Here is a 57,242-nt window from a genome sequence, read left to right on the forward strand (position 1 = left end):
AAATCCTCCCGCCCTCCCTGTCGCCAGAAAGGGCAAAGGTGGACGACTTTTACGCCGCCCGCAGCGGGTTCATCCCGCCGCTACCGTGGCCGACTTTTGCACCGCCGTTCTCAATGGCTACTCTACGAAGCCGCATCGACCATTCTGACTCGTGTCTCAGCTGCAAGCAGCTTGCGCACTTGGGGTCTCGGGCTGCGCGAAAGGGTCGGTTTCAAACGCGCCGCTGTCGCCGTGGCGCGCAAGCTCGCCGTGATCATGCATGCGATGCTGAAATCTGGGGAAGTCTTCGATCCAAAGATAGGCTCCGCTACCTGAACCCAAAGTAAGCACCCGATTGAAGCCGCCTGCCTGGCGGCGGGGTTCTGAGCTAAGACACGTGCATAACGACGTCCTTAACGACGTGTCTTATTCGGAGGTGTCATGCTGGGCGAGGTTCTGGGCGTTGAGCGGCGCCGGCGGTGGAGCGATGACGAGAAGCTCGAGATCCTGTCGGAGGTCGGCGTCGGCGGTGCGTCGGTAACGCAGATCGCGCAGCGCCACGATATCACGCGCTCCCAGATATACGGCTGGCGGCGTGATCTGAAGAAGAAGGGCCTGTGGTCGCCGGATCGCGGGGCCGTTTTCCTGCCGGTGGATTTCAGCGCGGCTCAGGCGCCGGCAAGCGCATCCGCGCCGTCACGGTCTGGCCATGTAAAGCTGCGGCTGAGCAACGGCCGCTGCCTGAGGTTCGACAGCGGCATGGATGGAGAGGCGCTGACCCGGTTGATCCGGGCGGTGGAAGCGGCATGATCGGACCGGGAACGGGCGTTCGGGTCTACTTGGCCTGCGGGACCACCGACATGCGCAAGGGGATCGCCGGTTTGGCCGCGCTCGCTCAGGACGTCCTGCGTCAGAACCCGGCGTGCGGCGCTGTCTTCGCGTTCCGTGGACGACGTGGAGATCGGCTGAAGCTTCTCTACTGGGACGGCCAGGGGTTCTGCCTATACTACAAGGTTCTGGAGCGGGGGCGCTTCCCTTGGCCCGCCGCCGGAGACGGCGCCGCGAGGCTGACCTCGGCGCAGCTGGCGATGCTCTGGGAAGGTATCGACTGGCGCCGTCCGGATTGGGGAGCGCCTCCCGCACGGGTGAGCTGATACTTCGCCTAAACGCCTTGTTTTACTGGCTATTAGTCGTGCGCAATGGTAGGGTCGCGCATGTCCGAGACCTCCTCCCTTCCGCCGGATGATCCTGCCGAGTTGCGCGCGATGATCGCCGCGCTCGAGGCCGAGAACGCGGCCATGCGGGCGGAGACGACAAGGCTCACGGCCGTCTTGAAGGCACACGAAGCCCTCGTTCAGGCGCTCCAGATCCGGATCGCCAAGCTCCAGCGGCAGAAGTTCGGTGCAAGCTCGGAGAGGATCGAGCGCGAGATTGAACAACTGGAACTGGCCCTCGAGGCGCTGGAGGTCGCGGCTTCCGCCGCCCGGGAGCCCGAGGAGGAGCCGGAAGCATAGCCCGCTGTCGCGGAACCTGCTTCCACGCGGCGCAAACCGAAGGTCTCGGAGGCAACGTCCCGCGAGCGCATCGTGCTGGATCCCGGCGATGCCTGTCCCGCTTGCGGGGGCGAGTTGCGGCTCGTCGGTGAAGACATGAGCGAGATCCTCGAACTGATCAGCGCACGGCTGAAGGTGATCGAGACGGCGCGCCCGAAGAAGTCTTGCCGGAGATGCGAGAAGATCACCCAGACCCCGGCGCCTGCGCGGCCGATCCCGCGCAGCATGGCGGGACCGGGCCTTCTGGCGCACATCCTCGTCTCCAAGTTCGACGATCATCTCCCCTTGTATCGACAGAACGAGATCTTCGCCCGCATGGGCGCGGAGATCCCGGCCTCGACACTCGTCGACTGGTGCGGCCAAGGCGTGCGGGTGCTCTCTCCGCTGGTGGCGCGGATCAGGGCTGACGTGATGACCGCCGACCGCCTCCATGCCGACGACACCCCGGTGCGAGTGCTCGACCGCTCCAGGCGGCTCGAGGGTCTGGGTAAGGGCGTGAAGGAGGGCCGGATTTGGACCTACCTCCGGGACCGGCCATGGGGCGGGAAAGCGCCGCCCGGCGTCGCCTACGTCTTCTCACCGGACCGGAAGAGTGTGCATCCGCACCGCCATTTGGCCGAGTTCAGCGGTGTCCTCCAGGCGGACGCCTATACGGGCTTCAAGGCGCTCTACGAGCCCGATGCCACTGGCGCGGTGCGCATCCGCGAGGCGGCCTGCTGGGCACACCTGCGCCGGGACTTCCACGATGTCTGGACCGGCACCAAGTCGGAGATCGCCCGGGAGGCGCTGGACCGTATCGGCGCGCTCTACGACATCGAACGCGAGATCACCGGCTGCTCCGCCGAAGAGCGGCGACGTGTCAGGCAGACTCGCACGCGCCCGCTGGCGAAGGAATTCAAGGCGTGGTCGGAGGCCCAGCTCGGCCGGGTCTCCGGCAAGAGCGCACTGGCCAAAGCCTTTCGCTACGCGCTCCGCCGCTGGCCCTCCTTCACGCTCTTCTTGGAGGACGGCCGCGTGGCCATCGACAACAACCCGGCCGAGCGTGCGATCAAGCCCGTGGTGATTGGTCGGAAGAATTGGCTCTTCGCCGGGGCCGATGCCGGGGGTGAAACTCTCGCGGAGGCCATGACGATCATCGAGAGCGCAAAGCTCAGCGGACACGACCCCGAAGCCTATCTGGCAGAGATCCTTGCCCGCATCGGAGATCACAAGATCAATCGCCTCGACGAGCTGCTGCCGTGGAATTGGGTGCCGCAGTCCAAAGAGGCCAAGGCCGTCGCTTGAGCTGCGGTCCTTACCGGCCGGTTACAACCCAAACAGATAGCGTTCAAAACCAGAACGCATGATCTGTCCCTGCCGGGACGTGGGCCGGGTCATTCCGTTGATGGGGTTGCACCGTCCATCAGAACGAGTGCGTCATCCACATTGAAGACCCCCCGCGAAGCCCCAACATGCGGCGGCCCAGTGCCGACCGCGGAGACAACCATGCATCCGGCAGGCGCATTTCAAAGCGCAAAGGGATTGACGCAGCAACAGCGATTAGACAACCGCATCAGTTCAGCGACAGACCTTCAGCGCCTTTTGAGCGCAGCTCACTGGGGGGATGGCCGGCAAACTTCGAAAACGCGCGAGAAAAGGCCGTTTGATCCGAATACCCCAACAACAATGCAATCTCGCTCAGGGGAAGCTTCGTACGCGATAACAAGGCGATGGCAAACGATCCCCGACACTCTTCCAGCAGAAGCTTGTACGAAGTCGCCTCTTGCGACAGGCCCCGTCGGAGTGTCCGTTCGGACATGCCCAGTTCCATGGCGACCGCGTTCTGGTTGACCGTCGCCTTGCCCAAACGACTGAAAACCCGCTCGCGAACCTTGTCGCTGACGCTGCTGTTGCGTTGGCGCGCCTTTAATTGGGACAGCACGTCACACCATTGGTCGCCAAACTCGGTTCTTTGAGTTTCGCGGGGCTGCGGGTTTGGCAGAGACATAACTTCGGAAGGGAAAACCAGATAGTTTTCCAGCCTGCTGAACGACGTCCTGCAGAACAGTTGATGCGCGACGGCATGACCACCCCGATCCATCTCATGCTCGAAGCCCACGTGCGAAATGGCCGAAATCGGAACTTTGAACCGAGTGAGGATGGAAAACAGAAAGGCTATCGTGATCTCTGCGTCTCCTCGGCGTGGCCATATGCCGGGATCAAGGACGCGGTAATTGATCCGGGCCTTGTCTTCGGAAATGGTCATCACAAGAGAGGAGTTGCTTTGCACCAGCGGGAAAGCCTGCGTGAATTTCTGCAGGGCGATGCCGAGGGTTGGCGAGCCAGACAGGATGGTTCCCAGAGCGCCGAAGCTTTCGAAGGACAGGTTGTCGCCCATATGCCAGACGCCGAGATCATCTTGGCGCCGGATGTTTTCCAGCAGGCTCGCAAAATCGGCCAGCTTGATCGGCTCGTTTCGGTGAGACAGCTTTCCAACGTCAGGGGCCGAGGAGAAGACACAGCTTGCAAGCGCCAGATCAATAACCGAATTGGGTAGCGGTTGGCACTGTTGCATCTGACATCCCATCTATGAGCAGGCCCCGGCGTTGCAAAAACAAGCGCTGACCAAACATACCTGAGGCTTGCCGCCATCCCAAAGGATTTTTGCAGGCCTCCGCCGCAGAGCCTTGCCGGTGAAAGAATACCGGACGGGATGACATGTCGAGCTTGTGGTCGGGGCCACAGGGGTCATCCGGAGAATTCCAGAGAAGATCCCGTCGGTTTCAAAAGGGTCTCCGGTTGGCGGAGCGTGATGATCTGATCAAACGTCTGCTGCCGGACCGGCCCGGAATGCGCGACAAAGATCACCAGTCGGTCGATCAGACGAACGCGCAGATTTCCGAGGATTTTTGCACAGCCGGCCGCATCGATTTCGGACAGGCTTTCATCAAGAATGACCACCTGCCCCTGCCGCAACAGGGCCCGGGCAAGGGCCGTGCGTTGCCGCATGCCGCCGGAGAGATTGTGGCCGGTTTCATGGAGAGGTGCGTCCAGACCGCCTGTCGCCCGGGCCCAGTCTGCCAGCCCCACGTCAGCCAGGACGTCCCAGAGCTCTTGTTCGGGTGCGGCGTCTCTTCCCAGCAGCAGGTTGTCGCGCAGGCTGCCTCGAATGAGGCACGGGCGCTGCCCGACGTAGGTTATGGCGGCCCGTCTGGACGTGAGGCTCATGGCGCTCACCTCTGTGCGATCGATGCAGATCCGGCCCTGGCGCAACGGCGCCTCGCCCAGGAGTGTTGAGAGCAGACGGGACTTTCCGATACCCGATGGACCATCAATCAGCACAATCTGCCCGCGCTGCAGATCTGCGTCGATCGGGGCATGCGTGCCCTGAACGCTTCGGGCCTGCATGAAAGAGATCCGATTGATTGGCGAAGGGACAGGGGCGCCCACGTCGGGGTTTTCCACGGTCTTCATCACATCGCCCAGACGCGCAAGGGCGACGCGCACCCGTGCCTGAGCATGATAGAGCCCCAGCAGATTTCGCAGGGGACCAGACATCATGGTCGCATAGGCGAGAAAGGCAACGAGCGCGCCGATTGGCCATGCCCCGGTAATCACCAGCCATCCCCCCACAAGCAGGACGGCCGACCGGACCGAGGCTGCAATGATCTGGCTGACCGCCCCGACCGATTCGGACCACAATCGCTGTCGCCGCTGGACGTTGAACACTCCGCTTTGCAACCTGTCGAACCCCGCAAAGCGCGAGGTGGCGCCCCCGATCGGACGAAGCCGGGCCAGCTGGGCGAAGCTCTCCGCAAGCTGTCCGTTGAGACCGCCCCGCTGTTGGCGCACCTCTTCGGCGCGGGCCTGCGTGCCGGGGCGCGCCCAGCTCAGGAACCAGAGCTCAAAGGGCGTGGCAAGAAGCGGCAGCATTGCCAACCGCCAATCGAGCAGAAACATCAGGGCGATCCCACCGGTCAGGCGGAATACCGAGGTGACTGCGACGAGCAGACTGTCGAACAGGAACTTCTGGATTTCCGCCGTATCGGAGTCGATGCGAACCTGCGTCTCTCCGACGGTCATCTCGGGGGCGGTGGCGGCTCGGTTCAGGGCCGCGTCCAGCAGTTTCAGCCTCAAATCGCCGAGCATCGCTTGCGACGCGCGCATGTGCTGCATGGCCGAGATGATGCCGAAGCCGACAGTGGCCAGCCCGATGGCAAAACTGACACCGGCCCAGAACAGCAACGCCGGGAAGTCGCCGCCCATGATTCCCTCGTCGATCACGGCCTTGGTAACCATTGGAGTTGCCAACCCGGCCGCCGCCGCTGTCAGGGACAGGGCCAGCACCAGCAGGCCGCTGGGCAAAGCGCGGCTGAGCACCGGTGCAAGCCAGTCAGCATCGGCAAAGGTCCAGCGAAGGATCCGAAGGGAAAGACGCTCGCGGCGCCTCATGCGGTCCGCCTTTCAGGGCCAGAGAGGATTGCACGCTCTGCCAATGTCGCGCAGATCGCGTCGTGTTCACGCGGATGTCCGGCAAGAAACAAGGCGGCGATGTGACCGGTGATACGCGCCGTGCCGAGGCTGGCACCCCCCATGCCGCGCCGGCCGCGCTCTGGCGAATTGCACCACGCGCCATAGACGTCCGGACGCGGCACGGAGATGTCTGTCCAGCCACAGCGTGCGTCTCCGGTAGCGGCGATGACACCAGGATAGGCAGCGGGGTAAGGGCACTGCCCCTGGGCGGGGTGGGCGGAGACAAGGATGAGGCCGGCCTCCCGCGCCGCCTCTACCGCGGTCCCGAGGATGGCGCGATCCTTCGCCAGTCCAAGACTGAAGCAGACCAGATCGACGTCTCCCGAAGAGCGGAACCAGTCAAGCGCGGCCGCCACGCGCAGCGCAGAGGTGACCGGCCTGTCGTCGAAGACCTGCGCGTGGCGGAGCCTTGCACCGGGGGCGCCGCGCGAGATGGTCTGCGCCACGACCGTGCCGTGACCAAGCCGGTCGGGGCTGGCCTGACGGGGCTCCCCGTCAGGCCCGAAGGCTCTTGCGTCGGCGTGCGCGATCGTGGCCGGACCACTGTCTATGATACCGACCCTGACCATCACTCGTCGCGCTGGAACATGCGAACGCTGCCCAGCGACATCGAGGCACCACCCGGCATGTCGACCTGCCCCAGCCTTTCCAACGTGGCGGCGTCATAGGCCGCGAGGTCCGACAACGCGCCGCCCAGCCAGACCGTGTCCCCGTCTGGCGAGACGTTCACCGAGTAGTAGCTATGTGGCAGGGGAACCCGCTTGATCGGCGTGCCGGTCTCGAGGTCAAAGCTCTCCAACACGTTGTAGACACCGTAGGCGCGGCTGTGATCCGGGCTGGCCGCCATCGAGAAGTAGAAGACGTCCAGGGCGCGCACGTCGCGCATGTCCATCTCTCCATTTTCCCGATCAAGGGTGAGGATGCCGGTTCGAAAGGCTTCGGGATCCTCAAGGCTCATGTCGCTGCGCACGGTGTAAAAGGGTGTCACCAGCATCCCCGACGTCTCGAACTGGCTCCAGGCGTCAAGGATATCGGAGGGCAGATAGCGGTCTGTCTGCCATTGCTGCGTGGGGTATTCGTCGATCATCTCTCCGGTGGCCACGTCGAAGACGTGCATGGCGCGGCCAAGACCGTAAAGTCTGGTGCCGTCGGCAGAAAACATCAGCACCGTGATCTGCCGCGGCGCTTCAAAGCGGCGGATGACCTCAAGGCTGTCTGCGTCGAGCAAGGCAATGCGGGTCGGCTGAACCTCGAAATGGGTGAGGTGCAGCCGGGTCGGGGCTTCGTAGACCGCGAGGGTCTCACCGTCCGGCGACAGGTCGAGGCCGAACATGGTCTTGACCTGAAGATCGAAATCGCTCAGGTCCTGCCGCGCCACGGTCTGCCCGGACAGAAGGTCAACCTTGGCAATGCTTTCGGTCTTGTTGATGTTGACATAAGCGAAGCGTCCGGCGGCATCGACGACAGGGACGATAGGCGCAGGACCCGCGTCGTCCATCTCGATCACCTTTTCGACGGCCATCGCTTCAGCGTCGACCACCACGAGCTTGTTCGGCCGCACCGGCGCGATAAGGTAATCGCCCGCCTGCGCCGCAGCCCCGGAAAGCGCGATCCCTGCCGTCATCGCCAGTGTCAGGACTTTGTTCGGTTTCATCTCGCTTATCCTTTTGGCTCGGGGAAAACAGATTGCAGTTTGCGCCAGTCCTCGGTCACATTGGCGGCCCCGTCGGACCAGTTCGGGTAGGTATTGAGGGTGTCGGCGACCTGAGCGGGCCACCAACACGGGTCGGCGCAGCCGTAGAGGTCGGCTTCCATCGGCTGGCACAGGTTGGAAACCGCACCGAAGGCGTCGATTTCCCAACCCGGATCAAATGAGGTGGTGCAGCCGACAAGGCTGTTCATGGCGACAACCTCGTCCTGGCGGCCCTCGGCCTGGGCTTCGACAAAGGCCTTGGCCTTGGAATTGGCAGGCGTCAAATGCTTCATTGCACTGGTTCCTCGCTTGGGTTGGCTGGCTGTGGAGAAGGGGCTCCGGCCGCGACGGCGGCGGGCTTGCCTTGCCGCGGTTCGAGCTCGGTTCGGAAGAACCCCGGGTTTGCCTGCATGATGCGCACGTAGCTTTCGATGCCGAAATCGACCCAGTCCCGCATCAGATCGCAGTAGTGATAGACCGGTGCAAAGGCATCGCCCTGACGCGCATAGCTTTCGTGATAGCACCCACCCGCACAGATCGACCGGATGCGGCAGGTCTTGCAGCCGAAGTTAGATCGATCCTGCGCCGTCTCGATAAACTTGCCGAGTTTCGGCACATCAATGCCGGTCTGGACATTGCCGTAGGTCGGCTCGTCCGATCCGACAAACCGATGGCAGAGATGCAGGTCGCCCTCCTTGTCCACCGCCAACATGCCGAGGCCCGCGCCGCAGGGCACGGCTTTCTTGGTCCCCTGAGCAATGTCAGTCAGCAGCTGGTGCATGTTGGAGAAGCCGATATTCTCGCCGCGACAGGCCGCCTCGGTATAGCGGCGGCCGAGCGCCTTCATGTCCTCGAATACCTGCAAGAGCGCGGCATCGTCGAGGTTGAAGACCGCGATAGGACCCGAGGTCGCGGGGCCGAAGCCCACTTCCGCAAAGCCGAGGTCGTTCTTGAGGTGATCGTGGATGCCCGAAACATCGGTGACCCCGCGTGTCAGCGTCACGCGCACGCCAACCGGCCGCGCGGTGTAGCGCTCCAGCAGCATCCGCACCTTGCGCTCCACTACGTCATAGGTGCCCTTGCCGCCGACCGTCTTGCGGTATTTGTCGTGCAGCGCCTTGGGCCCGTCCATCGACACCGTGATGGCAAAGCGGTGCGCGTTGAACCAGTCGACCAACTCCTCGGTGAGCAGAGTGGCGTTGGTGGTCAGGCTGAAATCCACCGTCTTGCCCTCGCGTGCGGCGCGCGGCACCGCGTAGGCGACCACCTCGCGGATCAGCGGCATGTTCGACAAAGGCTCGCCACCGAAGAATACGATATTCACCCGGTCGCGATCCCGGGCCTGTTTCAGAAGCAGCTCGACGCTTTGGCGCGCAGTTTCAAATCCCATCTTCTCGCCTTTGGACGGCACGGCGAGGTCTTCTTTGTAACAGTAGGTGCAGGCCAGGTTGCAGCCCGTATTGACGTTGATGATGATCGTCGAGAGCGGGATCTCGTCGACCTTGACGATCTCGCGCGCCACCTCTGGATAAGCTGCGTCGCGCAGGATGTCGAGGTCGAGAAAGCTTTGCACGCAGTCGCTGAGTTCCGACGGTCGGTACAGGTGACCCAGGGCGTGCTGCATCTGTTCGGCGTCGACAGAAGCTGTGCGTTCGAACAGATCGAAGACCTCGCTCGAGACGTCGTCCAGCTCGAACAGAGAGCTGGAGGGCACGTGCATCAGCATCGCATGGCCGTCAACGTCGACCCTGTGGGCGTTGTGCGTAATGAGTTTCAGGTGTCCCATGATTTCAGCGCCTCATCTGATAGGTGTGTCAACAAAGCGCTGGACGGTCGCATAAAGATGCGCCTCGGCGGACAGCGGTCCATCGACACCGTTGTAGGTTGCGGTCACCCGCAGGTTGCCGGTGTTGTTCGTGCTCATCACGCGGTCGGGATTCGGCCCCGCTCCGCCGGGCATGAACAGGCCCGTGTCGTCCAGTTCGCCTGCGTATTTGGCATCCTCGATAGCGGCTGCGGCCTCGTCCCAATTGTCGAAGGACCATGTGACATCCACCACACCGACCTTCAGATCGTCCTCGGTGTCCGGCGTGCCGTCCGGTCCGTTGGTCCAGCCGTAGGCCTCGAACTGCGCGGGGACCTTCGGGATCGGCCCGCCGTTACCGCCGACACGTGCCATCGCCACCTCCGGCACCACGGTGATCCGGTCGATCCTGTCGTAGGCCACCAAGCTGACCGGGTCGGCGAACCCTTCCAGGCCAAGCGACAGCGCGCCGGCAACATCCGCCGTTACTGACAGGGTCAGGCTGTTGGCGCTGGCGGAAACCACCTCGGCCTTGACGCCTTCCGGCAGGACCGGCGCAGAGGTCAGGCCGCTCCCGGTCAGGGTCACCTCAGTCGCGACCCCTACAGCAACAGCGGCAGGCGTGATGCCGATGACCTGTGGCGCAGCCCCTTCGGCGAGCGCCGTAATTCGGCCCCCGGTGACATCCTGTGCGGCATGGAACCATCGTCCGGACAGGGTGTCTCCGCTCAGGGCCATGACCTGCCGGATCGTGACATCGCCGGAGGTCAGCGTCGCGCGCCACTCACCTTCACCATAGATCAGACCGCGACCGGAATACGTTTCGCTGCCATCGGGGTAGTCCAGCATCATGACAACGTCATAGCCCTCGTCGGCCGCCTGAAGCCGCATCTCGCCAGTATAATCGCCGCGACCGGGTTCACGGCCGGACAGCACATAGCGACCACTCAGGTCGTCAGAGACCGCTTCGGGTGCCTTGCCCAGTGGGTAGGTTTCACTCAGAAAGGCAAGGATGTCGGTCTGAGCCGTGCCCCACCAATCGCGATCGCGGGCGAGCGCCTGGTATTCAAGCGAAGGAAACTGGCCGAGGTGGAAGTTGATCAGATGCTCCCAATCCTCGCCTGTGCGCCGTTGCAGGGCGACCCGGGCGTAGGAATGGCAGCGTCCGCAGGTTTCTGTCATCTGCTGGTTGGGCCCGGCGTCGCTGGCGACCGGCTCCTTTTCCAGGATATAGCGGTACTCTGCAGTCTCCTCGACCGACAGGCCGCGGGTGTCGGAGAGGTATTTGACGACGGCGCGCCGTTCCTCGGCGGTCATTTCAACCCCGTGATTGCGCATCATCCGCACGACGGTCATGTCCCACGCTTCCGGCGTCTTGCGAACCGCGTCGATACGTTCGATGGCACCGTCATCCCTGGTGACGTGGCAACTTGTGCAGATGGTGTCGAAGACATCAAAACCGGTATCGCCCAACGCGGGACTGGCAAGGTTGCTCGCCAACAGCAGGCTGGCTGTACTGACCGTTCGGTATAGGCCGGACTTCGAAGGCATGACGGAACTCCTCTGGCTGGAAAAGGATCGTTTCCTTTTCCGGAAAGCTGGTATCCGCTCAGTGTAGGGAGGGTTTCGCCCCGCATTCTTGACATTTCCGGCCAAGTCGCGCGGCTTCGAGCGGCGGCGCCGATTTTGGCCGGAAATGTCATGACGGTGAGGATCGCGATGCGGTTATCTCTCGTTTAATGAGCACTCCGTCAAAAACAGATCGGGCCGGAGCCCCCGACATGATCGTCTTGGGAGGTGGTCCTGCAGGGGCAATCTCGGCCTGGCTTGCGGCCCGCGACGGCCTGCGCGTGCTGCTTGTCGATCCGCAACTCCGGTCAGGGCGACTCGAAGGGTTGAGCCCCAGATTGCACCAATGGTTGCAGACATCGGGCCTCGGCGACGGAGGCAGCGCGATGGGTCCGTTTCCGCGCCGCGTCGATTGGGGTAGCCAGACGTCCGGTGCAAACGGAGAGTATCTGCTCGACCGTGATCGCTTGAACTCACATCTGCAGACTGCAGCACAAATCGCGGGCGCGCAGATCGAAGCCACGACAGGCAGTCTGACCGGTCGCAATGTCACCCTGTCGGATGGCCGGAGTTTCTCAGCGCCCTGGATCCTCGATGCGCGCGGCAGGCGCAGTCACCGCGCCGCGCGGCACTCGGCCGGGTTCGCCACTATCTCTGTATGCGGCTGGTATCGCACCGCCCGGGACATGGACCCCGGTTGCGCGATTAGCGTCACGCCGGAGGGATGGGTCTGGCGGGCGACCTTGCCGGACGGGCGGGCGTGGGCACAGTTTACCTGTGACGCGCGCAGTCGCCATTCTCTGTCGGAACGGCTTTTGGCCGCGTTGCGCCGCGTCCTGCCCAAGACCGGAGACATCCGTCTGGTGACGCAACCGATGGGCATGGCCGCGACGCCGGTCCTCCCTGCTCCGGTCAAGGATCTGAGCTGTCTTGCGGTCGGTGATGCCCTCTCGGCGATGGACCCGCTTTCAGGACACGGAGTGTTCTGGGCCGTATCCAGTGCGCTGGCGGCGGCGGCCACCCGACGCACGCTGGTTGCACGCCCGGGCGCCGAGACCGAGGCCCTGTGCCGTCGCTACCTGGAGGAGCGGGCGATGGCGACCTACATGCGCAATGCGCGCGTGGGCCGGGATTTCATCCGCCTCGAAGAGCGCTACAGCGAACAGACCTTCTGGAGCGACCGCGCAGATTTCCCCGACGAGACGCCCTCGCACGAGACGGTCCTGCGCCCCGAAGTGCGTAAGGGGATTGTGGTGCGTGCGGGGTTGGTGGAAGAGATGGAGATGCTGCATACGCCGGACCACCCCGAGGGCGTTGGATGGTACGGGCCCGTACAGGCGGCAGGTCTTTGGCGCAGGATCAGGGCGGGCGCGCCGCGTGCCGCCGTCACGGCAGAACACGGCCCGGGGATCGCCTCGATTTATGACCAGCTTCGCCCGTTTGCTGCCAAGGCTTCCGCGTGATCGAGCATCGGTTCAGGGTATGAGCCCCAAGCAGCGTAGGGAGGCGCGAGATGTCGGGATTTTTGGCACATGTGGAACAGGTAGAAACCGCCGTCTCGTCCGCATCGGCCGCGGCGCGCTCTCGGGTGGCGGCATCCTGGCGACGCTCAAGGGTCCTGCACGGGCTTGACCCGGCCGAGCGTCGCAGCATTGCCCAGCTGGAAGAGGCGGCATTCGCGGCACGGATGGAGCAGTTCGCGGTACTCCAGCAGCATGCCGCCATCGAAATGGACCGTTTGTTCAAGCTGGTCGGCCAATCCGGCAGCGGGCTCTTCCTCGCTGACCGGGAGGGGATCGTGATCGATCGCAGGTGCCATGGGGGAGATGAGGACGCCTTCGATACCATCGGGCTGAGACCGGGCGCGATTTGCGCCGAGACCCACGAAGGCACCAACGGACTTGGAACGACGCTTGCTGAAGAGCGCCCCATCATCATTCACCGCGGCGATCATTTTTACGCCAAGAACCTGGAGTTCACCTGCATCGGCGCGCCCTTGTTCGGCAGCTGGGGGGAACTTGTCGGGGTTCTGGATTTAAGCACCGCCAGGAGAGACCATCATTCGAGTTCGAACCTGCTGCTGGCCTCCGCCGTCGTTCAGTCTTCGAAACGCATCGAGGCCGCCTTGTTCCGCGACTGCTTTCACAGCCAGCGCATTGTCGTCATCGATCTGGCTGATCAGGACGACCTGGCTCTCCTGGCGATAGATAAGGACGATTTTGTCGTCGGAGCCACCCGCGCGGCCCGTCTGTCACTGGGATGGGGCCTTGGCAGGCCGGTCGTCGCCAGACCGGCTGCGGATATCCTCGGGCAGCCTGAAGGCGGGCGTGACTTCTCTGAGGTTCGGCGCGCCGCAATCCTGCGCGCCCTCAATCGCGCGTCGGGCAACGTCTCGCAGGCAGCGCGCCAGTTGGGAATGGGGCGGGCCACCCTCTATACCCACATGAAGACGCTCGGCATTCGAAAATGACGTTCAGGAAGTGTCTCGAAACGAGACACTGACGACGGTGAAAGCGCCGTCGCAGGGTGATGGGCGGTGCGGATTTCAGTATTCTAACTTCAGGCGCGTTCCTGTTTGCGCCAAGGGAGGAACTATGGATTATCAGATGCTTATCGACGGCCAGCTTGTGTCCGGCACCCGGATGCTCGACGTGCTAAACCCGGCAACGGAAGAGGTTTTCGCCCGCGTGCCCCATGCCAGCGAGGCGCAGCTTGACGCCGCTGTGGCGGCCGCTGCCAAGGCGCAGAAACTCTGGGCGACAACCAAGATGGCCGAGCGCCGGGAAAAGATCGAAGCGTTGGCTGCAGCGATCAGCGCGGAGGCGCCAGACCTGGCGCGGCTGATCACCATGGAACAGGGCAAGCCATTGCCGGAGGCCGCCGGCGAAGTCGACTGGAGCATTGGCTACCTGTCTCATACGGCGACGCTTTCCCTGCCGGACCGCGTCATTCAGGATGACGCTGAGTTTCTCATCGAAACGCGGCACAAACCGCTTGGCGTCGTCGGCGGGATCGTGGCTTGGAACTTTCCGCTGCTGCTGTGCTGCTGGAAAATTGGTCCGGCGCTGATGGCGGGCAATTCCATTGTCTTGAAGCCGGCGCCGACCACGCCTGTGACGGCGCTGAAGCTCGCCGAAATTTGCCAGAAGGTCTTGCCGGCTGGTCTCGTGAACATCATCACCGACAACAACGACCTTGGCCCCAGGATGTCGACCCATCCGGGGATCTCCAAGATCGGTTTCACCGGGTCGAGCGAGACCGGCAAGAAGATCATGGCGAGCGCTGCCAACTCGATGAAGCGCGTCACCCTTGAAATGGGCGGCAACGATCCTGCCATCGTGCTGCCGGACGTGGACGTCAAGGACACCGCGCAGAAGGTCTTTGGCGGCGCGTTTCTGAATGCCGGACAGGTCTGTCTGGCCGTCAAACGGGCCTATGTGCATCAGGACATCTACGAGGATTTCTGTGCCGAACTGACCGCGATCGCGGACCAGGCGGTGGTCGGCGACGGCTTGATGCAGGGAACCACTATCGGGCCGGTGCAGAACCAGGCACAGTTCGAAAAAGTCAAAGGTTACCTGGAGGACGCCCGCAGCTCTGGCCGTATCATTGCTGGTGGCACGGCTGTTGGCGACAAGGGCTACTTCATCCAGCCCACCATCGTGCGCGACGTGACCGATGGTCAGAAAATCGTCGACGAAGAGCAATTCGGCCCGATTCTGCCGGTCATCTCGTTTGCCGACATCGACGATGTGGTCACGCGTGCCAACGCCTCGGACTACGGGCTGGGCGGATCGGTCCATACTGCGGACGTGGACAAGGGCATCGAGATTGCAGGCCGCATCGAAAGTGGTACGATCTGGGTGAATCAGCAGCTCAACATTGGACCACATATTCCGATGGCGGGCTTCAAGGGCTCGGGGCTCGGTGTGGAGCAATCGGTCGAGGGACTGGCCGAATACACCCAGATGCAAGTCATCAACGTCGCGCGCGCCTGACGACAGGGCGAGCCGGAATCAATGCCCGTGCCGCCTCGGGGCGCAATGTTTCCGGCTCACCCGCAAAGCATGATAAGTGGAGACCGCAATGTCGCATAGATTGCCCATCAAAGACCATTCACATGTCGTCGGCGCCACCGATACACCCTTGCTGAACCTGACGGTTCCCCAGGTTCTGCGTCGAACGGCCAGTGCGCACGCCGAGCGTGAAGCGGCGGTCTTTGTCGAACAGGGGGTGCGCTGGACCTATGCCGAGCTTGATCGAGAAGTCGACAGGCTCGCCGGCGGCCTGCTGGAAATCGGGGTCCGAACCGGCGACTGCGTCGGTATCTGGTCGCCGAACCGCTATGAATGGCTGCTGACGCAATTTGCAACCGCCCGGATCGGTGCGATCCTCGTGACCGTGAACCCGGCCTATCGCATCTACGAGCTGGAATACGCGCTCAACAAGGTCGGTTGCAGCACCTTGGTCACGGCGCGAGCGTTCAAAAGTTCTGACTACGTGGGCATGCTGACCGAGCTCTGCCCCGAACTGGCCTCGGCAGAACCGGGACGGCTGTGTGCGACCCGCGTTCCGGACCTGCGTCGCATCGTGGTAATGGACGACGACGTGCCACCCGGCATGCTGGGGTTTGACGCGGTGCGGGCGCTCGGTGACAGTGTCGAACCCGCGAGGCTTGACTCGGCGACCGCCCTGCTGGATCCGTCTGATGCGATCAACATCCAGTTTACCTCCGGCACCACCGGCAGTCCCAAGGGCGCCTGTCTGACCCACTACAATATCGTCAACAACGCCAACAACGTGACCGCGACGATGCGGCTGACCGAACAGGACCGCCTTTGCATTCCGGTGCCATTCTATCACTGCTTCGGCATGGTGATGGGGTCACTGGGCTGCGTGACCAAAGGCGCTACCTTGGTCGTCCCGGGCGAGGCGTTTGACGCGGCAAGCACGCTTGCGGCCGTTTCGCAGGAACGGTGTACCGCACTCTATGGCGTGCCGACGATGTTCGTGACCGAACTGGCGCATCCAGAGTTCGAAACCTACGATCTGAGCCACTTGCGGACAGGCATCATGGCCGGTGCGTCCTGTCCAATCGAGGTGATGAAGAAGGTCGAGGCGAAGATGAACATGACGGAAGTGACCATCGCCTACGGGATGACGGAAACTTCGCCGGTCTCCTTTCAGTCCGACATCGATGATCCTCTGGACAAGAGGGTCAGCACGGTGGGGCGAGTGCATCCTCACGTGGAATGCAAAGTGGTCGGCCCTGACGGGCAGACGATGCCGATCGGCACGCAAGGAGAGCTCTGGACCCGCGGCTATTCCGTGATGAAGGGCTATTGGAACGACGCGCAGAAGACCCGCGATGCCATCGTGGACGGGTGGATGCAGACCGGCGATCTGGCGGTCATCGATGCGGAGGGCTACTGCGACATTACCGGGCGCGTGAAGGACATGATCCTGCGCGGTGGGGAAAACATCTATCCGCGCGAAATCGAGGACTTTCTCTTCACGCATCCGAAAATCGCCCAGGCACAGGTGTTCGGCCTGCCTGACGACACATTGGGAGAGGTCGTCTGTGCCTGGGTCGTGGCAGGCAAAGGCCATGATCTGACGGAAGAGGATGTGCGCTCCTACTGCAAGGAAAGGATCGCTCACTTCAAGGTGCCCGCCCACATTCGCATCCGGGAGAGCCTGCCAATGACGGTGACTGGCAAACCGCAGAAATTCCTGATGCGAGACTCAATGGAGGCAGAGCTTGCCCTCAAGCAGGGCCAGGCCCGGGGAACACGCGCAGCTGGGTGAGCATCGCTTCATCAGGTTGTCAAGTGCCCCGTATCGCTCGAGTGCGCAGGTGCTCCCGATACCACAAGGCGCAACGTGTGATCTCTGCGCCCGACCTGCATGGGTCGTCGGGAAGCGGCGTCTGGACGGCACCGGGCTTTCAGCTTGACGGCTTGCAGTTCCAGGGGAGGAGTTCATCAAGTCGGCCGGACGGGTGTCCTGCAGCGATGGCTTCAAGGCTGGCATTGAGGTAGGCAAAGGATTCGAACGTATGAGCGACATTTTAACCGCGGTTCCTATTCCTTCCGAGGGTAGGGGCGTCTGCCCATCTCTTCCACCATCTTCTCACGGAACACCTCTGCCGGCGTCTCCCATCAGAGCCATTTTCTCGGCGTCGCGTTGAGGCGGTCGCAGATCATTTTCAGTTCATTATCCATAGACCGGCAGTGGTTGCGGAGCAAACCATGAGGGAGAAACCGCCTTGATATCGCGGTTGCGGGACAACCATCGTCGAGCACGCCGGTTGGTGTTTTCGACCGTGCCCTTCTGCCAGAGCGCGGAGGGATCGCGAAACCACGTCTGGGTGCGCATCTCGGCCTGCGGATGCGGCCAGCTGACGAACTCGGTGCTACGGTCGAAGGTGATGGATTTCCGTGCCAGGTGCGGCACGAGGCGGATGGGGGCGTAGGGCCAGGAACCTCCGTGAGCCTGCCCCGGTAATCCCACAATGCATACGGGGGACCTCACGGGGGACCTAAAGGCCGTTCACGCGTTTGATCTGACCGGGACTTTGTGAAAAAGCAGTTCACTCGTCGGCAAACAACACACCGGGGTTGAGAGTGCCGTTCGGGTCGATGCCCCGCTTGATGGCCGCCATCATGCCCAGTTGCGCCGGGTCCTTGCGGGCTTCGAGTGTTCCGACCTTGCCGCGTCCGACCCCGTGCTCAGCGCTGAACGATCCGCCAAACGCAACCAATAAGTCGGTCAGATCGCGCACAAAGCCTGTCACGTCGAGGTCGCCCCAGACCCGACCCTCTGCCGCGACAACGGCGTAATGCACGTTGCCATCGCCCAAGTGCGCCACCAGCATCGGGCGAAGCTGTGCGGCCTGCGCGATCTCTGCCGCCGTGTCCAGAAATCCAGCGACTTTGGAGAGTGGCAGCGCCGCGTCGAGCGACAGGAACGGACCGTTCGCCTGAATCGTTTCCAGCACCGCTTCGCGGAGCGTCCAGAGGTCAATGCGCTGTTGTTCGGAGGTGGCAAAGAAGCCGTCGATCACGACGGCCCTTTCCATCAGGTCTTCGACAACGCCCAGCATCAGGCTGTCAAGATGCACCGCCCCGTCGCTGTCGGTTGCGGCATCCTCGGGCCGGGTCGAGACCAATTCGACCAGAACCCCTGTCTCGGCGGGCGTGTCCAGCGGCTCGCGGAGTCCGGGGTTCGTTGCGATGATGGCCCCTACCATCTCGCGCGGCAGCCATTCAAAGGCTTCGACCAGCCCGCCTGACCCCTCTTGCATCCTGTTCAGCACCTCGAGCGTCGCCTCCATGTTCGCGAGCGCAAGGAATGCGGTCGAGCGGACCTTCGGCGACGGAACGAGTTTCAGCACCGCGCCGGTGATGATGCCAAGCGTGCCTTCCGAGCCGATCAGCAGGTTCTTCAGGTCATACCCGGTGTTGTCCTTCCTCAGACCGGTCAGCCCGTGGACGATCTCACCCGAAGGCAGCACCGCCTCGATCCCGAGACAGAGGTCGCGGGCATTGCCATGGCGCAGCACATTCGCGCCCCCGGCATTGGTCGCAAGGGCGCCGCCGATCATCGCCGAGCCGCGGGCGCCGAACATCAGCGGGTAGTCGAGGTCGTGCGCGGCGACGGCCTCCTGCAGCGTCTGGATCACCACACCGGCATCGACCGTCGCGGTCCGGGCCAAGACGTCGATCTCGCGGATCCTGTTCAGGCGCCCGAGCGAAAGGAGCACGCCGTCGTCGCGCGCGGGCACGCTGCCGCCGGACACCGAGGTATTGCCGCCCTGGACCGTGACAGTCACCCCGAGTTCCCCGGCCAGGCGCAGGACAGCTGAAACTTCGGCAGTGCTGGACGGTCGCACCACCGCCGCCGCCCCGCCCGACCATTGCCCGGTCCAGTCCGTCAGGAAAGGTTTCGCGTCTCCCCCGGTCAGCACGTTGCTGTCACCGACGACGGCAGACAGACCCGTTAGCAGCGTCATTCGCATGTCCTCATTCAAACTCTGCGCCACAGGTCTCGCAGGGAGTCGAGAGCAGCTTTTCCACGCCTTGCCCATGGCTCGGCCAAACCTCGCCCTTGGCAAATCGAGGCTCTCACTCAGCCTTACACGTTGACCGGCCGCGGACGGCACGGGGAAACTGCCCGAGACAAGTATTATCGTCAACATTATTATTGCTAACGCAATATAATTGACGGGGCATGTCCTACTTGGCAAAGGCATCACCGCCGCCCAATATGACCGGCCACGGCAGGTGGATCACGGACCCACCTGCGGGTTCACGCCGATGCGAAAGGCAGATCGTCAAGTCATTCAGAACTGGCCCGCAAGAGTGTTTGGGCCTCCTCGGTCCGTTTGCGCAACATGTCATCCAGCGCACCCAGTTGCACGATCTCCGGACCCGAGAAAATGCGATCCGTCATCGCGTGAACCGGGCTCTCGGGGTCGGAGAGGATCTCGGCAATGTGGCTGGCATAGGTCTCGGCAATCTCATCGGGCAAACCGGACGGGCCGACGACGATGAAGCTGGCGCCGAGCGAGGTATAGGGAACGTTGAAGTCCGAAAGCAGCGGCGCCTCGGGCGAGGTCTTGAGGGGCCGGTCCTCGGCCGAGGCAAGGTTGACGATATCGCCGGATTTCACGCCCGCGGCCTGAATGCCCGCAGCCCAGGCCATGTCGAGATCTCCGGCCACCACGGCATTGAGCGCATCGCGCCCGCCTTTGACCATTACGGGAGTAAATTCGACGTCGTTGCCCTGCCCCAGAAGATAGGTCGCATCGGCCGTCTGCTGGTTCAGCACCCCGATGGTGATCCTTTGACCGGCCTTGGCGGCCTCGATCACGTCGGCGAGGGTCTGCCAGTTCCGGTCGGTGCGGGCGACGATCCCCATCTGGCTGCCGGTCAGGGTCGACAGAAAAGTAAAGTCGTCGCGCGAAAGCGACCTGTCCCGGGCCGCTTCCATGTCATAGGAAAAGGTGTTGGTGGTGGAAATCCCGATGGCCAGACCGTCCGCCGGTTGCTCTGCCAGCTTTGTCGCCACGGCCATCCCTCCGCGACCTTCGACGTTCTGGGGGATGATGTCCCAGCCGTGGCGTTCGCTCAGCTCCTGCGCAAGTATCCGGCCGAGCGTGTCAGCCCCGCCACCGGCACGAAAGCCGATCATGAAGGTCACCGGGCCGGGCGGGGTCCAGTCCTGGGCCGGGGCCGCGGTGGCGGCCATGCCCGCTGCCACCAAGGTCAGCGCCTTGATCCATTTGAGTGTCATGTCATGCTCCTCCTGTCAGACTTGTTTATAGGGACGTGTCTCCGGTCCTCCCGAAACCGGAGGCGGCCGGAACGGGCTGGGGCGCCGTTTCGGCCAGGCGTCGTCGAAGCTCGCAAGGCGTAGCGCCATACCGCTGCTTGAGCTTGCGGCTCAGGTAGGCGCGGCTCCCGAACCCGGTCGCCAGGGCCACTTCGTGCAGGTCCAGGTCGGTCTGGGTGACCAGCTGATGTGCCGCGTCCAGCCGTATCCCGAGGTAGTGGCTGATCGGCGAAGTCCCGAGATGCCTGCGAAACAGGCGCTCCAGTTGACGCGCAGACATGGGGATATCTTCCAGGAGTTCGACCGAGGTCAACGGGTCTTCCATGTTGTCGATCATCCGGCCGATGACCACCTGCAGCACTTCGGGCAAGTGGCGGAGCTTCTCGCCGCGCGCCCCTGGCTGAGGACAGTCGGCGGTACGCGGGTGGCCGACCAAGAAGTGATCGCAGACGGACTGGGCGGCGGAGGGCGAGGCCTCGCGTCGGATCAGATCCAGGATCATGTCCAGCGCCGCCAGTTCGCCGGCGCAGGTGCCGGACCGGCCCGAATTGGTAAACAGGCCGGAGGTCAGCGAGATCTTGGGATGACATTCGCCAAAGGCGCGGGCCGATTTCCAGTGGATTGCCCCGGAGCCACCGTCGAGCAAACCCGCCTCGGCCAGAAGCGTATTGGCCCCACCGACGCCAACCAGCCGGGTGCCGGTTCTTGCGGCGCGCCGGATCAGCGGCAGAGCGGCCAGCGCGTGATGCTGGGCCACCTCGGGGCCGCCACAGAGGATCAGCAGTTTCGGCGCACGCCCCGCCTTCACCGCGTCCAGAAGGCCCGGGCTGTCGCCGTCACAGAAGAACTCTTGTCCGGCCCGGGCGCAGACCCGCCGGCGCGACAGCCCGAAGGTGCGGCACGAAAGCGCCTGCTCGCTGTCCTGCACGTAAGCAAGAGGGTCGAGGATCGCAGCAAGGCTCAGCAGGGAGAAGCCCGGCAAAACCAGAACGGCGATGGGCGGCATGGCCCCATGGCGCGTCGCAACGGGGGCGGGTGCGGGAAAGGAGATCGCGTTCATTGGCTGTCCTTTCGAAATGCGGCCAGCGCAGGGCCATCCGGGATGGCCCTGCGCTGGTTCGTCAGTCGCGTTTGATCGGTTGAGGGTCGACCGTCACGCGGATCTCTTTCTGGACGTGGCGTTCAACCGAGGTCTTGCCCGAGCCGCCGTCAGGTTCACCCCAGACAAGGCGCAACTCCACCCCGTCGCTTGCCTGATCCACCTCTACCGCGCCCAGCGAAATCCAGGCCCGGTCGATCTCGGAATAGACCGGGTAATAGGAGACCCCGACCTCGCGGCCGTCGGACAGAAGCCGGTCGGTCAACGAGGTGGCGTAGTTGCCCAACGGCATCTCGAGATGCTTGTAACGGTCGCCGTCGCCAAGGCCGCTGCGGAAGATATCGAGCACGTCCTCGGCATTCCAGACCAGCCGCACCTTCTTCATCTTCTGGCGACCGGACATCGCCTCGAGCGCGGCGCGCCCGATGAATTCATGGTCGAACTTGATCATGAACCCGTAGCCCAGGTCATAGGGCGTCCGGTAGTGATCCTCGATCCGGCCACTGGCGACGCTGCCGCCGACGGACTGGTTGCCCTCCATCGATTGCGCGGGAAGCCATTCGCGGTAGGCGCGCATCGCGTCCCCGGTATAGACCGCAGGAAGCCGCGAGCCCGTCCAGCCCGAGACCGTGGCAGTCACGGGATAGATGCGCCCGCCGATCTGCGCGATTTCATAGGGCGCGCCCGCCTCGAGGATCAGCGCCTTGACCTCTTCGCCCACGTCCGAGGGCCCCCAGAATTCATAGCCCGGCGCGCCGGTCATGCGGTGATTGAGCGCGACCACCTCATGCGGACCGATGTTGAACCGGCCCATCTTGAAGAACCCGATATCGGGCAGCGGGCCGCCATTGAGCTTTTCGAGGATCTTGTCGGCATTCGGCCCCTGCACCTGGTAGCGAAAGCGGCGGCGCTCAGAGAGATCGGGGGACGGGCGGTCGACATGTTCGACCGTGACGTCGTAATCGCCTGTCTCGGCGTGGAACCGCACCCAGTTCGAGGCTGCGGGCTTGCCCACGAGGCTGACCTTGTCCTCCTCTTCGCAAAACAGCACCACGTCGCCGATGTAATAGCCGTCGTAATTGCAGACGACGTATTGCTTGGCCTGCATGGGGCCGAACCCCTTGAAGGAATTGATCCCGAGATCCGACAGAAGGCGGATGACATCGGGGCCTTCGAGGAAGACGTCGGTCATGTGGTGCGACATGTTCTGGAAGATGGCCGATTTCTTCCAGGCGGCCTGTTCGTCGATCCAGTTGGTGAACTCCGGTTGAACCGGAAATTTGAACTTGCGGCCTGCGTTGTCGTACAGCATCGACCAGACGTCACCGTGTTCGTCGATCTTGTCCTGCAGGGTATATGTGGCTTGGTCTTTCAAGGTGTGCTCCTCCTGTCCTTTCCAATTGACTACCACGCCCGGTATGGGCACTTCTGTCATCCAGATGGATGACGCAGGTGACTTCGAGGATCTCGACTACTCCGGCGCGGCCGCGCTCGCGGCCGCGGCAACCACGGCCGATTTCTCGCGCGCTGTGCTGGACTATGTCCGTCGGGCCGCGAAGTTCAGGAACTTCGGCGCGTTCTTCTTTCCCGACATCCGCCGGGGCGACCCGGTCCTGTCGATCTGGTCGGGCAGCATCAGCGACTACTGGTTCCGCCGCAATGCCGTCAGCCTGCTGAACGACCCCGACCACGTGACGTCGCTGCGCCGCCAGATCAGGCAGGCCCCTGAGGGGGGCGCCCGGATTCAAACCTTCATTCCCGCGCCGAACGATCCGCGTTATGCACAATACGCCCGCTCGAAACTGTTTGGTCGGGTCTCCGTGTCCTCTTGCTCGGGGCGCACAGGGCTGCATTGCTTCTTCCTGCGCAGCAACGCCGACGGCGCCTTTTCCGAGGCGGAGCGGCAGCGTATGCGCGAGGTCCTGCCGGTTGCGCATACGCTCATAGCCCTCCGCCACCGCATTGTCGGGACCGAGGCGGTCCGATACATGCCTGGCCACACCGCCACCAGTCTGCGGGACCGGGGGGTCACGGGGTTCGCCCGGCTGTCGGCGCGCGAGGCCGAGGTCTGTGACCTGATCGCGCTCGGCCTGTCGACGCGGCTGTCGGCCGAACGGATCGGGGTGAGCGAGAACTCCGTGAGGACGCTGCGCCAGCGCGCCTATCGGAAGCTGGGGGTCACCTCGTCCGGCGAAGTTTCGGCCATCATCCTGAAGAACGCACCGGTCTAAGATGAGCCTGACGTCAGGTGTGTCGGGCTCCGGGTCGCAGCACCCTCCGAAAATCTGCGACGGCGGATCCCTTCACGCATACGGTTTGGTTGCTGCCACGACGCTGCGCGCGGCGTGCCGATCCGCCGCGTGAAAGTTTCGTGTCTGTTTACAGACCTGCCTCACTCTTTGGCGTCGTCAACCGTGAGGCGGCGGATCGCCAGCTTGCTTTGCGCGTAGGCGCAGGCCTTCATAGGTCCGGTGCTTGGGTCTCGGCACCCTCAGACCCGCACCGGTCTGCCCGAGAGCTTGCCCGCCGCGACCAGCGATTGCACCTCGGTCACGATGATGTCGTGCACCACCCTGACGGCAGGGGACAGGTCCCGCCCGGGTCGGTGACAGAGCGAATGCACCCGTGACACGCCGGGCTCGGTGACCAGCCGCGCGGTGACTTGGCCTGCCGCGATCCGGCCCAGCCAATGGGTGATCGGCACGATGCTGGCCACCATGCCGCGCTCGACCATGGCGTCGATCACGTTAATGCTGCCGGTCTGGTATTTCACGTTCAGCGTCACGCCGATGCTGCCCGCGGCCTCCTCAATCCTGCGGCGAAGGTCGTGGCTGCGGAACGGCAGGACAAGCGGCAGCTCGGCCGCCTCCGTCAGGCGGATCGGACGGGCAGGGTCGCGCGGCGTGGCCTTGGTGAGGAAGTAAAAGCTCTCCTCGAACAGCGGACGCGAGCGGAGCTGCGGAAACTCCGTCGCGGCGTTCGGCATGACGGCCAGGTCGGCCTCTTCGTTCAGCAGCGCCTGTCCGGCGCGTTCCGACGGGAAATCGACGATGTGCAGCGAGATGCCGGGGTATTCCTGCTCCAGCCGGGGGTAGAGTTCGGTCGCCAGCGTCGGCGCGAGCGACGAGATCACCGCCACCACCACCTTGCCGGTCACGTCCTCCTCCTCGGTGCGGATCGCCTGGCGGATGGCCTCCATCCGGCGGATCAGCTCGGCGGCCTCCTGCCGCAGCTTCTCGCCGGGACGTGTCAGCGTCACCCCTCGCGAATGCCGGTCGAACAGTTGCACGTCGAGTTCATGTTCCAGCTGCGCCATCTGCTTGCTCAACGCCGGTTGCGCGATGCCCAGCTCGCGGGCGGCGCCCGACATGGTGCCGTGGCGACAGATGGCGAGGAACTGTTTCAGGAGGCGAGGGCGCATCGTCTCGGTATAACCATAATTACATACCTAACATAAGGAACTAATATTTCCGTGTCTATGTAACCTGATCTACACTCGCTGCATTCGACACTGTCGAACCTTGGGAGGTAACATGAAAACGCTACTCACCGCCGCCGCCGCGGTGGTCTTCACCGCATCCGCCGCTGTCGCCGAATGGGCCCCGACCGGGCCGGTCAAGGTCCTGATCGGCTTTGCCGCAGGCGGCGGCGCGGATTCACTGGCCCGGCTGATCGCCGAGGACATCGAGGCCGACTACGGCTGGACACTGATCCCCGAGAACCTGCCGGGCTCCGGTGGCGCCGTCATGGCCCGCGCGGTCAAGGACGCCGCCGCCGATGGACAGACCATCGGCGTGGGCATCACCGATACCTTTGCCTATGGCCTGCTGGCGACGCGTGATCCGGGCTATGCGGTCGAGGATTTCACCTATCTCAGCACCATTGCCGGCACGCAGATGGGCGTTGTCGCCAAGGCGGATCGTGGCTGGGAGACCATGTCCGACGTGATCGAGGCCGCCAAGTCGGGCGAGACCATCTCGTTTGGCACCATGACCCCGAGGCTCGCCGACGCAGCCTATTACATCGGCAAAGTCAACGGCGTCGATTTCAACATCGTCTCCGGCTACAAGGGCGGCCGCGCGGTTCTGAACGCGATCACCGCTGACGATGTGGACGTCGGCTGGGTGGCCGGCCCGCAAAAGGCCGGCGTGCAGTCGGGCGACCTGCGCAACCTCGTCAACGGCGAGGATCAGCCGCTTGCCGTCTCGCCGGACGCGCAGGAACTGAGCGAGATCGGAGTCGCCTTCGCCTTTGGCGCCACCTTCCTGGCGATGGCCCCCGCGGGTCTGTCGGAGGATGCCGAAAGTGCCCTGTCCGAGGCCATCGCCACGGTGATCGCGAAAGAGGGCAGCAAGTCCAATGCCTTCATCAACCGGGTCTTTGCCTTGAAGGTCAAGACAGGTGACGCGGCGCACGACTTTGTCGAACAGGAACTGGCGGACGCCGAGGCACTGCTGGACGCCACAGCCGAGTAACTTCGCGCAGTATTCGGACCGGGAGCACCACTATGACCTTCACGGGACATCTTCGCGACCTTGCGGTCGCCCTGACGGGCTGTGCCTTTGCCCTGCTGGCGCTGCTGGTCTGGATACCGCTCGACGTTGACACCGGCGTGATCGACGTCTGGCGCCGCAACGTGCGGATCGGCGACGCGATGCTGCCGGTGTTCTCGGCAGCGGGCATGGCGATCGCCGGCGCGGTGATCGGGGTGCGCAGCCTGATGCAGGGCAGCCAGACCACGCCGGGGGCCATCGACCTGGCGTTCCTTGGCTGGCTCGGGCTCACGCTCGTCGCGGGGCTGGCGCTCATGCTGCTGACGGGGCCGGTCGTGGCCTGGATCGCTACCGGCGGCGAGACTCCGTACCGGGTGCTGCGCGCCACCGCGCCGTGGAAATACTTGGGCTTTCTACTGGGCGGCTCTGTGATGACCTTCGGCCTGATGGCGCTGTCACTTCATCGCCCGTCCTGTCGGCTGGCCGCGCTGGCCTTCGTGGCAACACTGGTGATTGCGCTGCTCTACGACCTGCCGTTCGACAACCTGCAACTGCCGCCCAACGGTGACATCTGATGGGCGTTTTCGACTATATCCTCGCCGGCATCTTCGAGGCCTTCACCGCCAACCCGGCGCTTGTTCTGGGGCCGCTGGTCCTGTCCTGGCCGGTGATCCTGGTGGTGCTGGGCTTCTTCACCGGCGTGTTGATCGGCGCGACGCCGGGCTTGTCCGGGCCCTTCGTCATGGCGCTGGCCCTACCGATCCTGATCTCGATCTTCGGCTTCACGCCTGACGCGCTTTTGCCAGTTCTGGGCTTTCTTGTCGGCGTGATGAAGGGCGCAACGCTGGGCGGAGCGGTGCCGGCGATCCTGTTCAATACGCCGGGCACGCCCGATGCCTTCATGACCACGCTCGACGGTCACCCGATGGCCAAGGCGGGTCAGGGCGGCAAGGCGCTGCGGGTGGCACATTTCGCCTCCGTCACCGGCGACACCTTTTCGGACATCGTCCTGTTCGTCTGCGCGCCGTTCCTGGCGATCAGCATCGAGGCCTTCCTCGGCCTGCCGGAAAAGGCCGCCCTGATGATCCTGTCGCTGTCCTTTGTCGCTGTGGTGGTCGGCAAGGACACATGGAAGGGCCTGCTGTCCGCCTGTTTCGGGCTGTTCGTGGCCTCGATCGCCACCGGCACCGACACCTATCCGCGCCTGTCGCTGGGCAGCGACGTGCTGGCGCCGGGCCTGCCGACCATCGCGGTGGTGATCGGCGTGCTGGTGGTCGGCGAGATCTTCGTCTCGCTACAGGAGATGTACCTGTCGAAACGCGCCCGGCAGGCTCCGGCCGAGGCGCCCACGCCGGGGGACAGCGGGCTGAGCCTGCGCGAGCGCCGCAAGCTATTGCCATTCATCGGGGTTTCGATGGGCATCGGCACGGTGATCGGCGCATTGCCCGGCATCGGCACCACGCTGGCGGCCGCCATGGGCTATACCGCCGGGCGCAAGATGCACCGCGGGACGCCTGCCTTCGGCGAAGGCGCGCCCGAAGGCATCGCCGCCACCGAGGCCGCCAATTCCGCCGTCTCGGGCGCCAACCTGATCCCGGCGCTGAGCCTCGGCATCCCCGGCAATGTCGCCGCCGTCTTCATCATCCTGGCCGCCGACACCATCGGCGGGTTCAACCCCGGGCCAGGGGTGTTCCGGTTCACCGCCGATGTGGTGAACCCCGAGTTGGTAGTGGCCTTTGCGCTCTTTACCCTGATGGTGGTCGCCAACCTGCTGAACTGGCTGACCGGCGCGTGGTTCATGCGGCTTCTGGGCGGGCTAATCCGTATCCCCAAGCAGGTGCTTCTGCCCATCGTGCTGCTGCTGACCGTCACCTCGGTCTATGTCGAAGGCAGCGCGATGAGCGATGTCTACATCCTGCTGGGCTTCGGCTTTCTCGGTTACCTGATGCGCGTCTCTGGCGTGCCGATTCTGCCCTTCGTCATCGCCTATATCCTTGCAGGCCCCATGGAAACCGCGATCCGCAATGCCTTCGAGGCCTCGGGCAGCGACCCCTGGTTCCTGTTTTCCAGCCCCATATCCCTGGCGTTCCTCGCGCTTGCTGCCGCTATCGTGCTTGGCGCCGGCTGGCTGCGTGGCACCCCCTCATCCGATAGCTGACACCCGTTTGGAGTTCCCATGACCGAAGAAAAAGCCCGCCCGAATATCCTCTTCATCACCTCCGACCAGCAGCGCGGCGATTGCTACGGGTTTCGCGGCCGCAACGTGCAGACGCCGCACCTTGACCTGCTGGCCTCCGAAGGCACCAGTCTTGAAACCGTGGTGACGCCCTGCGTCGTCTGCCAGCCGGCGCGGGCCTCGATCCTCACCGGCCTGCTGCCGCGCACCCACGGGGTGCATGACAACGGCATCGACCTTGATGCCGAGCTTGGCGAAAAGGGCTTTGCCGGCTCGCTCTCGGCCTCGGGCTATCACACCGCCAAGATCGGCAAGGCGCATTTCTCAACCTACCACGTGTTCGGCGACAGTGACACGGTCGAGTCGATCCCAGGATCGCGGAAAGTTCCCGAAGGCTGGCGCGGCCCCTACATGGGTTTCGATCATGCCGAGTTGGTCCACATCGGCCACAACTGGTGGCTGCCCGAGAAGCCGCCCGCGGGCCTCGCCTACGAGGAATGGTACTACGGCGACGGGCGCGGCGAGTTGAAGAACAATCTGCTGTGGGAAAGCGCGCGCGATCACAAGGGTGCGCCGCAGACATGGTCGTCGAAGCTGCCGGTGGCCTGGCATAACTCGACATGGATTGCCGATCGCGCCGTTGACTTCCTCAAGCAGGATCATGACAAGCCCTTCTGCCTCTGGGTCTCCTTTCCCGATCCGCACCACCCGTTCGACTGCCCCGAGCCTTGGGCGTCGCTGCATCGCCCCGAGGACGTCGACCTGCCCGAACACCGCACCCGCGATTTCGAGGGCCGGCCTTGGTGGCACCAGGCGGCGGTGGAAAGCGAGATCCCCTCTGAGCACGCCGAAATCCGGTCCAAGTATTCCCGCCTCGCCGAGATGTCCGACGAGCATCTGCGCGAGGTCATCGCCAACACCTATGGCCAGCTGGCGTTGATCGACCATTCCGTCGGTCGGATCCTCACCGAGCTGGAGGCACAGGGCCTCGCTGACAACACCTATATCGTCTACACCGCCGATCATGGCGACTGGCTGGGCGACCACGGCTTGGTTCTGAAAGGGCCGATGCCCTTCGAGGGGCTGCTGAACGTCAAGGCCATCGTCAAGGGGCCTGATGTGCCGGTGGGCAAGGTCAGCCACGAGCCGCTCTCGACGCTCGATCTCGGCGCGACCTTCATGGACTGGGCGGGCGCCGACAGCCTGATGGAGGCGCACGGCCGCTCGATGCGCGACGTCATCTCGGGCGAGGGCACCCGCGACGGCGCGCTCAGCGAATGGGAGCTGCTGCCGGGCCGCGTGGGTGTCGGGCTGTCGCTGCGCACCGTGCGGTCGAAGACCGCCAAGCTGACCATGGATTTGAAATCCGGCGCCGGCGAGATGTACGATCTGGCAAACGATCCGCAGGAGCTGCACAACCTCTTCGACAACGCCGATCACGCGCAGCTGCAATCCGACCTGACCGAGATCCTCATGTCGCGCCCCGATGACATCCAGCCGAACCGCGTGCCGGTTGGCATCGCCTGAGGAGGATGCGATGACCATCACCTGCACCGAGGATTTCCGCCGTCTTTACAAGGCGCGCGTGCCGAAGATGTTCCACGACTACGCCGAAAGCGGGTCCTATACCGAGAGCACCTTTCGCTGCAACGAATCCGATTTCACCAGGCTCAACATCCGCCAGCGGGTCGGTGTCGACATCTCCGAGATCGACACCAGGGCGCAGATGGCCGGTGAAGACGCGGCACTGCCCGTGGCCTTTGCGCCGGTCGGCATGTTGGGCATCCAGAACATCGGTGGCGAGATCAAGGTGGCACAGGCGGCCAAGCAGAAGGGTGTGCCCTTCATCCTGTCGACCATGTCCGTCGCCTCGGTCGAGCAGGTGGCCAAGGCCACCGGCGCGCCGTTCTGGTTTCAGCTCTACGTTGTCAAGGACCGCGACTTCGTGCGCGACATGATCCACCGCGCCAAGGCTTCGGGGTGTTCTCAGCTGGTGGTGACCATGGATCTGGCGATGCTGGGTCAGCGCCACAAGGACGTGAAGAACAAGCTGTCGATCCGGCCCACGCTCAAGAACCTGATCAACATCGCCACCAAGCCGCGTTGGGCTTACGACTTTGTGTCCGGGCCTGCCGTCAGTTTCGGCAATGTGGTGGGCCATGCCAAGGGCGTCGACGACCTTGCCAGCCTGCTGACTTGGGCCGCCGAGATGGTGGACCCGGCGCTCGACTGGGACGACATCGCGTGGATCCGCAAGGAATGGGGCGGGCCGGTGATCCTCAAGGGGATCATGGATGTCGAGGACGCAAGGATCGCCGCTGACATGGGTATCGAAACCATCGTCGTATCGAACCACGGCGGGCGGCAGTTGGACGGGGCGGGCAGCACGATCTCGTGGCTGCCGAAAATCGCCGACGCAGTTGGCGACCGGGTCGAGCTGCTGCTCGATTCCGGCGTGCGCACGGGCATGGACATCTTCCGCGCCCGTGGGCTTGGTGCCTCAGGTGTACTGCTGGGCCGCGCCATGGTCTATGCGCTTGGCGCGCAAGGGAAGCCGGGGGTCGACCGGCTGCTGACGCTGCTCGAGAAAGAGTTGCGCACCACCATGGGCCTCGCGGGCAAGACGCGGCTGGGCGATATCGGCCGCGGTGACGTGTACTGGTCCGAGGGTCCGTGAGCCGGGATCTCAGGCGGCGGCGGGAGACCGACGGCGGGTGAACGGCCGGCATGATTTCGTGGCCGTTTCGCCGCGCCCCGGTCCGGACGTCGGCGGCGATCAAACAAACTACATCTCGGGGCCTTTTAACCCGACGCGTCGCGGGCCCGCTACTGGCCTGCCTGCGGCATGAAATCCGCGCCCTTCAGCACGGTGTTCTCCTGGCTCAGCACATCGTCGCGTTCGGCGCTCATCCCGAGGAAATCGCGCCACTCAGGATCGGCCATCATCGCGCCGCGGCGGGCATTGCGGTCGGCGAAATCGGCGAAGGCCCAGACATGGACGTAGCTGTTCACGTCGCCGAACTCGGTGGCGCCGAAGACCAGCGGCGCGCCAAGGTGGCGGGTCTGGATCGCCAGCCCGTGGTCGCGGTAGAAGGCAATCTGGCGCTGCACCGTGCCCGGTTTACAGCGGTAGGTGCGGATCTCGTAGATCATCCGGCTTTCTCCTGCTGATAGGCGGCCAGCGCCTGGTCGGCCTCGGCCCGGTCCCAGAACCCCACGAAGACGCCCTTGGCGAACTCCGGCGGCTTGGTCTCGATGAAGGCGTCGGTCTGGGTGATCCGGGATTTGCCGCCGAAGGCCCAGTCGAGCACCCGATTCTTCATCCGCGCCCGCACGGCCTCGTAATCGGGGTGGGTGCCGAGATCGGTCATCTCGTCGGGGTCGGCCTCGAGATCGAACAGCATCGGCCGGAGCCCCTGGGTGTGCACGTATTTCCACCGGCCGTCGAAGGCCATCACCATGCGGCATTGATCGGTGGGCCGGTCCAGCTCTTGCCGCGCGGGCGAGCGGCTGAAATCGGCCTCGCTGAACACGCAGTCGCGCCAAACCACGTTCTCGCCCCGCACCAGCGGCAGGAGCGAACGGCCCTCGAGAATGTTTGAGCGGAGCTCGCCACCCATGAACTCCACCGTTGTCGGCAGGATGTCGATCATCTCTGCCAGCCGGGTATCAACGGTGCCGCGGGTGGCATCCGCCTCGGGCGTGGGGTCGACGACGATCAGCGGCACCCTGACCGCGGCATCGTGGAAGAACTGCTTTTCGCCCATCCAATGATCGCCCAGATAGTCGCCGTGGTCCGAGGTGAAAACGATCAGCGTGTCTTCCGCCCGACCGGTCTCGTCCAGCCAGGCCATCAGCCGCCCGATATGGTCGTCGATCTGGGTGATCAGCCCCATGTAGCAGGCCACCACGCGCTCGCGCGCGCCGGGGCGGTTGTAGATCGTGGCGTGCTTGCGGTCCTGCGCGACCTGGTAGACCGGGTGCGCGCTGTCGCGCTCGGCCTCGGAGCGGACCACCGGCACCACATCGTCGGGCCCGTACATCGCGTGGTAGGGCGCGGGGGCGACCATTGGCCAATGCGGTTTGATGTAGCTCAGGTGCAGGCACCACGGTGCGTCGCCGGCGGTTTCGATGAATGCCATCGCGCGGTTGGTGGCATAGGCCGTTTCGCTGTGTTCCTCGGGGATGCGGGCGGGCAGGTGGGCGTGCTCGTTGAGCCAGCCGTTTTTCACCGTGCCGTCGGTGTCGACAACCGAGGCCGCCCAGTCCTGCCACGGATTATCGCCGTCAAAGCCATTCTCACGCAAGTAGTCATTGTAGTGGCTGGGGTGTTTCAGCCCCGGCGGGTGCATGCCGTCGAGCCTGTCCCAGACCTCGAACCCCGCTTCGCCGATCTGCCGCCCCTTGGGGCTGGCCGGGTCGATCCCGAGGCGTTTCATTCCGTCGATATCGGCGCGGGCATGGGTCTTGCCACAGAGCACCGCGCGCGCGCCGAAGCTGTTCAGATGGTCGCCAAGGGTCCACTCGCCGACGCGGAGCGGCACATTGTTGTAGTCCGTTCCGTGGCTGCGGACGTAGCGTCCGGTATAGGCGCACATCCGGCTGGGGCCGCAGATCGGCGATTGCACATAGGCGCGGGAGAACCGCACGCCACGGGCCGCCAGGGCATCGATATGCGGCGTGCGGATGGTGGGGTGACCGGCGCAGCCGAGGTAGTCGTTGCGCAGCTGGTCGCACATGATGAACAGGACATTCTTGCTCATGTGGCGCATCCTTTCAGGCAGAGGGGCGTCGTCAGTGCGACATCAGGATCGGCAGCGGCGCCTTGTCGAGCACCTGCTGGGTGGTGCCGCCGATCAGACGCTCGCGAAAGACGCTGTGTTCATAGGCGCCCATCACCAGCATGCCGGCGCCGACCTCCTGACAATAGGCGAGGATATCGGCCGCCGCTTGGCCGCGTTTGGCGGGGCGGATCACCCGCTCGACCTGCACACCGTGGCGGCCGAGCGCGGTCTCGACGTCGATGCCCTCCAGCGGCGGGCGCAGCGAGCCGTCGTCGATCGAGAGCACATGCACCTGCTGCTTGGATTCCAGGAGATGCATCGCATCCATCACCGCCCGCGTCGCCGTGCGCCGCCCGTCCCAGGCAATCACCGCGATCTCGCGGATGCGCTCTGGCGCGTGGTCGCGCGGGATGACGAACACCGGGCGGCCGCTCTTCACGGCGATCTGGTCGGGGTGCAGTTCGAGGTGCTCATGGCCCTGGATGGCATCGTATTGCCCGACCAGCGTCAGGTCGTACATCCGGGCATAGCGCGCCACGGTGGCGTCGGACTGGCCGAAGAGCGTGATCCAGTGGAGTTGGTCGCCGGGCACGGCATCGCCTGCCAGTTCGCGGAACTGGGCCTCCTTCTGGCGCTCGACCTCGCGGACCTTGGCGGCGATGGCCTCGCGCACGTTGGACGGCACCCAGGCGTTGGCGCTCAGCGTCTCGCGCTGGCCCGCGTGCACCAGCAGGCCGGTGACGTGGCAGCCGTGCTTGCCATGCATCAGGATCGCGGTGCGCAGGGCCGCGACGCTGCCGGGCGTGCCGTTGAAGGCGACGAGGATGTTCTTGATCGTCATTGATGCGGTCCTTTGCTTCAGGAGACTTCGGTGGTCATTTCCGCTTCCGGCTTCTTGCCCCGCGAAAAGAACACCACCACAACGACCGACAGGATCAGGAACAGCGCCGCCACCGGGCTGCGCATCAGGAACAGCGGATCGGCGCCCGACACGGCAAAGGCCTGTCGGATCGATTGTTCGAGGTTGCCGGCGAGGATGAAGGCGATGACGAACGGCAGGATCGGCATCCGCAGCTTGCGCATGAGATAGCCCAGCAGGCCGAACCCGAGCAGGAAGTAGATCGAGGTCATCGAGGTTTCCTGCACGTAGACCGCCGTCAGCGTCAGCAGGAAGATCATCGGCATCAGCACGCGCTTGGGGATGCGCACCATGACGCCGACCCAGCGCATGAATTGCCCGCCGATGGTCCAGTTGAGCAGGTTGGCCAGCATCATGGTGGTGAAGAGGCCAAAGGCCACTACCAGCTCTGGGTTCACCTCGGAGGTGGTGAAGCGGAAGACGCCCGGCCCGGGGTTGAACCCGCCGATGGATTCCGCCGCGAGGATCAAGAACACCGCGCCGACGTTGCCGGGGATGCCGAGGCTCAGCACCGGGATCAGATTGGCGCCCGACACCGCGCTGTTGGCAGCCTCGGTGGCGGCGACGCCCTCTGGCGTGCCCTCGCCGAAGGGAACGGGCCCCTTGTGCATCTTCTGCCCGGTGGCATAGCCCAGCGTGGCCGCCAGCGTCGAGCCGATGCCGGGCAGGGCGCCGATCACCGTGCCGACCACCGCCGAGAGGCCGATGAAGGGCATCAGGCCGCGGCGTTCCTTCCAGCTCAGCGAATTGTCGGTCGAGGGCGGCATTTCGGTGCCGATGCGCTCGCGCCGCCGGTCGCGCCAGATCTGCTCGAAGACGGTGATGACTTCGCCCATGATCAGTACGCCGAGCACCGCGGTGATGACCGGAAAACCGTCGGCCAGCGCATTGGATTCGAGCGACAGGCGGGGATAGAAATCCTCGCCCGAGCCGACCGAGGCCACCAGCAGGCCCAACGCCGCGGCCATCACGCCCTTCATCGGCGAGGCGCCGACAACCGCCGCCACGAAGCTGAGCGACAGGATGATCAGCGCGGCCTTTTCGGCAAAGCCCAGATGCGCCTCGACCAGCACGGCGAGGAACGGCGCGGTGGTGAAGAGCACGAGGTCGGAGAAGGTATCGCCTGAGGCCGAGGCGAAATGCGCGGTGCGCAGCGCCTTGCCGGCCTGGCCCTTTTTCGCCATCGGATAGCCGTCGAGCGTGGTCATCAGCGAATCCGGGGTGCCGGCGGTGTTGAACAGGATCGCAGGCACCGCGCCGCCGATGGTCGAGCCTTTCATCACCCCGATGAGAAAGCCCAGCACCGGCAAAAGCGCATCCGGCGTGAAGCCGAAGATCGAGATCAGGATCGGCAGCGACACCGCCATAACGAAAGGCCCGCCGAGCCCCGGCGTGGCGCCGATGACGATGCCGAGCAGGAAGCCCAGCACCACCATGACGATGGTGATCGACACGCCGATGCCGAAGATCGCAAAGGCCTCGGGGCCGGCGAACACCGCCATGACCCCGGCCCAGACATATTCCAGAACGCTCATCACCAGTCTCCGTTGGGGGGCAGCAGCACGGTGTCGAACGGCAGATCGAAGATCGCCATCAGCGCCGCCACCGCGAGGATCGACGACAGCAGGCGCGTGGCGCGGAACCGTCCTTCGATGAAGGATGTGATCAGGAACACCATCGCCGTGCCGCCGAGAGCATATCCCAAGAGCTTATAGGGGTAGGTGCCGCGCATCTGGCGGTAACTGCGCGCCGTCTCGCCGTCATCCGCCACGAAGAGATCGACGGCAATCGGCCCGGCCCAGTACATCATCGCCAGCGACAGCGCGACGATGCCCGAGAGGGGCAGCAAGAACGACAGCGTCGTCATGTCGACGCCGGTGTCCTCGATCCCGTCGGAGCGGTCGCGCCCGAGGGTCATCAGCAGCTGGACCAAGGCGGCGACCCCCAGGATGCCGACCGCCAGGGTCGGCAGGAAGGCATCGCCCAGCGTGGTCTGGCGGCGGTGGGTGTGGATGATCTGGGTCTCGACATCGGCCGGGATCCAGACCAGCGCGGCCATTGCGGCAAATCCCAGCAGGATCACCGCGACGACGAGCTCTGCGTTGCGGCCCAGCATCAGGGCCGGTCCGTGCAGCGGGTGGATGGTGTCTGTGTCATTGTTTCCTCCCCGAAACAGTAACGAAGTGGTCAGACCGGGACTGGCGAGGCCCCTTTGACGCCGGACCGCAGGGCGGCCTCGCGACCTCCCCAGGCGGCGACCAGCTGGTCCTGATCGGATTTGGCGGCGCGGTCGGTGGCCACCGGATCGCAGATTGCCAGGAGCGCCGTGTGCATCCGCGCCTCCTGCGTGGCGTACTCCGGACGCCCGGCCAGGTTCACCCGCTCGTCCGGATCGGCGGCAAGGTCGAAGAGTTCTGGCGGGTAGTCGACGTAGTAGTGATATTTCCAGTCCGCATCGGCGACCATGAAGGCGCCGGTGGGCGATTCCGCCGCGTGGTATTCCGAGAACACCAGCGCCGCGCGATCCTCCGGCGCCTGCAACCTCCGCAGCAGGGACGTGCCCGGCCATTCCGCCGGCGGCGTCTGGCCGAAGTGTTCCGCAAGGGTCGGAGCGACGTCGATCAGGTTCACCGGGGTGGCGCAGGTTTCGCCCGCGCCGATGCCGGGGCCGGCCATGATCAGCGGCACGCGGGTCGCCTCGCCGTAGAGCACCGACTTGCCCCAGGTATTGCGCTGTCCGAGGCATTCGCCGTGGTCGGAGGTGTAGATGATCAGCGTGTTTTCCGCCTGACCCGTCGCCTCGAGCGCGTCGAGGATGCGGCCGATGCGGGCGTCGACAAAGCTGCAGAGCGCGAAGTAGCAGGCCATGGCGAGGCGGCGTTCGTCGTCGTCGCGCAGCAGACCGTCATGGTTCCAGAACGCCTGCCGCCGCTGCATCCACGGGTGGATCTCATAGCCGTTCTCGCAGCGCAGCTCTGACAGGGGCATCGTGGCGGGTTTATAGAGGTCGAGATACTTCTGCGGCACCGTCAGCGGGAAGTGCGGCGCGACGAAGCTGGAAAACAGCAGCCAGGGTTGTTCCGAGCTGGCGGCCCGGTCAAGCCAGGCGATCGTCTCACGGCAGACGCGGTAGTCATAATCGTTGTAGCTCGAGCAACCGGCGCCGATCTGACCCAGCATCCGCCCGGTGCGCTTTTCCTCGGGCAGGGGGTTGCGGACCGCCGCCCAGACCTGGCCCACGCCATCGTGGATGTGCATCGGCGCGATCTGTTCGTCGAAACCGGTCGGGTCGTTCTCGGCGCGGTAATGCAGCTTGCCGATGCTGGCCGTGCGCACGCCGGCCTGCTGCAGGACGTGACCCCAACTCGGCACCCGACCGTCATAGGCAATCGCATTGTCCCAGTAGCCGGTCTGATGCGGATATTGCCCGGTGGCAAAGGCCGCACGCGCGGGCACACAAATCGGCGAGGGGGTATAGGCATTCTCGAACAGTGTGCCGCGCGCCGCCAACCGGTCGAGGTTGGGCGTCTTTACCAGCGGATGGCCAAGACAGGACAGCGCCCGGGCCTGATGTTCGTCGGACATGATGACAAGGACGTTTTCAGGACGCTTCATGGCAATACTATCCTCCGAACGATAATCGTGCTGGTGCATCGGTATGACTTGACGTACCATCTTATCGAGAATGCCGCAAGAATAACATTGCGGCCGCAACATTATTGGTGAGGTGAGATGGCAATAACGTCCAAGGAACTCGAGATCCAACTGGAGCGGGTGCGGAAGCTGGAAAGCAACGTGACCTTCCAGTTCTCCATCGTAGCGAAGCTGATGGAGATGGATGCCATGAACGAGATCAAGGACACGCCGCTCAACCTGACGGGCTATCGGTTGCTGCGCACGGTGCAAACGTTCGAGCGGATTTCGATGGCCGATCTGTCGCGGCACATGGTGACCGACAATGCGCAAATCAGCCGCACCGCGGCGGACCTGCGCAAGCAGGGGCTGGTTGATTTCGAGGCAGACCCCACGAGCAAGCGCCGCAAGATCGTCATCCTGACAGAGGCGGGGGAGGACTTGCTGCGCAGTCTCGATCCCCGCTTCAAGAAACGGCAGGAGGCCGTGCGGGAGTGCCTTGGCGATGACCTGCGCGCCTCGCTGGCCGAGTGTTTCGAGCGGCTGACGGCGCATTTCTCGCGTTAGAGACTTTCCAGAACACGCCTGAGACGCCGGGTGCCGGCACGCGCACTGTAACCGTACCATTGTCGTGCGGAGAACGCGGAACAGGCGCCGCAAGGGCGCCTGTCGGTAGAGCCGTGGAAAGCGTTTATTCCGAGCTGGCGTCGATCAGCGCGCTGGCTTCGTCGCTGCGCTTCTGGATCATGGCCCGCAGGTCGTCGCGCTGCACCACCATCGGGCCGGCAAAGGTCTTGGTGACCATCTTGGACAGCTGGCTTTCGGGGTCGTTCAGCAGCTTGCCGATCTCGGTGGCATAGGTCTCGGCGATCTCGTCAGGCATGTCGGCCGGGCCGAACACCAGAAAGCCCGAGCCGAAGGAGAACGGCATGTTGAACTCCGACAGCAACGGCGCGTCGGGGGACATGGTCAGCGGCTGATCCTCGGCCGAGGCAAGGTTGATGATATCGCCGGAGCGGACGCCGGCAGCCTGAAGCCCTGCGGCCCAGGAAATGTCGAGGTCTTTCGCCGTGACCCCGTTCAGCCCGGCCCGGCCGCCGTCGATCATGACGGTGGTGAATTCGACGCCGTTCTCGCGGCCGATGAGATAGGTGCCGTCGGCCAGTTTCTGGTTCATCACCCCGATCGAGATGTTCTCGCCGGCCTTGGCCGCCGCGATCACGTCGCCGAGGGTGCTCCAGCCACGATCTGTCCGCGCGATCAGGCCCATCTGGCTGCCGGTGAGGCTGGAGAGGAAGGTGAAATCCTCGGCGGTGATGCCGATCCGACCGGCGGTCTGCAGCGCGTATGCGAAGGTGTCGAAGGTCGAGATGCCGACGGTCAGCCCGTCTGCGGGCTCCTGTGCCACATCCATCGCGATGGCCAGCCCGCCGCGACCGGCGACGTTTTGCGGGATGATTTCCCAGCCGAGGGTCTCGCTCAGCTCCTGCGCCAGAAGCCGGCCCATGCTGTCGGCACCGCCGCCGGCGCGAAAGCCGATCTTCATCGTCACCGGCCCGTCAGGCGCCCAGCCCTCGGCCTGCGCGGTGACGCCGGTTGCGGCGATCACCGCGGCAGCGAGCGTTGCCTTGATCCATTGAAATGTCATCGTGTTCCTCCTCCTGAACGTGATGCCTGTGGTCTTCGGGGTGCCATGGGCGCCCCGGTCAAAGATCGACCTCGATGGTGCCGCCGGGCTTGGCCGCCCGGCTCTGGCACAGGATGATCGCCTCTTCGCGCTGCGCGTTCGACAGCACGAAATCGCGGTGCTCGGCCTCGCCGGACACCAGCCCGCATTTGCAGACGCCGCAGATGCCGTCAGAGCATTTAACGTCGATCTGCACGCCGTTCTCCAGCAGCACATCGGTGGCCGACTTGTCGGCAGGGATAGTGAATTCGCGGCCCGACCGGGCAAGCTTGAGCGTGAAATCGTGGTTTTCGTACTCCGGCAGCTCGGGGACCGAGAAGTATTCCAGATGCCGGGCCTCTTCGGGGAAGCCCTGCCGTTCTGCCGCTTCCATCACCCCGGTCATGAAACGATCGGGGCCGCAGGTATAGACGTGCCAGCCGGGCTGGTAGCCTGACAGCAGCGCATCAAGATCGGCGCGGGTGCCCTGATCGGAGAAATGCAACGTCACCTTGTCCGACCACGGGACGCTTTGCAGATCGTCGAGGAACCCGGCGTCATCCTTGCGCGAGGCGGAGTAATGCAGTTCGAAGTCCACGCCCTTGGCATGGCATTCATGGGCAAAGGCAATCATCGGCGTGATGCCGATACCGCCGCCCATCAGGAAATGCTTGGTACCATCGGCAGCCAGCGGGAAGTGATTGATCGGGCGCGAGATGAACACCTTGCGACCTTCCGAGAAGATCCGGTGCAACAGCTTCGACCCGCCGCGTCCACCGTCTTCTCGCAACACGCCGATCTGGTATTTCGTCCGGTCCGCTGGATCGCCTGACATCGAGTATTGGCGAAAATATTCCGGTGCGACCACGACATCCAGATGCGCGCCCGCCGTCCATTCCGGCAGCGGCTCGCCATCGAGCGCGGTGAATTCGTATTTCGTCACCCCCGGCGTCATCCGGTCGACCTTGGAGACCTGCACCCGGATCACCGGCGCCTCGCCGCTCAGCTTGTACTCATGCGCGAGGCCCTCGGTCTCGCCCCGGTCGAGCCGCGCCTGGTATTCCTCGGCGGTAATCATCGCCTGGTAAGCCTCGATGCCCTTTTCGCGATCCATCGGGAAGGGGAAGGGCCAGGGATGCGGCGCGAGGTTGGCAGGGTATACTGCCAGCGTCTGATCCTCGAATTTCAGCTTCAGGTCGGTCTGCAGCTCGCGGTAATTCGATGGCTGCACTTTCTGATCGACCATCTCGCAGGAGCCGTCGGGGTTCCAGCGCAGGTCCCACCACCAACGTTTCTTGGGGTTGATCCGGCCGTTGCCCACGAGGTCGTCGGCCTTGGCCAGAACGCCCGCCATCTGCGGCACCTTCATCGCGATCCAGCGCAGAGGCTTTTCGTGCTCAAGCCCTTCCATGTTCCACGGGCAGGTCTTCATGCAGCGGCCACACATCGCGCCGCCCTTCTGGGTGATGCGGTAGGTGGTGCATTTCTGGCTGTCGGACTTCCAGGTCTCGTAGCCGTTGAACATCAGCTTCGGCCCGGCGGTGATCGCGCCGCTCGGACATTCGCGGGCGCATTTGTTGCAGCTCTCGCAGAATGCCTGCATGCCGAAATCGACCGGTTTGTCATGGGTCAGGGGCATGTCGGTGGTGATGATGCCTGATTTCAGCCGCGGCCCGAGGAACGGGTTGACGATGACCTCGCCGATGCGGCTGACCTCGCCAAGACCGGCGAGCAGCAGAAGCGGCGGGTGCAGCACCTGGCTGCTCATGTTGGTGTGCGCCTTGGCGGTGTAGCCGAGGTTGCGGATCTGCGCCGCGATCACCCCGCCCAGCAGCGAGAACCGCAGGTAGGCCCGCATCGATTGCGCCACGGCGATCCAGTCGTCGCCCGAGGAGCCTTCGGTGGTGTCGAAGCCCTGGTCGATGATCAGGCAGATGGCGCTGTCATGCGTCGGCACGATCGGCTCGCCAAAGGCATCGTGGGAATACCACGTCCACTCCGGGCAGCGCGCCACGCCGACAGCGTCGGAGCCGAGGAAATAGCCGATCGCCTTGATCGCCTCGTAATTGCGCTGCTTGTCCTTGGCGGTGTGATTGACGGTTTCGGCCACCGGCCCTTCGAGTAGCAGGTTGAAGGCGCCCATCGGCCGGCGCGAGGCCTGGCTGACGGGGGATTTGCGCGAGAAGTAGCCGCCCGTTGCAGCCTCCTGGTTGGCCTTACCCATGTCGCCGAACTGCGAGCGGGCGAACATGTCGGCCCGTTTCGGCACCCGCGCCACCCGTTCTTCGTCGATGAAGGTGGTGGGCTTGTCGACGCGGCGGAGCTTTTCGAACGGATGCAGGCCGTCCGTGTAGCGCCGCTTGGCATAAGGGTCGAGCGTGCGGGCGCTCTTGGCCGAGCCCTTGCCCAGCTTCCACGCCAGCCCGTGGGTCAGCGAGCGGGGCTGTTCGGACATCGGCGCCAGCGGCTTGTCGGTGGCCATGCTGAAGTTGGTGGTGATCGCCACGACCTCGAACCGGTCGCCGACGAAGGGATTGACAAGCTTGCCATCCTCCATCACCGCCAGCCCGGCGGCGACGACCAGCTTGTTCAGATCGACATCGGTGGCGGCACCGGAATGCGCCTTGGCGTCATAGCCGAGGATGCGCAGGTAGCTGGCGATGACCACCGCGGCCTCGGTGCCCAGCAGGCAGGCGCGCTGGCGTTGGGCGTCGAACATCCACTCGAAGCCCGGCTCGTCCGGCGAAGGATCGCGGTTGTAGTTGTAGAGAAAGACGACGGCGTGATCGTGCCCGTCCACCGGTTGGGGCGGGGCGGTCACGCTTTCCTTGAGGTCGGCCATGATCACGTCGATGCCCGAGGCCATGGATTTGACCTGCTTGGTCTTCAGGTCCTCGGCGAGCCGGGCGATTTCCGGGTTCTCGACCGGGGTCTCGAGCCGCATGGAGGGATCGAAGGGCGCGATACCCACCATCGGCGCGTCCTGGAAATAGCCGTAGGACTTGATGTGGTTGGCGCGCTCGAGCGGGTCCTCGGGGCAGCCGGCCTTCTGCTCGGCAAACAGCCCGCCGCGCAGCACGTCGAGCATCGCCTGATAGTCCTGCATCGCGTTGACCAGCGATTCCGGCGTGTTGCCGTGATCGAAGTTCACCGGCTGGAACGCCGGCACCTGCGCGAGATCGGGCTGCGCATCGGTGCGGGCCAGCCGTTCCAGCGGGAACGGGCCGAGGTGGAACTCGCGGTTGCGATTGGAAAAGATCTGGGCCGTCATCTCCGCCTCCCATAGGCAATTTCGGCATGGCGCGCGCTGGCCCGGGGCAAGGTGATGCGTCAGCGCATCCCGGCCCGAGGCGACCGGATCGGTGCCGCGCGGGTCTATCTCGGTGCTGTCCGGAAAATGACCGCAAAATGCGTCGTTGTCAATCTTATTATTGCGCACGCAACAATATTGGTGCGTAAGATTGCGGTTGATCATGGGAGGCAGGGTCGTGCGGTGGTGTTGACCGGTCACAGCGATGACGACTGGCCGTGGCGCGGTGTGTCAAGGGGGCTGACTACCCCGCTGGCCACCGGCCAGTGCACCAACAACACCGCCGTTCAGCTGCTACGTTCCTGAGGTCAGCTTATACCTTTTCGGCGGTCTTGCCGAAGCGGCTTCGAGGGGCGGAAGGCTGCCCCTCGGTGTCACCTCGAGCGGCGAGTTGCGGCCTCGGGTGCAGGTACCAGTACCAGAGGCGATAGGCTTCGAGCAGGCCGAGCGGGACGAAGTGAACCAGCGCGCCGGGCAGGCCGCCCCACTCGTGCAGCGCGGCCCAATGCAGCAAGGTCAGCACCGCCGCGGCGTAGGTAATGCGCTGCAGGGTCTTCCAGTTGCGGCCCAGCTTGCGGACGAAGTAATCCGACGAGGTGATGGCCAGGGGCACGAAGATCACGAAGGCAATCCAGCCGGTCCAGATGTAGAATTCCGGCAGATCGGCCACGACCTTCTGCACCGTGCCGAGGTCGACGAGGTAGAGCACGGTGTGCACCAGCGCATAGGCAAAGGCCGCCACGCCCAGGTAGCGGCGGCGTTTCATCAGCCAGCGCGGGCCGCGCCAGCCTTTCAGAAGCAGCGCCAGAGGCGAGATCATCATCGCGATGATCATGAAGCGGGCGGCGAATTCTCCGGTCGGGTGGAGCAGTTGATGCACCGCCTCGGGGTCGCCGGAGGTCAGCATGGTCAGGAGCGGGATCGCGGGCAGGCTGAGCAGCGCCCAGAAGGTATAGGGATGATCCCAGATGGCTTTCAGGGTGGACATGGGTTCTGGCTTTCAGGGCGTGGATTTCTGATTGAACGCGACTGGCCGGGGTTTCCGTCGCATGCCGCTGTGCGGGTCAGCCGCGCAACGAGGCGAAGTAGTCGTCCCAACTCTGGTGCGGACGGCCGGTGACGGCCTCGAAGTCGCCCTTCCGGTCATAGACGCCGCGGCGGATGCCGTCGTAGATGCCGCCGATGATCGGGCCGATGAAGTCACCCAGTTCCTGCGTGCGGTCGGCGACGAAATCCTCTGGCGACATGGCGCGATAGGTGAGCTCGGTGCCGAAGGTGCGGTTCAGGTAGCCGGTGAGCGCGACCTGCGTGATCGGCGTGCCGTTCAGATCGAAGGTCTGGCCGTCGTGGTCGGGCCGCGTCAGCAGCGCGGCATAGGCATGCGCCAGCTCGGAGCGGGTGGTATAGCCGCAACGGCCGTCACCGGCGCTATTGGCGATCTCGCCGCGGGCGCGGTAGCTGTCGATATACTCGACGTCCGGCTCGATGTAGATGCCGTTGCGCCCGATCGTCCAGTCGAGACCGGAGGCGCGGATGTCGGCCTCGGTCTGGCGGTTGCTCTGCACCACCGGCGAAAACGGTGTGCCGTCCTCGGGGCCCTGGATGCTGGTGTAGACAAGCTTGTGCACGCCGGCGGATTTCGCCGCTTCGATCACGTTGCGGTGCTGGCCGATGCGCTGGTCGGGCGGCGCCATGCCCGAGACGATGACCAGCGCGTCGACCCCCTGGAGCGAGGCTTCCAGCTCATCGCGCTTGTCATAGTCGCCGGGGCGGACCTCGATGCCGAGATCGGCGGTATTGCCGGGCGTGCGGGCCAGCCCAATGACCGACGTGGCGCCCGGCAGGGCGATAAGCTTGCGGGCGATTTCCTGGCCAAGCTGGCCGGACACGGCGGTGACGGCATAGGTCATTGGGTTCTCCTTCGGTCGCGTCGAAAGCAGGACCGGTCAGGGTTGCCGGTCCTGCCAAGGGGGATCAGTGGGTTCAGCCGTGATAGGCTTGGCTGACGGCAAAGCTGTCCTCGAACCAGTGCCACAGCACCACCTGACCGTCACGCACCTTGGCGCGCAGGGCAAAGGCGAAGGGGCCGGTTTCCTTGCCGGATTTGGTGGTGATGCCGTTCATCTCGCCAAAGACCGCGACAGTGTCGCCCGAGGCGAAGGCATCGGTGTTGTCCCATGCGGTGGTTTGGAAGTTCTCGCTGAAGGTGCCGAGGAAGGCAAAGATCGCCTCCTTGCCGCGGGCTTCGCCGATCCACGGCAGGCTCTCGTCGCCTTCGTTGTGCCAGACCATGTCGTCGGCCATCAGCGCGGCCATTTTCTCCATGTCGTCCGATCCCATCGCGCCCATGAAGGCCATTACCGTGTCAAAGCTCTCTTGCGTGGGTGCGTCCATGTCCTGTGCTCCTGCGTGTTGTCCGAGAATGATCGCCAGCGATGCGCCAAGCGAGGTTTTGAGAAGAGTTCTGCGGTTCATCTGTCGGTCCTTTTCAGGGGCGCCCCGAAGGGCTCGGGGCGCCGGTGTCGTTCAGAATTTGCCGGCTTCGTTGTGGGCCGCGTCCGCGCCGGGCATCGGCGCGATGACGTCCCAGTGCTCGACGATCAGCCCGTCTTCGAGGCGGAAGAGGTCGTAGAAGGCGGTGGGCGCGTCGCCGATCGTGCCTTCGGACATTGTCAGCACGAAGTTGCCTTCGCCGATCACCTCGTGAACCTCAGTGTAGTCCATCGAGATGCCCTGCTTCGCCATCTCGGCCATGAACGCGCCGAAGCCTTCCAGCCCGTCAGCCACCATCGGGTTGTGCTGCAGGTAGGTCACCGGGCTGATGTAGTCGGTGATGTTGATCTCGGCGTGCTCGATCAGAGCCTTGGTGAGGAACTCCTTGACCTTGGCCTTGTTGGCCTCGGTCAGGTCGCGGTCGGTGATCTCGGTGGTGCCGTCGATCTGGCTGCGGCCCGAGGGATTCAGCGGCTGTTCTTCGGTCAGGTTGTCCCAATGCTCGGCGATCTTGCCGTCCTCGACGCGGAAAACGTCGAAGCCGATCACCGGGGTGGGGCCGAAGCCTTCGTAGCGGGCATGCACGGCGACCATGTCGTCATCGGCGATGACGCGGACGTACTCGGCCTTGAAGGTGCCGCTGCCGGCAAGGAAGCCGACGACGCCCTTCTGCGCCTCGATGCCGTTGGCGAACATGTCGTTGTGCTGGATGATGTCCTCGGCAAAGTACTGATCGACCGCGTCGACATTGCCGGCAAGCAGTGTGTTTTCCAGCGCTTCGAGCACCCGCGCCTTGTTCTCGGCGCTGTCGGCCAGGGCGGCGAAGGGCAGGGTTGCCACGAGGGCGGCGGAGGTGAGGAGGGTCTTCAGTTTCATGGTGTGTGTCCTTGGGTTCAGGGTGGGGTCAGGGAGGGTTGCGGTCAGGGGAGGCGTGCGAAGGTCTCAGGCCGGGGTGTAGGCCCAGTCCAGTTCGGGGTTCTCGCGGAAGGCAAAGCGCTCGAGGTGGCTGGTGATGACCTGCACAGCCCGGTCGAGCTGGGCCTGGTCTGGGGCCTGGGCGGTCATGGTCAGTCCGGTGTCCTCGGCGGTCAGCGCGCAGGCGCCGAAGGGCAGGGTGATCTCGCCCGAGCGACCCGCGTGGGTGACAGGAACCTTGTGGCCGAAATGCTTGCAGAGCGTGCCGAGATAGCGCTCGGCGTGGTCGGTGGTGAAATGTGTTGTCGCGTTCATGACATCGGTCCTCGTGTTGCAAGGATGATCTATCCTCGCAGCACTGATCCGGGTATCACCTGATTTCAGAAGTGATCGTTCCGGCAGGCAGAACAATGATCGACCATCTCAGGCACATGGCCGTATTCGCCCGCGTCGTCGACGAAGGCTCGTTCCGCGCCGCCGCCCGCGCCATCGGCCTCGCGCCCTCGCGGGTCAGCGAGACGGTGTCGGAGCTCGAGGCGTTTCTCGGGGTGACGCTGCTCTATCGCACCACCCGCAAGATCGCGCTGACCAACGAGGGGCGGATGTTCTATGCCCGCGTGACCGAGATGCTGCGCAGTGCCGAGAGCGGGCTGAACGAGCTCAACGCCCTGTCGCTGGAGCCGGTGGGCGCGCTGCGGGTGTCGGTGCCGGCCTTCATGTCATCGTCGTCGCTGGCGACGGCGATCGCCGAGTTCTCCCGCCTGCACCCGCAGGTCGCGCTGTCGGTGGTCTTTACCGACCAGCGGATGGACCTGATGAACGACGGCTTCGACGTGAACATCCGCGCAGGCTGGCTCGCCGACAGCTCGATGATGTCGCGCAAGCTGGGCGAAACCGCGCGGGCGCTTGTTGTGGGCGCCGAGTACGCCGCGACGCGGCCGGCGCCCCGGCACCCCTCGGACCTCGAGGACTGGGACTGGCTGCGCTACAGGCACCGGGCGGAGTACACCCGGTTGACCGGGCCCGGTGGCGAAGAGGTCAAGGTGCTGGGGCAGGCGCGGCTGGAAGTCGACAGCATCGATGCGCTGTATCACTTCACCTGCCAGAACCTCGGAGCCACGGTGCTGCCCGAACACCTTGCCGCACGGGGCGAGGCCGCAGGTCGGCTGATCCGCCTGTTCCCGGATTGGCAGCTCGCGCCGCTGGGCATCTATGCGGTATGGCCCGATACCTCGCGACGAGAGAACCTGACCCTGCTGTTCGTCCGGTTCCTCGAGAGTGTCAGATCTTCTGTGAATGAGTGATCCGGTCCAAGCCTCTTCGAAAGGAAGCATGCATGACGATCTCCAAGGAACTGCTGGACGAACTTCTGAAGGGCGTAGACCGCCCTGAGGACCTGCTCGGCGAGGCCGGGCTGATGAAAGAGCTGAAGATCAACCACATGGGACGGATGATGGGCGCTGAGCTGACGGCGCAACCTGGCTATGAAAAGGGCAAAGAAGCTCCACCGGGCCATGTCAACCGCTGGAATTGCACCTCGACCAAGGTGCTGAAGGGGCAGGATGGAGAGATGCCGGTGGCGGTGCCCCGCGACCGCGACAGCAGCTTCGAGCCGGAATTGGTTAAGAAATGCCAGACCCGAATCGACGAGATGGACGACAAGATCATCGGGCTCTAAAGGTGATCGAGCGACGCGCCGGTTGGGGCAGGGAGACCATCACGTCCATCAGCCGGTTCATGAAATGCGTCGAGCTGCGGTCGTTGTGGCGGAACAGCACGGCAAAACGGGTCTTGCGTTCGACCAGGGGGGCCACGTTCATCTTGCCCTGGACCTTCTCGAAAATCATCGGATCCCCTTCCCATTCGCCGAATTTCTCGCGGGTCTTCTACGTGGTCGGGGCGCTCGTGGATCGACCGATCCGGCGGGAAAACAAGGCTGCGTGGGCGTCTGGCGTAGCGCGGTTTGCGTTTCCTGCGGCGGCTGGGCAGATACCGCGCCAGTGCGTCGGACTGACCTTCGCGGCTGTAGACATGTGCATAGATCGTTTCGTGGCAAACGCGGACAGCGTGGCTTTCGAAGCCGAGACGGCCGGCGATCTGCTCGGGAGACCAACCCTCCTTGAGGCGGTCAATCACCGCGGCGCGCAGCTTTGGCAGGCGGATCAACTTTCGACGCCGGGCGCGTCTGGCCGACGCAAAACGTTGCGCATTCATACCGTAGTAGCCATCCAGATCCGGCAACTCTTGGTCGACGCAAGAGATGCGCTTGATCTCGCGATAGATCGTCGAGCGGTGCCTGCCGAATTCCGTAGCAATCTTGCTGACCGGCACTTTCGCGTACTGCATGTCTTCGATCTGGTGCCGTTCGCGCAATTCCAGCTCCGTGTGGGCCATCGTCCGTTCTCCTTGCTTTCCAGCAAGATAGGGGAGTTGTCGCAACGGAGTTTAGAATGTGCCCCGGTGTGAATTCACGGTGAAGTGCAACTTTCTGATATCACTTGTATTCTATCCCATTCCGAATGACCATCAGTTCGCTTTCAAAGACTTCCGCGGGTGTTCTATAGCCCAGGCATTTGCGCGGCGTTGAATTGAGGCGGTGGCAAATCGACCTCAAATATCGATTTGTCAGCGCCGTCGGGTCGGTCGAGCGGGGCAGGTACTTTCGAAGACGGTTGTTGGTGTTCTCGACCGTGCCTTTCTGCCACGGCGCCTGCGGGTCACAGAACCAGCTGTCGGCCCCGATCCCGTCTTTCAGCTTGGGCCAGGCCGAGAACTCTGTGCCGCGGTCGAAGGTGATCGACTGGCGGGCAGGGGCGCGAGGCCCTCGATCAGGGCTTCCATGATGGGTTTCGACTGCCGGTCCTCGTTACGCGTCACCACCGTGTAACGGCTGACCCGCTCGACCAGGGAGGTGACGTTGACCTTCCCGTGCTCCTTGCGAAACATCATCAGGTCGCATTCCCAATGGCCGAATTCGCTGCGTTCGGAGATGGCCTCGGGCCTGTGTGACAGGCTCTGGCTGTCGAAGATATGGGTGCGGTGGTGGCGTCGGTAGCCGCGTGGCCTGCGGCGTTTTCGATGCTCGGGCAGGTACCGGTAGAACTGTTCGTCTCGGCCGTCTTTGGAATAGGCGAAGCGGTAGATCGTCTCGTGACTGACCCGGATCGGGTGGCGTTCCAGGCGCATGCGGCCGGCGATCTGTTCCGGAGACCCGCTGACCGGCAGTCGTTTGCAAGGCAAACGACGAGAGGGGGCCGGCTTTCAGGCGATCCTCGACGGCGGCCTTCAGGTCCGGGTGCGTGATCAGCTTGCGGTGGATGGCGCGTCGGCGCTCATAGGCGTTTTGCGCGGTCACGGAATAGTAGCCGTTCAGCTCGGGGATCTCGGTATCCTCGTAGACATTGCGTTTCAGTTCCCGGTAGATCGTCGACGCTGCGCGACCCAGCCGGTCGGCAATTTCCGGTACCGGCATTTTTGCGTCATGCCATTTGTCGATCTTGCGTCTCTCTTCAAGCGTCAAGTGAGAGTAGTGGCTTCCCATTCATCAATCTCCATGCAAATTCCTGTTTTAATACAGAATTTGCACTTCGTTTGTGAATCCACCCGGCTACACAGCAAGCGCGCAGAAGGCTGATTATGTTTTCGGCCTTCCTTCAGGCCGAACGTTTCAATTTGAAAATTCAGTCGAGAGCCTGTGCAGCTTCCGACCGATTGGCATCCCAGACCTTAATCCGACAATCGAGAGCAGTCTTTTGCCGGGCCCCGACCAATAAGACCCGCTGCCTCTGCGCTCAGGTCGTCTCCCGCGAGATGAACTCTGGAGAGATCAGCGAGGTCGTCAGGTCGGCCGCGCCGGTTGTCTCGAAATCGACGATCACGCTCACTGCCTTGGCCGCGAGCTTGTCGACCGGCTGGCGGATGGTGCTGATCCGGTAGGCCCCGAGCGCTGCTCCGGGAATGTCGTCGTAGCCCACCACCGCGACATCGTCAGGCACCGCAAGACCAAGATCACGCCGCAGGGCGTCCATCCCTCCGAGCGCCATCATGTCGTTGCCGAAGAACACCGCATCGGGCCCGTGCGCGCCGTCCATCAGCGTCAGCGTGGCCGCATGGCCAGCCTCGTAGGAGCCCTCGGCGACCACCAGCTGCGTACAGGCCACACCGGCCTGATCCAGAACATGGCGAAACCCGGCGGCGCGCTCTTCGTAGATTCCGGTTTCCACCTCGCGCGTCACCAGCGCGGGGCGTTCGGCGCCGCGGTCCAGCAGCGCCTGCGCCGCCAGCATGCCGCCACTGAAGTGATCTGTGGTGACGATGGCGGCCTCGACATCCCGCAAGACCCCGAGGTTGAGCACGATCGGCATCTCGGACTGGCTGGCGAACATCCGCGAGACCCGGGCCGAGGGAGATATCCCCATGACGATGGTCGACACCATGTTGTACTGCGAGATAAAAGGCAGAATGCTCTTGGCGTCCCCCTCGGTCGACACCTTGAACAGGGTCGGAAGAAAGCCCTCGTCCCGCAACCTGTCAGAGAGCTTGTCGAGCAGGTCGGCGAGAAAGGGATTGAGCAGCGGGCCGATCAGAATGCCGACGACGTTGCTGGCCTTTCCAGCCAGCACCCTGGCCGCGATATTGGGCTCGTAGCCCAGCTTTCGCGCGGCCTCCAGCACCAGCTTGCGGCGCTTCTCGGAGACGGAGGCCCCCTTGGTGAAGGTTCGCGACACCAAAGATCTGGACACACCTGCCACCCGCGCAACGTCATCGGCAGTCACCCGATTTCCGGATATCTTCTTGCCCATCCTGCTGCCCTTATTCTTTCTCAACTGCCCTGCCCATCGACAGGTTACCGAAAGCCTTCAGCTTCCACAAACGCCAGGCGCCACCGCCTTGCTCACACCAGGCTTGGCAGCCACAGCACGATCGCCGGAAAGGAAAACAGGATCGCGATGGTCACCAGGTCCATTCCCAGGAACGGGATGACGCCCTTGAAAATCGAGCCCAGCTGAATGTCAGGGCGCACGCCGGCCACGACAAAGCAGTTCAGACCCACCGGAGGCGTGATCAACCCGATCTCGACCACCTTGACCACGAGGATGCCGAACCAGATCGGATCGAACCCGAGCTCGACGATCGCCGGAAAGATGATCGGCAGTGTCAGCAGCAGCATGCCGATGGCATTCATGAACATGCCAAGCACAACATAGGCTGTCAGGATGATGCAGAGGATCACCGAAGCGTGCATGTCGAGGCCGACGATCCAGTTGGCGACCGCGCCTGGCAGGCCGCTGAAGGCAAGAAACCGAGCGAGGATGAGGACCCCCCAGATGGTGGCGAAGATCATCACCGTGAGGCGGATCGAATCCATCAAGCAGGCGTGCAGCTCGCGGATCGAGAACTTGCCGGAAAACAAGAACATCACAAAGACGATCCCGGCACCGACCGCCCCGGCCTCGGTTGGCGTCGACCAGCCGGATGACATACCGATGATGATCACCAGGATGACCGCGATGATCGGCAACACCCGCGGCACCTCGGCCAACCTGTTACGCCAGCTTGCCCGGATGATCTGCGGCTTTGCTCCCGAGGTGGTCTTGGCGGCAAAGACAATATAGGCGGCGTAGACCAATGCAGAAAAGAACCCCGGAATAAAGCCGGCCAGCAGCAGCTTGCCGATCGATTCCTCGACGATAATGCCATAGACCACCAGGATGGTGCTGGGCGGGATCAGCGAGGCGAGGGTGCCGCTCGCCGCCACCAGCGCGGCCGAGTTTTTCAGCGAATAGCCGCTCTTCGACAGTTCCGGGATGGCGACCCGCGCAAACACCGCGGCGGTCGCCGTGCTCGCGCCCGACACCGCACCGAAGCCGGCGCTGGCGAAGATCGTGGCCACCCCCACCCCGCCGGGCATCCAGCCCAGCCAGGCCCGGGCGAACCTGTATGCACCGTTGATCATCCCTGCCGAATTGGCAAGAAAGCCGATCAGGATGAAGAGCGGCAACACCGAGAGCTCGTACCGGGCGGTGCTGTCATAAGGGATCAGCCCGGCAATATTAGTGGCAACGGCAAAGCCCTTGAGAAAGCTGAGCCCGAGAAAGCCGGTGATTGCCGCCGCGAAGACGATCGGGAAACCAGCGAGAATGAGAAGAAACAGCCCGGCAACGCCGATGAGTCCCACGGTGATAGGGTCCATGTCTCGATCCTTTGATCAATTCTGCAGAAGGTCGCTCAGTCGACGGCTTCGGTGACGGGGTCCGGTGGAACCGGTGTGGCGATTGCGGACCTGCGCGGGTCGGTGAACAGCCGGCCATGCGCCCAGATCGTCAGCACAAGGCGCGCCGCCAGAACTGCGAAGGACAGCGGGGCCACCAGTTTCGACGGCCAGGTCGGCCAGTTCATGGCGATGGTGGTATCGCCGATCATGTAGGAGCGTTCGAAATGCGAGAACGATCCCTGAAACAGCTGCACCGTGATCAGCAGCGCGCAGACCGCGATGACCACCTCGGCAAGATGCGCGCTGCGACCGGTGAGCCTGCGGTTCACAAGGTCCATGCGGACGTGACCGGCCTTGCGATAGCAGTAGGACAGGCCAAGCAGTCCGTAGAGCGGGCCGACCAGAACAAGCACGTCGAACTGCCCGCGCAGCGGCGCGCCCAAAAGGTTGCGTGACAGGATCTCAGCCACGCTCAGCCATAGCAGGCCGAAAATCACCCAGGCGCCGATGGCGGCGCCCAGGGTCTCGATCGCGCCGACCCCCCGGTCGAGAGCGATGAGGCTCCTGTCGGATCTGCTCGTGGTCAGTGCCATTGCGCGTTCCCCTTGGTGCGAGGCTGGGATGTCATACCGTTGCCACCGGCGAGACCGGCGATCCCACCGCGCCTGGCAGGCGCAGCGGCGGAGCGCTGAGAAAGAATCGTGTCCGGCCCGCCTGGTCCAGCCACTCGGCCAGATCGGACAAGTACCAGAGCTCGCCAAGCGGCAGACCCAGCTTGAACAGGCAGTGGTTGTGCAGCGGCAGCAGCACGCCCTTGCTGCGCGGCACGGCAGGGCGATGTTCGACCACCGCGTTGTCGGCCACCAGCGCCGCGATGCCAGAGGCGGTGATCCACTCCAGCAGGTCACGGTCCGCACCGTCGAGCTCGACACCGACCTGGGCCAGTGCCGCCGGATCGGGGGCGTCGCCCATCTTCCAGAGCTCGCGGGCAAACCCAGTGTGCAGGCACAGGATGTCGCCCGGCCCGATCTCGAGGTCGAGCGCCTGAATGGCGTGCAGCAGGTCGGTCCGCCCGATCCGCCGCCGCTCGAGGCCAAAGACCTTTTCCAGATCGACCAGGACGCCGCGCCCTTGGACGCAGCTTTCCGCCAGCCGGTCGATACCCAGCGGATTGCCACCGCCACGGCCGCTCTCGGCATCGGGCGCTTCAACGTCGACCCGCGCTCGGTAGCCGTTGTAGTAGACCTCTTCCTTGACCCCGTCGCCATCGGCATCAAACAGCGCGCCGTTGTGGGCCAGGGAATCCCACTGGGTGGAATATTGGCTGTAGATCGTGATCACATCATCGCAAGAGACATCGACGACGCCAGCGTGCTCCTGCTCGACCCGGTAGTGATAGGCCTCGCCGTGACGCCGGACCACAGGCTTCAGGCTGGGTGCTTTGCGGTTGGGGTTCAGCACGTTGCGCCCCGGAATGTCAAGCGGCAGGCTGAGGCAGAAGGCAAGGCCTTCGCGGATCTCCCCGGCCGCCGCGCGGCGCCGTTCGGGGGTGATCAGGTTGAGCCGCCCGAGACGATCATCGGGCCCGAAATCGCCCCAGTTCGACCCGGGCGGGCGATTGCGAAATCGCCGCTGCCCGTCAGGTGTGTCGTTCATGCTGGTCTGGCCTCCCTTGACCGTCTTCTGCCGCCAAGCGACCGTTACTTGCCTGGAATGGCCGCCATCATCCGGTCGAACAGCTCCTGTCCCGGCAGGCCCTTCGCCTCAGCCTCGGCGATCCATTCCTGCCAGAGCGGAACCCCGGCCAGATCGCGGAACTTCTCGCGCTCGGCCTCAGAGAAGGACACGACGGTCAGCCCGTCTTCCCGGAACGCCTCGAGCGCGCCGTCGCCGGCCTCGCCATAGGCGTCTGCATAGGCCGCATAGGCCATGTCCCGCGACTCGAGCGCGATGTCGCGATAGGCCTGCGGCAGCGCCTCCCAGGCGCTGATGCTCACCACCCAGGGGCAGTTCACCGTGCCGGGTGCGAGGTTCTCGGTCACCCAGTCAGAGGGTTCATAAAGCCGGTAGGAGTCCATGGCGTAATGCGCGATCGCCACCGAATCCAGCACGCCCTGCGACAGCGCCTGGTAGGTTTCCGGCGCCGAGAGCGACATTGGCACCGCGCCGGCCTTTGCATAGGCAGAGCCGAGCGGGCCGAGGGCGCGCACCCGGAGGCCTTCGATCCCGGCCACCGAGTCGACGGCCTCGCCGCGGCCGATCAACTCCATCTGCGGCAGCACCGAAGAGAGCATCCACTTTGCATTCCAGCGTGCGAGCTCGGCCTCGACGGTCGGGTGTGAATAGACCGCCTCATGCGCGGCGCGCTGATTGGCGAGATCCTCGAACGGCAAAAAGGGCAGCTCGACCACCATCGAGGCCGGGTGCTTGCCTGGGTGGAAGCCGCCGCAGTAGTTCGCCACTTCGAAGGCGCCCAGCTGCAGGTTGTCCAGGTTGTTGCGCGGCGCCGAAAGCTCGCCGCCGTAGTGAATGCTGATCTGGAAAGCGCCGTCGGTGCGGCGAGCGATTTCCTCGGCCCAGGCCTCGGCGCCGGCGGTGGCGGCGCGCGGCGTGCCCCAAGTGGACGCCTGCCAGCGCACGTCCTGCGCAGCGGCCGATGTGGCGCCCGCCAACAGCAGGGACGCGGCGATGAGCTTTGCTGGCGCCTTGATTGCCTCGAGTTGTGTCACGTGTGTCTCCTCCGATTCGTTATCTCCCACTGCGACATTAACAACAAAATGGAACCGCGTGCAATATTATGTTTGAAGAACGCAGAACAGGCCACGTCAGTTTGAAGTCGACCTCGTGTAACCCGAAAGTATTTCTATATTTCACTGGACTTATCGTATCAAAAAATCTCCTGTTGCATTTTTCTGCCACGAGCCAATAATGAACACGCGTGCAAGAAATAGGGTGATGAAATGACGACAAGCTTCCTGATAGGCAACGGTTCCGGATTCTCCGGCGACCGGATCGACGCACCGATACCGGTGGTGAAAACCCTGGTTGCCGACGGTCGGCCCTCGGCGATCTTTTTCGAGGTTCTGGGCGAGCGCACCGTGGCGTTGGCCCAACTTGAGCGCACCGCTTCGAACGACAGCGGCTACGAGCCGATGCTCGAACCGCTGCTGGAACCGATCCTGAAGGACTGTTTCGAGAACGGCATCAAGATCATCGGCAACTTCGGCGGCGCCAACCCGATGGGCGCTGCGCGCTGCATCAGCCGGCTTGCCAGAAAGCTGAAGCTCACCGGACTGCGCATCGGCGTGGTGACGGGCGACGACATCCGCGAACGGATCTCGCTCGACGACCTCGAGGTCTACGAGGCCGACGAAGGCATCGATGTCCATGACGGCACGCTGGTGTCAGCCAATGCCTATCTCGATGCCCAGCCGCTGGTCGAAGCGCTGGCCAAGGGCGCCGATGTCGTGGTCTGCGGCCGAACCGGCGATCCCTCGCTGGCGCTGGCGCCGCTGATCCACCATTTCGGCTGGTCGGCAGACGACTGGGATCTGTTGGCCGCCGGCGCCACCGCGGGTCACCTGCTGGAATGCGGCTCGCAGGTCTGTGGCGGAGTGTTCTTCGAGCCCGGCTACAAGGAGATCCCCTGCCCGGAGAACATCGGCTTTCCGATCGCCGAGATCGGCGCGGACGGCGCGGTCATCATCGGCAAGGCAGCCGACACCGGGGGGCTGGTGGATGCGCGGACCATCAAGGAGCAACTGCTCTACGAGATCCACGATCCAGCGCAGTACATCACCCCCGACGTGACCGTCGATCTCAGCGGTGTGACGTTGCAACAGCTGTCCGAGGATCGGGTCCAGATCCTCGGGGTCTCGGGCACCGCACGACCGGAAAAGCTCAAGGTCACCGCCTGCTTCGGCGGCAGCTACCTCGGCGAGGGAGAGGTCTCGGTGGCCGGGCCCAACGCCCTGGCCCGCGCCCGCGCCACGCGGCAGGTGCTGCACGACCGGCTGAAGTTTCGCGGGCTGGACGTGACCGCCCGCTGCGACCTGATCGGCATCTCGAGCGCGCATGACTCGGATGCCGGTGTCCTCAGCCTGGAAGACTATGGGCCGGGCCCGTCGGACATCCGCATCCGGCTGGCCGCCGCCGGCTCCAATCGCTCCCACGTGGAACAATCCGCCCGCGAGGTCCTGGCCCTGCTGTGCTGCGGCACTGCCGGCACTGGCGGCGCCAGGTGGCGGGTCACCCGCAGGGTCGTGACACGATCCTATCTCGCCGAACGGGCGGCGATCCAAACCCAATCCCAATGTTTCGCAAGCGAGGATCTGCTGTGACTTTCGAGGACCCCATCATCAGAGTGCCGTTGCACGAGGTCGCCCACGGGCGCGCCGGCGACAAGGGCAACCGGCTCAACATCAGCGTCATTCCCTACAAGGAAGTGGCCTTCGCCCCGATCGCTGAACAGCTGACCGCCGAACGCGTGCATGACATCTTCCGCTACCGCGGCACCACCCGGGTGCAGCGCTACGACCTGCCGAAACTCGCAAGCTTCAACTTCGTCATCGACAATGTGCTCGAGGGCGGGGTGAACTCGTCGCTCAATCTTGATGGCCACGGCAAGACCCTGTCGTTTCGCCTGCTCGCGGTCGAGGTCGAGGTGCCCGAAAGCGCGCTGCACAGCGCCAGCCCCTACCGCAGGGGCGTGCAATGACCGCCCCTGAGGGCACGGAGGCCAGTGACAAGATCGCCGCCAATGTGATCCGGGAGTTGCCGGAGCTCGCCGGCATCAACGATCCCGGCCTGCGCGACGGGGTGGTCGCGGCCTGGAGCTATGCGCTGGCGCAGGAGGGTCTGAGCCGGGTTTCCGACATGGCAGGCTGCGGTTCGCCCGGCCGGCTGCAGCTGAAAACCGGCACCCAGCTCACCCATATCCGCGCCGTGACCAACATGGCCCGCGCCAGCGGCGAGGCGCTGAAGGCTTCCGCGCCCGACCTGCCGCTCGATCTCGACGTGCTGATTGCCGGCGGGCTCTTGCACGACGTGGGCAAGCCCTTCGAGTTCAATGCCGCTCGGCGGGCGGAGTGGACC

48 protein-coding genes and 5 pseudogenes (1 of these 53 running past the window's edge) are annotated in these 57,242 nt (G+C 64.1%); 20 read left to right on the plus strand and 33 right to left on the minus strand.

The genetic code is table 11. The annotated features are described in order from the left end of the window. The 4 genes and pseudogenes from VOI27_RS17535 to tnpC form a co-directional block, all read left to right on the plus strand. Positions 1–315 (plus strand): annotated as a pseudogene (locus VOI27_RS17535) (hypothetical protein); the annotation flags it as partial. Between the two features lie 105 nt (positions 316–420). Next, positions 421–789, plus strand: coding sequence for an IS66-like element accessory protein TnpA (gene tnpA, locus VOI27_RS17540; RefSeq protein WP_323766898.1), 369 nt, complete (start codon positions 421–423; stop codon positions 787–789). Beyond that, positions 786–1,133 carry an IS66 family insertion sequence element accessory protein TnpB gene (gene tnpB / locus VOI27_RS17545; protein WP_323766900.1) on the plus strand — a complete coding sequence of 116 codons (348 nt, stop codon included), beginning with the start codon at positions 786–788 and terminating at the stop codon, positions 1,131–1,133. The genes tnpA and tnpB overlap by 4 nt, the downstream gene beginning before the upstream one ends. A gap of 60 nt (positions 1,134–1,193) precedes the next feature. Next, positions 1,194–2,816: pseudogene (gene tnpC, locus VOI27_RS17550) on the plus strand (IS66 family transposase). A gap of 268 nt (positions 2,817–3,084) precedes the next feature. Here tnpC and VOI27_RS17555 read toward each other — a convergent pair. From VOI27_RS17555 to peaA, 7 genes are all read right to left on the minus strand, one after another. Beyond that, complete coding sequence (locus tag VOI27_RS17555; RefSeq protein WP_323766901.1) at positions 3,085–4,086, minus strand: AraC family transcriptional regulator; 1,002 nt, start codon at positions 4,084–4,086, stop codon at positions 3,085–3,087. 173 nt (positions 4,087–4,259) lie between these two features. Further along, positions 4,260–5,963, minus strand: a complete 1,704-nt coding sequence (locus tag VOI27_RS17560; protein WP_323766903.1) for an ABC transporter ATP-binding protein — start codon at positions 5,961–5,963, stop codon at positions 4,260–4,262. Continuing rightward, a complete protein-coding gene (locus tag VOI27_RS17565; RefSeq protein ID WP_323766905.1) occupies positions 5,960–6,613 on the minus strand; it encodes a S8 family serine peptidase in 654 nt (217 codons plus the stop codon). The genes VOI27_RS17560 and VOI27_RS17565 overlap by 4 nt, the downstream gene beginning before the upstream one ends. Beyond that, a complete protein-coding gene (gene peaD, locus VOI27_RS17570) occupies positions 6,613–7,698 on the minus strand; it encodes a quinohemoprotein amine dehydrogenase subunit beta (protein ID WP_323766907.1) in 1,086 nt (361 codons plus the stop codon). The genes VOI27_RS17565 and peaD overlap by 1 nt, the downstream gene beginning before the upstream one ends. A gap of 5 nt (positions 7,699–7,703) precedes the next feature. Beyond that, complete coding sequence (gene qhpC, locus VOI27_RS17575; RefSeq protein WP_323766909.1) at positions 7,704–8,030, minus strand: quinohemoprotein amine dehydrogenase subunit gamma; 327 nt, start codon at positions 8,028–8,030, stop codon at positions 7,704–7,706. Continuing rightward, a complete protein-coding gene (gene peaB / locus VOI27_RS17580; RefSeq protein WP_323766912.1) occupies positions 8,027–9,523 on the minus strand; it encodes a quinohemoprotein amine dehydrogenase maturation protein in 1,497 nt (498 codons plus the stop codon). The genes qhpC and peaB overlap by 4 nt, the downstream gene beginning before the upstream one ends. A 12-nt stretch (positions 9,524–9,535) precedes the next feature. Continuing rightward, entirely contained in the window at positions 9,536–11,092 is a 1,557-nt protein-coding gene (peaA, locus tag VOI27_RS17585; RefSeq protein ID WP_323766914.1) for a quinohemoprotein amine dehydrogenase subunit alpha, read from the minus strand. 230 nt (positions 11,093–11,322) lie between these two features. On the opposite strand from peaA, the gene VOI27_RS17590 reads away from it, so the two are divergent. From VOI27_RS17590 to VOI27_RS17605, 4 genes are all read left to right on the plus strand, one after another. Then, a complete protein-coding gene (locus tag VOI27_RS17590; protein ID WP_323766916.1) occupies positions 11,323–12,573 on the plus strand; it encodes a pilus assembly protein CpaD in 1,251 nt (416 codons plus the stop codon). Positions 12,574–12,623: 50 nt separating this feature from the next. Beyond that, positions 12,624–13,580 carry a helix-turn-helix domain-containing protein gene (locus VOI27_RS17595; RefSeq protein ID WP_323766918.1) on the plus strand — a complete coding sequence of 319 codons (957 nt, stop codon included), beginning with the start codon at positions 12,624–12,626 and terminating at the stop codon, positions 13,578–13,580. 124 nt (positions 13,581–13,704) lie between these two features. Further along, positions 13,705–15,108, plus strand: a complete 1,404-nt coding sequence (locus VOI27_RS17600) for an aldehyde dehydrogenase family protein (protein WP_323766920.1) — start codon at positions 13,705–13,707, stop codon at positions 15,106–15,108. Positions 15,109–15,196: 88 nt separating this feature from the next. After that, a complete protein-coding gene (locus VOI27_RS17605) occupies positions 15,197–16,918 on the plus strand; it encodes an AMP-binding protein (protein WP_323766922.1) in 1,722 nt (573 codons plus the stop codon). 139 nt (positions 16,919–17,057) lie between these two features. Here the strand turns inward: VOI27_RS17605 and VOI27_RS17610 are convergent. The 5 genes and pseudogenes from VOI27_RS17610 to VOI27_RS17630 all read right to left on the minus strand — a co-directional run. Beyond that, positions 17,058–17,159, minus strand: a pseudogene (locus VOI27_RS17610) (transposase domain-containing protein); the annotation flags it as partial. Between the two features lie 543 nt (positions 17,160–17,702). Continuing rightward, positions 17,703–19,124 (minus strand): FAD-binding oxidoreductase, encoded by a 1,422-nt coding sequence (locus tag VOI27_RS17615; protein ID WP_323766924.1) that lies wholly within the window; start codon positions 19,122–19,124, stop codon positions 17,703–17,705. A gap of 326 nt (positions 19,125–19,450) precedes the next feature. Then, complete coding sequence (locus tag VOI27_RS17620; RefSeq protein WP_323766926.1) at positions 19,451–20,407, minus strand: tripartite tricarboxylate transporter substrate-binding protein; 957 nt, start codon at positions 20,405–20,407, stop codon at positions 19,451–19,453. 25 nt (positions 20,408–20,432) lie between these two features. Next, a complete protein-coding gene (locus VOI27_RS17625) occupies positions 20,433–21,506 on the minus strand; it encodes a GlxA family transcriptional regulator (protein ID WP_323766928.1) in 1,074 nt (357 codons plus the stop codon). Positions 21,507–21,567: 61 nt separating this feature from the next. Next, a complete protein-coding gene (locus VOI27_RS17630; protein ID WP_323766930.1) occupies positions 21,568–22,920 on the minus strand; it encodes an aminomethyl transferase family protein in 1,353 nt (450 codons plus the stop codon). Positions 22,921–22,984: 64 nt separating this feature from the next. Here VOI27_RS17630 and VOI27_RS17635 point away from each other — a divergent pair, with 64 nt between their 5' ends. Next, positions 22,985–23,776, plus strand: a complete 792-nt coding sequence (locus VOI27_RS17635) for a helix-turn-helix transcriptional regulator (RefSeq protein ID WP_323766932.1) — start codon at positions 22,985–22,987, stop codon at positions 23,774–23,776. A gap of 260 nt (positions 23,777–24,036) precedes the next feature. On the opposite strand, the gene VOI27_RS17640 is transcribed toward VOI27_RS17635, so the two are convergent. Continuing rightward, the gene (locus VOI27_RS17640) at positions 24,037–24,966 is read right to left on the minus strand and encodes a LysR family transcriptional regulator (protein WP_323766934.1); all 930 of its coding nucleotides are present in this window, start codon (positions 24,964–24,966) and stop codon (positions 24,037–24,039) included. 112 nt (positions 24,967–25,078) lie between these two features. On the opposite strand from VOI27_RS17640, the gene VOI27_RS17645 reads away from it, so the two are divergent. Genes VOI27_RS17645 through VOI27_RS17665 form a run of 5 tightly spaced genes read left to right on the plus strand, consistent with a single transcriptional unit; the run spans position 25,079 to position 30,891 of the window. Next, complete coding sequence (locus VOI27_RS17645; RefSeq protein ID WP_323766936.1) at positions 25,079–26,020, plus strand: tripartite tricarboxylate transporter substrate binding protein; 942 nt, start codon at positions 25,079–25,081, stop codon at positions 26,018–26,020. Positions 26,021–26,052: 32 nt separating this feature from the next. After that, positions 26,053–26,613, plus strand: coding sequence for a hypothetical protein (locus VOI27_RS17650; protein WP_323766938.1), 561 nt, complete (start codon positions 26,053–26,055; stop codon positions 26,611–26,613). Continuing rightward, the gene (locus VOI27_RS17655) at positions 26,613–28,196 is read left to right on the plus strand and encodes a tripartite tricarboxylate transporter permease (protein ID WP_323766940.1); all 1,584 of its coding nucleotides are present in this window, start codon (positions 26,613–26,615) and stop codon (positions 28,194–28,196) included. Before VOI27_RS17650 ends, VOI27_RS17655 begins: the two co-directional genes overlap by 1 nt. A gap of 18 nt (positions 28,197–28,214) precedes the next feature. After that, the gene (locus tag VOI27_RS17660; RefSeq protein ID WP_323766942.1) at positions 28,215–29,741 is read left to right on the plus strand and encodes a sulfatase-like hydrolase/transferase; all 1,527 of its coding nucleotides are present in this window, start codon (positions 28,215–28,217) and stop codon (positions 29,739–29,741) included. Positions 29,742–29,751: 10 nt separating this feature from the next. Then, positions 29,752–30,891 (plus strand): alpha-hydroxy acid oxidase, encoded by a 1,140-nt coding sequence (locus tag VOI27_RS17665; RefSeq protein ID WP_323766944.1) that lies wholly within the window; start codon positions 29,752–29,754, stop codon positions 30,889–30,891. A 149-nt stretch (positions 30,892–31,040) separates the two neighbouring features. Here the strand turns inward: VOI27_RS17665 and VOI27_RS17670 are convergent, their stop codons facing one another. The 6 genes from VOI27_RS17670 to VOI27_RS17695 form a co-directional block, all read right to left on the minus strand. Continuing rightward, complete coding sequence (locus tag VOI27_RS17670; protein WP_323766946.1) at positions 31,041–31,367, minus strand: NIPSNAP family protein; 327 nt, start codon at positions 31,365–31,367, stop codon at positions 31,041–31,043. Continuing rightward, positions 31,364–32,977, minus strand: a complete 1,614-nt coding sequence (locus VOI27_RS17675; RefSeq protein WP_323766948.1) for a sulfatase-like hydrolase/transferase — start codon at positions 32,975–32,977, stop codon at positions 31,364–31,366. Before VOI27_RS17675 ends, VOI27_RS17670 begins: the two co-directional genes overlap by 4 nt. A gap of 31 nt (positions 32,978–33,008) precedes the next feature. After that, entirely contained in the window at positions 33,009–33,839 is an 831-nt protein-coding gene (locus tag VOI27_RS17680; RefSeq protein ID WP_323766950.1) for a universal stress protein, read from the minus strand. A 17-nt stretch (positions 33,840–33,856) separates the two neighbouring features. Beyond that, positions 33,857–35,452: a tripartite tricarboxylate transporter permease gene (locus tag VOI27_RS17685; RefSeq protein ID WP_323766952.1), complete on the minus strand. Its 1,596-nt coding sequence runs from the start codon at positions 35,450–35,452 to the stop codon at positions 33,857–33,859. Next, on the minus strand, positions 35,452–36,033 hold the full coding sequence (locus VOI27_RS17690) for a hypothetical protein (protein WP_323766954.1): 582 nt from the start codon (positions 36,031–36,033) through the stop codon (positions 35,452–35,454). Before VOI27_RS17690 ends, VOI27_RS17685 begins: the two co-directional genes overlap by 1 nt. A 71-nt stretch (positions 36,034–36,104) precedes the next feature. Next, complete coding sequence (locus VOI27_RS17695; protein WP_323766956.1) at positions 36,105–37,532, minus strand: sulfatase-like hydrolase/transferase; 1,428 nt, start codon at positions 37,530–37,532, stop codon at positions 36,105–36,107. 117 nt (positions 37,533–37,649) lie between these two features. On the opposite strand from VOI27_RS17695, the gene VOI27_RS17700 reads away from it, so the two are divergent. Beyond that, on the plus strand, positions 37,650–38,117 hold the full coding sequence (locus tag VOI27_RS17700) for a MarR family winged helix-turn-helix transcriptional regulator (protein ID WP_323766958.1): 468 nt from the start codon (positions 37,650–37,652) through the stop codon (positions 38,115–38,117). 124 nt (positions 38,118–38,241) lie between these two features. On the opposite strand, the gene VOI27_RS17705 is transcribed toward VOI27_RS17700, so the two are convergent. From VOI27_RS17705 to VOI27_RS17735, 7 genes are all read right to left on the minus strand, one after another. Beyond that, positions 38,242–39,198: a tripartite tricarboxylate transporter substrate-binding protein gene (locus tag VOI27_RS17705; RefSeq protein WP_323766960.1), complete on the minus strand. Its 957-nt coding sequence runs from the start codon at positions 39,196–39,198 to the stop codon at positions 38,242–38,244. 58 nt (positions 39,199–39,256) lie between these two features. Then, positions 39,257–42,487, minus strand: coding sequence for a reductive dehalogenase (locus VOI27_RS17710; protein WP_323766962.1), 3,231 nt, complete (start codon positions 42,485–42,487; stop codon positions 39,257–39,259). Between the two features lie 352 nt (positions 42,488–42,839). Continuing rightward, complete coding sequence (locus VOI27_RS17715; RefSeq protein WP_323766965.1) at positions 42,840–43,514, minus strand: sulfite oxidase heme-binding subunit YedZ; 675 nt, start codon at positions 43,512–43,514, stop codon at positions 42,840–42,842. A gap of 76 nt (positions 43,515–43,590) precedes the next feature. Next, entirely contained in the window at positions 43,591–44,436 is an 846-nt protein-coding gene (locus tag VOI27_RS17720; RefSeq protein WP_323766967.1) for an SDR family oxidoreductase, read from the minus strand. A gap of 73 nt (positions 44,437–44,509) precedes the next feature. Further along, entirely contained in the window at positions 44,510–44,920 is a 411-nt protein-coding gene (locus VOI27_RS17725; RefSeq protein ID WP_323766969.1) for a nuclear transport factor 2 family protein, read from the minus strand. A 132-nt stretch (positions 44,921–45,052) separates the two neighbouring features. Continuing rightward, a complete protein-coding gene (locus VOI27_RS17730; protein WP_323766971.1) occupies positions 45,053–45,895 on the minus strand; it encodes a nuclear transport factor 2 family protein in 843 nt (280 codons plus the stop codon). A 66-nt stretch (positions 45,896–45,961) separates the two neighbouring features. After that, complete coding sequence (locus VOI27_RS17735; protein ID WP_323766973.1) at positions 45,962–46,249, minus strand: DUF2218 domain-containing protein; 288 nt, start codon at positions 46,247–46,249, stop codon at positions 45,962–45,964. Between the two features lie 95 nt (positions 46,250–46,344). Between VOI27_RS17735 and VOI27_RS17740 the strand changes: the two genes are divergently transcribed. Continuing rightward, on the plus strand, positions 46,345–47,238 hold the full coding sequence (locus VOI27_RS17740; protein WP_323766975.1) for a LysR family transcriptional regulator: 894 nt from the start codon (positions 46,345–46,347) through the stop codon (positions 47,236–47,238). 32 nt (positions 47,239–47,270) lie between these two features. Then, a pseudogene (locus VOI27_RS17745) lies at positions 47,271–47,609 on the plus strand (transposase); the annotation flags it as partial. Here the strand turns inward: VOI27_RS17745 and VOI27_RS23170 are convergent. From VOI27_RS23170 to dctP, 7 genes and pseudogenes are all read right to left on the minus strand, one after another. After that, entirely contained in the window at positions 47,609–48,328 is a 720-nt protein-coding gene (locus VOI27_RS23170; RefSeq protein WP_416374690.1) for an IS30 family transposase, read from the minus strand. The pseudogene VOI27_RS17745 and the gene VOI27_RS23170 overlap by 1 nt on opposite strands. Positions 48,329–48,428: 100 nt before the next feature. After that, positions 48,429–49,475 (minus strand): annotated as a pseudogene (locus VOI27_RS17760) (IS30 family transposase). A gap of 250 nt (positions 49,476–49,725) precedes the next feature. Next, positions 49,726–50,736, minus strand: coding sequence for a LacI family DNA-binding transcriptional regulator (locus tag VOI27_RS17765; RefSeq protein ID WP_323766979.1), 1,011 nt, complete (start codon positions 50,734–50,736; stop codon positions 49,726–49,728). A 92-nt stretch (positions 50,737–50,828) separates the two neighbouring features. Then, positions 50,829–52,127 (minus strand): TRAP transporter large permease, encoded by a 1,299-nt coding sequence (locus VOI27_RS17770; RefSeq protein WP_323766981.1) that lies wholly within the window; start codon positions 52,125–52,127, stop codon positions 50,829–50,831. Between the two features lie 35 nt (positions 52,128–52,162). Next, a complete protein-coding gene (locus VOI27_RS17775) occupies positions 52,163–52,741 on the minus strand; it encodes a TRAP transporter small permease (protein WP_323766983.1) in 579 nt (192 codons plus the stop codon). Between the two features lie 31 nt (positions 52,742–52,772). Further along, a complete protein-coding gene (locus tag VOI27_RS17780; RefSeq protein WP_323766985.1) occupies positions 52,773–53,804 on the minus strand; it encodes a cyclase family protein in 1,032 nt (343 codons plus the stop codon). Between the two features lie 44 nt (positions 53,805–53,848). Then, positions 53,849–54,877 (minus strand): TRAP transporter substrate-binding protein DctP, encoded by a 1,029-nt coding sequence (gene dctP, locus VOI27_RS17785; protein WP_323766987.1) that lies wholly within the window; start codon positions 54,875–54,877, stop codon positions 53,849–53,851. Positions 54,878–55,108: 231 nt separating this feature from the next. Between dctP and VOI27_RS17790 the strand changes: the two genes are divergently transcribed. The 3 genes in view from VOI27_RS17790 to VOI27_RS17800 are tightly spaced (each overlapping or abutting the next) and all read left to right on the plus strand, a layout consistent with a single transcriptional unit that may run on beyond the window. After that, positions 55,109–56,488, plus strand: a complete 1,380-nt coding sequence (locus VOI27_RS17790) for an acyclic terpene utilization AtuA family protein (RefSeq protein WP_323766989.1) — start codon at positions 55,109–55,111, stop codon at positions 56,486–56,488. Continuing rightward, positions 56,485–56,865: a hypothetical protein gene (locus VOI27_RS17795; protein ID WP_323766991.1), complete on the plus strand. Its 381-nt coding sequence runs from the start codon at positions 56,485–56,487 to the stop codon at positions 56,863–56,865. The genes VOI27_RS17790 and VOI27_RS17795 overlap by 4 nt, the downstream gene beginning before the upstream one ends. After that, positions 56,862–57,242, plus strand: the 5' portion of a protein-coding gene (locus tag VOI27_RS17800; RefSeq protein ID WP_323766993.1) for an HD domain-containing protein. The gene runs 231 nt beyond the window's last position; only the first 381 of its 612 coding nucleotides appear in the window; the start codon lies at positions 56,862–56,864; its stop codon lies beyond the right edge, outside the window. Before VOI27_RS17795 ends, VOI27_RS17800 begins: the two co-directional genes overlap by 4 nt.

This window comes from Marinovum sp. (genome assembly GCF_034669705.1).
Classification (GTDB): Bacteria; Pseudomonadota; Alphaproteobacteria; order Rhodobacterales; family Rhodobacteraceae; genus Marinovum.

Bases quoted from the DNA above. Each gene is read 5' to 3' on its own strand.
- peaA (WP_323766914.1), bottom strand. From the start codon at position 11,092: ATGCCTTCGAAGTCCGGCCTATACCGAACGGTCAGTACAGCCAGCCTG.
- peaB (WP_323766912.1), bottom strand. From the start codon at position 9,523: ATGGGACACCTGAAACTCATTACGCACAACGCCCACAGGGTCGACGTT.
- VOI27_RS17775 (WP_323766983.1), bottom strand. From the start codon at position 52,741: ATGGCACTGACCACGAGCAGATCCGACAGGAGCCTCATCGCTCTCGAC.
- VOI27_RS17700 (WP_323766958.1), top strand. From the start codon at position 37,650: ATGGCAATAACGTCCAAGGAACTCGAGATCCAACTGGAGCGGGTGCGG.
- VOI27_RS17620 (WP_323766926.1), bottom strand. From the start codon at position 20,407: ATGACACTCAAATGGATCAAGGCGCTGACCTTGGTGGCAGCGGGCATG.
- VOI27_RS23170 (WP_416374690.1), bottom strand. From the start codon at position 48,328: ATGGCCCACACGGAGCTGGAATTGCGCGAACGGCACCAGATCGAAGAC.
- VOI27_RS17715 (WP_323766965.1), bottom strand. From the start codon at position 43,514: ATGTCCACCCTGAAAGCCATCTGGGATCATCCCTATACCTTCTGGGCG.
- VOI27_RS17595 (WP_323766918.1), top strand. From the start codon at position 12,624: ATGTCGGGATTTTTGGCACATGTGGAACAGGTAGAAACCGCCGTCTCG.
- VOI27_RS17780 (WP_323766985.1), bottom strand. From the start codon at position 53,804: ATGAACGACACACCTGACGGGCAGCGGCGATTTCGCAATCGCCCGCCC.
- VOI27_RS17600 (WP_323766920.1), top strand. From the start codon at position 13,705: ATGGATTATCAGATGCTTATCGACGGCCAGCTTGTGTCCGGCACCCGG.
- VOI27_RS17670 (WP_323766946.1), bottom strand. From the start codon at position 31,367: ATGATCTACGAGATCCGCACCTACCGCTGTAAACCGGGCACGGTGCAG.
- VOI27_RS17665 (WP_323766944.1), top strand. From the start codon at position 29,752: ATGACCATCACCTGCACCGAGGATTTCCGCCGTCTTTACAAGGCGCGC.
- VOI27_RS17605 (WP_323766922.1), top strand. From the start codon at position 15,197: ATGTCGCATAGATTGCCCATCAAAGACCATTCACATGTCGTCGGCGCC.
- VOI27_RS17740 (WP_323766975.1), top strand. From the start codon at position 46,345: ATGATCGACCATCTCAGGCACATGGCCGTATTCGCCCGCGTCGTCGAC.
- VOI27_RS17650 (WP_323766938.1), top strand. From the start codon at position 26,053: ATGACCTTCACGGGACATCTTCGCGACCTTGCGGTCGCCCTGACGGGC.
- VOI27_RS17645 (WP_323766936.1), top strand. From the start codon at position 25,079: ATGAAAACGCTACTCACCGCCGCCGCCGCGGTGGTCTTCACCGCATCC.
- VOI27_RS17725 (WP_323766969.1), bottom strand. From the start codon at position 44,920: ATGGACGCACCCACGCAAGAGAGCTTTGACACGGTAATGGCCTTCATG.
- tnpB (WP_323766900.1), top strand. From the start codon at position 786: ATGATCGGACCGGGAACGGGCGTTCGGGTCTACTTGGCCTGCGGGACC.
- VOI27_RS17660 (WP_323766942.1), top strand. From the start codon at position 28,215: ATGACCGAAGAAAAAGCCCGCCCGAATATCCTCTTCATCACCTCCGAC.
- VOI27_RS17625 (WP_323766928.1), bottom strand. From the start codon at position 21,506: ATGAACGCGATCTCCTTTCCCGCACCCGCCCCCGTTGCGACGCGCCAT.
- VOI27_RS17655 (WP_323766940.1), top strand. From the start codon at position 26,613: ATGGGCGTTTTCGACTATATCCTCGCCGGCATCTTCGAGGCCTTCACC.
- VOI27_RS17635 (WP_323766932.1), top strand. From the start codon at position 22,985: ATGGATGACGCAGGTGACTTCGAGGATCTCGACTACTCCGGCGCGGCC.
- VOI27_RS17730 (WP_323766971.1), bottom strand. From the start codon at position 45,895: ATGAAACTGAAGACCCTCCTCACCTCCGCCGCCCTCGTGGCAACCCTG.
- VOI27_RS17710 (WP_323766962.1), bottom strand. From the start codon at position 42,487: ATGACGGCCCAGATCTTTTCCAATCGCAACCGCGAGTTCCACCTCGGC.
- VOI27_RS17565 (WP_323766905.1), bottom strand. From the start codon at position 6,613: ATGGTCAGGGTCGGTATCATAGACAGTGGTCCGGCCACGATCGCGCAC.
- VOI27_RS17590 (WP_323766916.1), top strand. From the start codon at position 11,323: ATGATCGTCTTGGGAGGTGGTCCTGCAGGGGCAATCTCGGCCTGGCTT.
- VOI27_RS17615 (WP_323766924.1), bottom strand. From the start codon at position 19,124: ATGACGCTGCTAACGGGTCTGTCTGCCGTCGTCGGTGACAGCAACGTG.
- qhpC (WP_323766909.1), bottom strand. From the start codon at position 8,030: ATGAAGCATTTGACGCCTGCCAATTCCAAGGCCAAGGCCTTTGTCGAA.
- VOI27_RS17770 (WP_323766981.1), bottom strand. From the start codon at position 52,127: ATGGACCCTATCACCGTGGGACTCATCGGCGTTGCCGGGCTGTTTCTT.
- VOI27_RS17640 (WP_323766934.1), bottom strand. From the start codon at position 24,966: ATGCGCCCTCGCCTCCTGAAACAGTTCCTCGCCATCTGTCGCCACGGC.
- peaD (WP_323766907.1), bottom strand. From the start codon at position 7,698: ATGAAACCGAACAAAGTCCTGACACTGGCGATGACGGCAGGGATCGCG.
- tnpA (WP_323766898.1), top strand. From the start codon at position 421: ATGCTGGGCGAGGTTCTGGGCGTTGAGCGGCGCCGGCGGTGGAGCGAT.
- VOI27_RS17690 (WP_323766954.1), bottom strand. From the start codon at position 36,033: ATGCTGGGCCGCAACGCAGAGCTCGTCGTCGCGGTGATCCTGCTGGGA.
- VOI27_RS17675 (WP_323766948.1), bottom strand. From the start codon at position 32,977: ATGAGCAAGAATGTCCTGTTCATCATGTGCGACCAGCTGCGCAACGAC.
- VOI27_RS17735 (WP_323766973.1), bottom strand. From the start codon at position 46,249: ATGAACGCGACAACACATTTCACCACCGACCACGCCGAGCGCTATCTC.
- VOI27_RS17560 (WP_323766903.1), bottom strand. From the start codon at position 5,963: ATGAGGCGCCGCGAGCGTCTTTCCCTTCGGATCCTTCGCTGGACCTTT.
- VOI27_RS17705 (WP_323766960.1), bottom strand. From the start codon at position 39,198: ATGACATTTCAATGGATCAAGGCAACGCTCGCTGCCGCGGTGATCGCC.
- VOI27_RS17555 (WP_323766901.1), bottom strand. From the start codon at position 4,086: ATGCAACAGTGCCAACCGCTACCCAATTCGGTTATTGATCTGGCGCTT.
- VOI27_RS17720 (WP_323766967.1), bottom strand. From the start codon at position 44,436: ATGACCTATGCCGTCACCGCCGTGTCCGGCCAGCTTGGCCAGGAAATC.
- VOI27_RS17790 (WP_323766989.1), top strand. From the start codon at position 55,109: ATGACGACAAGCTTCCTGATAGGCAACGGTTCCGGATTCTCCGGCGAC.
- VOI27_RS17680 (WP_323766950.1), bottom strand. From the start codon at position 33,839: ATGACGATCAAGAACATCCTCGTCGCCTTCAACGGCACGCCCGGCAGC.
- VOI27_RS17765 (WP_323766979.1), bottom strand. From the start codon at position 50,736: ATGGGCAAGAAGATATCCGGAAATCGGGTGACTGCCGATGACGTTGCG.
- VOI27_RS17695 (WP_323766956.1), bottom strand. From the start codon at position 37,532: ATGAAGCGTCCTGAAAACGTCCTTGTCATCATGTCCGACGAACATCAG.
- VOI27_RS17685 (WP_323766952.1), bottom strand. From the start codon at position 35,452: ATGAGCGTTCTGGAATATGTCTGGGCCGGGGTCATGGCGGTGTTCGCC.